Annotated in this window: 50 protein-coding genes and 1 pseudogene (2 of these 51 only partly in view); 22 read left to right on the top strand and 29 right to left on the bottom strand. The window is 72.5% G+C overall.

What is annotated here, in order from left to right; all coding sequences use genetic code 11:
• The 3 genes in view from ADK86_RS32410 to ADK86_RS32400 are tightly spaced (at most 58 nt apart) and all read right to left on the bottom strand, a layout consistent with a single transcriptional unit that may run on beyond the window.
• Positions 1–21, bottom strand: partial view of an FAD-dependent monooxygenase gene (locus ADK86_RS32410; protein ID WP_053699792.1) — the beginning only. 1,653 nt of this gene lie to the left of the window's left edge; only the first 21 of its 1,674 coding nucleotides appear in the window; it begins with the start codon at positions 19–21; its stop codon lies beyond the left edge, outside the window.
• On the bottom strand, positions 11–964 hold the full coding sequence (gene oxyK / locus ADK86_RS32405; protein WP_053699791.1) for a tetracycline nonaketamide D-ring cyclase/dehydratase OxyK: 954 nt from the start codon (positions 962–964) through the stop codon (positions 11–13). The genes ADK86_RS32410 and oxyK overlap by 11 nt, the downstream gene beginning before the upstream one ends.
• Positions 965–1,022: 58 nt before the next feature.
• Positions 1,023–1,814, bottom strand: a complete 792-nt coding sequence (locus tag ADK86_RS32400) for an SDR family NAD(P)-dependent oxidoreductase (RefSeq protein WP_030372728.1) — start codon at positions 1,812–1,814, stop codon at positions 1,023–1,025.
• 268 nt (positions 1,815–2,082) lie between these two features.
• On the opposite strand from ADK86_RS32400, the gene ADK86_RS32395 reads away from it, so the two are divergent.
• Genes ADK86_RS32395 through ADK86_RS32385 form a run of 3 tightly spaced genes read left to right on the top strand, consistent with a single transcriptional unit; the run spans position 2,083 to position 5,598 of the window.
• Positions 2,083–2,535, top strand: coding sequence for a nuclear transport factor 2 family protein (locus tag ADK86_RS32395; protein WP_030596595.1), 453 nt, complete (start codon positions 2,083–2,085; stop codon positions 2,533–2,535).
• A gap of 38 nt (positions 2,536–2,573) precedes the next feature.
• On the top strand, positions 2,574–4,508 hold the full coding sequence (locus ADK86_RS32390) for an AMP-binding protein (protein ID WP_053699790.1): 1,935 nt from the start codon (positions 2,574–2,576) through the stop codon (positions 4,506–4,508).
• Positions 4,509–4,560: 52 nt separating this feature from the next.
• Complete coding sequence (locus tag ADK86_RS32385; RefSeq protein WP_053699789.1) at positions 4,561–5,598, top strand: methyltransferase; 1,038 nt, start codon at positions 4,561–4,563, stop codon at positions 5,596–5,598.
• A gap of 63 nt (positions 5,599–5,661) precedes the next feature.
• On the opposite strand, the gene ADK86_RS32380 is transcribed toward ADK86_RS32385, so the two are convergent.
• From ADK86_RS32380 to ADK86_RS32355, 6 genes are all read right to left on the bottom strand, one after another.
• The gene (locus tag ADK86_RS32380; protein ID WP_053699788.1) at positions 5,662–6,918 is read right to left on the bottom strand and encodes an FAD-dependent monooxygenase; all 1,257 of its coding nucleotides are present in this window, start codon (positions 6,916–6,918) and stop codon (positions 5,662–5,664) included.
• Entirely contained in the window at positions 6,915–8,753 is a 1,839-nt protein-coding gene (asnB, locus tag ADK86_RS32375; RefSeq protein WP_053699787.1) for an asparagine synthase (glutamine-hydrolyzing), read from the bottom strand. Before asnB ends, ADK86_RS32380 begins: the two co-directional genes overlap by 4 nt.
• Positions 8,754–8,763: 10 nt before the next feature.
• Positions 8,764–9,051 (bottom strand): acyl carrier protein, encoded by a 288-nt coding sequence (locus tag ADK86_RS32370; protein ID WP_003981021.1) that lies wholly within the window; start codon positions 9,049–9,051, stop codon positions 8,764–8,766.
• Positions 9,052–9,126: 75 nt separating this feature from the next.
• A complete protein-coding gene (gene oxyB, locus ADK86_RS32365) occupies positions 9,127–10,395 on the bottom strand; it encodes a tetracycline polyketide synthase chain-length factor subunit OxyB (RefSeq protein WP_053699786.1) in 1,269 nt (422 codons plus the stop codon).
• Positions 10,392–11,660 (bottom strand): tetracycline polyketide synthase beta-ketoacyl synthase subunit OxyA, encoded by a 1,269-nt coding sequence (oxyA, locus tag ADK86_RS32360; RefSeq protein ID WP_033022242.1) that lies wholly within the window; start codon positions 11,658–11,660, stop codon positions 10,392–10,394. Before oxyA ends, oxyB begins: the two co-directional genes overlap by 4 nt.
• A gap of 153 nt (positions 11,661–11,813) precedes the next feature.
• Positions 11,814–12,305 carry a MarR family winged helix-turn-helix transcriptional regulator gene (locus ADK86_RS32355; RefSeq protein ID WP_063789140.1) on the bottom strand — a complete coding sequence of 164 codons (492 nt, stop codon included), beginning with the start codon at positions 12,303–12,305 and terminating at the stop codon, positions 11,814–11,816.
• Positions 12,306–12,450: 145 nt separating this feature from the next.
• Between ADK86_RS32355 and otr(B) the strand changes: the two genes are divergently transcribed.
• Together otr(B) and ADK86_RS32345 are read left to right on the top strand one after the other, a co-directional pair.
• The gene (gene otr(B) / locus ADK86_RS32350; protein ID WP_053699784.1) at positions 12,451–14,142 is read left to right on the top strand and encodes an oxytetracycline resistance efflux MFS transporter OtrB; all 1,692 of its coding nucleotides are present in this window, start codon (positions 12,451–12,453) and stop codon (positions 14,140–14,142) included.
• Positions 14,143–14,404: 262 nt separating this feature from the next.
• The gene (locus ADK86_RS32345) at positions 14,405–15,160 is read left to right on the top strand and encodes an AfsR/SARP family transcriptional regulator (RefSeq protein WP_053699783.1); all 756 of its coding nucleotides are present in this window, start codon (positions 14,405–14,407) and stop codon (positions 15,158–15,160) included.
• A 14-nt stretch (positions 15,161–15,174) separates the two neighbouring features.
• Here ADK86_RS32345 and ADK86_RS32340 read toward each other — a convergent pair whose 3' ends face one another.
• From ADK86_RS32340 to ADK86_RS32320, 5 genes are all read right to left on the bottom strand, one after another.
• Positions 15,175–15,411: a hypothetical protein gene (locus tag ADK86_RS32340; RefSeq protein ID WP_420718893.1), complete on the bottom strand. Its 237-nt coding sequence runs from the start codon at positions 15,409–15,411 to the stop codon at positions 15,175–15,177.
• 206 nt (positions 15,412–15,617) lie between these two features.
• A complete protein-coding gene (locus ADK86_RS32335) occupies positions 15,618–17,846 on the bottom strand; it encodes a xanthine dehydrogenase family protein molybdopterin-binding subunit (RefSeq protein ID WP_199834513.1) in 2,229 nt (742 codons plus the stop codon).
• A gap of 9 nt (positions 17,847–17,855) precedes the next feature.
• The gene (locus ADK86_RS32330) at positions 17,856–18,839 is read right to left on the bottom strand and encodes an FAD binding domain-containing protein (protein ID WP_053699782.1); all 984 of its coding nucleotides are present in this window, start codon (positions 18,837–18,839) and stop codon (positions 17,856–17,858) included.
• Entirely contained in the window at positions 18,836–19,405 is a 570-nt protein-coding gene (locus tag ADK86_RS32325; RefSeq protein WP_053699781.1) for a 2Fe-2S iron-sulfur cluster-binding protein, read from the bottom strand. The genes ADK86_RS32330 and ADK86_RS32325 overlap by 4 nt, the downstream gene beginning before the upstream one ends.
• 166 nt (positions 19,406–19,571) lie before the next feature.
• Entirely contained in the window at positions 19,572–21,014 is a 1,443-nt protein-coding gene (locus tag ADK86_RS32320) for a short-chain fatty acyl-CoA regulator family protein (protein WP_053699780.1), read from the bottom strand.
• Positions 21,015–21,213: 199 nt separating this feature from the next.
• Between ADK86_RS32320 and ADK86_RS32315 the strand changes: the two genes are divergently transcribed.
• The 3 genes from ADK86_RS32315 to ADK86_RS32305 are packed head-to-tail and all read left to right on the top strand — an operon-like array spanning position 21,214 to position 24,818.
• Complete coding sequence (locus ADK86_RS32315; protein WP_053699779.1) at positions 21,214–22,722, top strand: MmgE/PrpD family protein; 1,509 nt, start codon at positions 21,214–21,216, stop codon at positions 22,720–22,722.
• A complete protein-coding gene (gene prpB / locus ADK86_RS32310) occupies positions 22,722–23,627 on the top strand; it encodes a methylisocitrate lyase (protein ID WP_053699778.1) in 906 nt (301 codons plus the stop codon). The genes ADK86_RS32315 and prpB overlap by 1 nt, the downstream gene beginning before the upstream one ends.
• 51 nt (positions 23,628–23,678) lie before the next feature.
• Complete coding sequence (locus ADK86_RS32305) at positions 23,679–24,818, top strand: bifunctional 2-methylcitrate synthase/citrate synthase (protein WP_053699777.1); 1,140 nt, start codon at positions 23,679–23,681, stop codon at positions 24,816–24,818.
• 65 nt (positions 24,819–24,883) lie between these two features.
• Here the strand turns inward: ADK86_RS32305 and ADK86_RS32300 are convergent, their stop codons facing one another.
• The 3 genes from ADK86_RS32300 to aceA form a co-directional block, all read right to left on the bottom strand.
• Positions 24,884–25,753, bottom strand: a complete 870-nt coding sequence (locus ADK86_RS32300) for a 3-hydroxybutyryl-CoA dehydrogenase (protein WP_053699776.1) — start codon at positions 25,751–25,753, stop codon at positions 24,884–24,886.
• Entirely contained in the window at positions 25,750–27,348 is a 1,599-nt protein-coding gene (gene aceB, locus ADK86_RS32295; RefSeq protein WP_053699775.1) for a malate synthase A, read from the bottom strand. Before aceB ends, ADK86_RS32300 begins: the two co-directional genes overlap by 4 nt.
• A gap of 387 nt (positions 27,349–27,735) precedes the next feature.
• Positions 27,736–29,019, bottom strand: coding sequence for an isocitrate lyase (gene aceA / locus ADK86_RS32290; protein WP_053699774.1), 1,284 nt, complete (start codon positions 29,017–29,019; stop codon positions 27,736–27,738).
• A gap of 245 nt (positions 29,020–29,264) precedes the next feature.
• Here aceA and ADK86_RS45525 point away from each other — a divergent pair.
• A pseudogene (locus ADK86_RS45525) lies at positions 29,265–29,468 on the top strand (hypothetical protein); the annotation flags it as partial.
• Here ADK86_RS45525 and ADK86_RS42715 read toward each other — a convergent pair.
• The 4 genes from ADK86_RS42715 to ADK86_RS32275 all read right to left on the bottom strand — a co-directional run bounded on the left by ADK86_RS42715 (position 29,450) and on the right by ADK86_RS32275 (position 33,745).
• Positions 29,450–29,611 (bottom strand): hypothetical protein, encoded by a 162-nt coding sequence (locus ADK86_RS42715; protein ID WP_199834512.1) that lies wholly within the window; start codon positions 29,609–29,611, stop codon positions 29,450–29,452. The pseudogene ADK86_RS45525 and the gene ADK86_RS42715 sit on opposite strands and share 19 nt — an antisense overlap.
• A 118-nt stretch (positions 29,612–29,729) precedes the next feature.
• Positions 29,730–31,349 (bottom strand): fibronectin type III domain-containing protein, encoded by a 1,620-nt coding sequence (locus ADK86_RS32285; RefSeq protein WP_159394011.1) that lies wholly within the window; start codon positions 31,347–31,349, stop codon positions 29,730–29,732.
• Positions 31,350–31,901: 552 nt separating this feature from the next.
• Positions 31,902–32,720, bottom strand: a complete 819-nt coding sequence (locus ADK86_RS32280; RefSeq protein WP_053699772.1) for an ABC transporter permease — start codon at positions 32,718–32,720, stop codon at positions 31,902–31,904.
• Positions 32,717–33,745: an ATP-binding cassette domain-containing protein gene (locus tag ADK86_RS32275; RefSeq protein ID WP_053699771.1), complete on the bottom strand. Its 1,029-nt coding sequence runs from the start codon at positions 33,743–33,745 to the stop codon at positions 32,717–32,719. Before ADK86_RS32275 ends, ADK86_RS32280 begins: the two co-directional genes overlap by 4 nt.
• A 268-nt stretch (positions 33,746–34,013) precedes the next feature.
• On the opposite strand from ADK86_RS32275, the gene ADK86_RS32270 reads away from it, so the two are divergent.
• A complete protein-coding gene (locus tag ADK86_RS32270) occupies positions 34,014–35,768 on the top strand; it encodes a glycoside hydrolase family 15 protein (RefSeq protein ID WP_053699770.1) in 1,755 nt (584 codons plus the stop codon).
• 250 nt (positions 35,769–36,018) lie between these two features.
• On the top strand, positions 36,019–39,033 hold the full coding sequence (locus ADK86_RS32265) for an FAD-binding and (Fe-S)-binding domain-containing protein (RefSeq protein ID WP_053699859.1): 3,015 nt from the start codon (positions 36,019–36,021) through the stop codon (positions 39,031–39,033).
• Positions 39,034–39,053: 20 nt separating this feature from the next.
• Here ADK86_RS32265 and ADK86_RS32260 read toward each other — a convergent pair whose 3' ends face one another.
• Together ADK86_RS32260 and ADK86_RS32255 are read right to left on the bottom strand one after the other, a co-directional pair.
• Complete coding sequence (locus ADK86_RS32260) at positions 39,054–40,226, bottom strand: hypothetical protein (protein ID WP_159394010.1); 1,173 nt, start codon at positions 40,224–40,226, stop codon at positions 39,054–39,056.
• A gap of 148 nt (positions 40,227–40,374) precedes the next feature.
• Entirely contained in the window at positions 40,375–40,746 is a 372-nt protein-coding gene (locus ADK86_RS32255) for a helix-turn-helix transcriptional regulator (protein WP_053699768.1), read from the bottom strand.
• 224 nt (positions 40,747–40,970) lie between these two features.
• Between ADK86_RS32255 and ADK86_RS32250 the strand changes: the two genes are divergently transcribed.
• The 3 genes from ADK86_RS32250 (at position 40,971) to ADK86_RS32240 (ending at position 43,224) form a co-directional block, all read left to right on the top strand.
• Complete coding sequence (locus tag ADK86_RS32250) at positions 40,971–41,711, top strand: ANTAR domain-containing protein (protein WP_063789134.1); 741 nt, start codon at positions 40,971–40,973, stop codon at positions 41,709–41,711.
• A 215-nt stretch (positions 41,712–41,926) separates the two neighbouring features.
• Positions 41,927–42,766: an RNA polymerase sigma factor SigJ gene (sigJ, locus tag ADK86_RS32245; RefSeq protein ID WP_234346153.1), complete on the top strand. Its 840-nt coding sequence runs from the start codon at positions 41,927–41,929 to the stop codon at positions 42,764–42,766.
• Positions 42,754–43,224 (top strand): SRPBCC family protein, encoded by a 471-nt coding sequence (locus tag ADK86_RS32240; RefSeq protein ID WP_053699765.1) that lies wholly within the window; start codon positions 42,754–42,756, stop codon positions 43,222–43,224. Before sigJ ends, ADK86_RS32240 begins: the two co-directional genes overlap by 13 nt.
• Here the strand turns inward: ADK86_RS32240 and ADK86_RS32235 are convergent.
• A complete protein-coding gene (locus tag ADK86_RS32235; RefSeq protein ID WP_053699764.1) occupies positions 43,197–44,087 on the bottom strand; it encodes an META domain-containing protein in 891 nt (296 codons plus the stop codon). The genes ADK86_RS32240 and ADK86_RS32235 overlap by 28 nt on opposite strands.
• Before the next feature lie 242 nt (positions 44,088–44,329).
• On the opposite strand from ADK86_RS32235, the gene ADK86_RS32230 reads away from it, so the two are divergent.
• Both ADK86_RS32230 and ADK86_RS32225 read left to right on the top strand, forming a co-directional pair.
• Complete coding sequence (locus tag ADK86_RS32230; RefSeq protein WP_053699763.1) at positions 44,330–45,556, top strand: LPXTG cell wall anchor domain-containing protein; 1,227 nt, start codon at positions 44,330–44,332, stop codon at positions 45,554–45,556.
• Between the two features lie 120 nt (positions 45,557–45,676).
• On the top strand, positions 45,677–46,276 hold the full coding sequence (locus tag ADK86_RS32225; protein ID WP_053699762.1) for a hypothetical protein: 600 nt from the start codon (positions 45,677–45,679) through the stop codon (positions 46,274–46,276).
• 76 nt (positions 46,277–46,352) lie between these two features.
• On the opposite strand, the gene ADK86_RS32220 is transcribed toward ADK86_RS32225, so the two are convergent.
• Positions 46,353–47,102, bottom strand: a complete 750-nt coding sequence (locus ADK86_RS32220; RefSeq protein WP_234346145.1) for a DUF4253 domain-containing protein — start codon at positions 47,100–47,102, stop codon at positions 46,353–46,355.
• Positions 47,103–47,479: 377 nt separating this feature from the next.
• On the opposite strand from ADK86_RS32220, the gene ADK86_RS42710 reads away from it, so the two are divergent.
• From ADK86_RS42710 to ADK86_RS32200, 5 genes are all read left to right on the top strand, one after another.
• Positions 47,480–47,587: a keywimysin-related RiPP gene (locus ADK86_RS42710; RefSeq protein ID WP_106982451.1), complete on the top strand. Its 108-nt coding sequence runs from the start codon at positions 47,480–47,482 to the stop codon at positions 47,585–47,587.
• Between the two features lie 144 nt (positions 47,588–47,731).
• Entirely contained in the window at positions 47,732–49,588 is a 1,857-nt protein-coding gene (locus tag ADK86_RS32215; RefSeq protein WP_053699760.1) for a lasso peptide isopeptide bond-forming cyclase, read from the top strand.
• Between the two features lie 22 nt (positions 49,589–49,610).
• Positions 49,611–49,868, top strand: coding sequence for a lasso peptide biosynthesis PqqD family chaperone (locus ADK86_RS32210; RefSeq protein ID WP_030604968.1), 258 nt, complete (start codon positions 49,611–49,613; stop codon positions 49,866–49,868).
• Positions 49,869–49,912: 44 nt separating this feature from the next.
• Positions 49,913–50,329 (top strand): lasso peptide biosynthesis B2 protein, encoded by a 417-nt coding sequence (locus tag ADK86_RS32205; protein ID WP_053699759.1) that lies wholly within the window; start codon positions 49,913–49,915, stop codon positions 50,327–50,329.
• Between the two features lie 4 nt (positions 50,330–50,333).
• Positions 50,334–52,289 (top strand): ABC transporter ATP-binding protein, encoded by a 1,956-nt coding sequence (locus ADK86_RS32200; RefSeq protein WP_053699758.1) that lies wholly within the window; start codon positions 50,334–50,336, stop codon positions 52,287–52,289.
• Between the two features lie 63 nt (positions 52,290–52,352).
• Here the strand turns inward: ADK86_RS32200 and ADK86_RS32195 are convergent, their stop codons facing one another.
• On the bottom strand, positions 52,353–53,360 hold the full coding sequence (locus tag ADK86_RS32195) for an NADP-dependent oxidoreductase (protein ID WP_053699757.1): 1,008 nt from the start codon (positions 53,358–53,360) through the stop codon (positions 52,353–52,355).
• 159 nt (positions 53,361–53,519) lie between these two features.
• Here ADK86_RS32195 and ADK86_RS32190 point away from each other — a divergent pair, with 159 nt between their 5' ends.
• Positions 53,520–54,431: a LysR family transcriptional regulator gene (locus tag ADK86_RS32190; RefSeq protein ID WP_053699756.1), complete on the top strand. Its 912-nt coding sequence runs from the start codon at positions 53,520–53,522 to the stop codon at positions 54,429–54,431.
• Between the two features lie 13 nt (positions 54,432–54,444).
• On the opposite strand, the gene ADK86_RS32185 is transcribed toward ADK86_RS32190, so the two are convergent.
• From ADK86_RS32185 to ADK86_RS32175, 3 genes are all read right to left on the bottom strand, one after another.
• The gene (locus ADK86_RS32185; RefSeq protein ID WP_053699755.1) at positions 54,445–55,281 is read right to left on the bottom strand and encodes an AraC family transcriptional regulator; all 837 of its coding nucleotides are present in this window, start codon (positions 55,279–55,281) and stop codon (positions 54,445–54,447) included.
• A gap of 381 nt (positions 55,282–55,662) precedes the next feature.
• Positions 55,663–56,433 (bottom strand): ANTAR domain-containing protein, encoded by a 771-nt coding sequence (locus ADK86_RS32180; protein WP_053699754.1) that lies wholly within the window; start codon positions 56,431–56,433, stop codon positions 55,663–55,665.
• A 46-nt stretch (positions 56,434–56,479) separates the two neighbouring features.
• On the bottom strand, positions 56,480–56,551 hold the 3' portion of the coding sequence (locus ADK86_RS32175) for an ANTAR domain-containing protein (RefSeq protein WP_053699753.1). It continues 606 nt past the right edge of the window; only the last 72 of its 678 coding nucleotides appear in the window; the start codon falls outside the window, past its right edge; the stop codon is at positions 56,480–56,482.

Raw genomic sequence — 56,551 nt, 5'->3', positions numbered from 1 at the left:
GCCGTCCGCCTCAGGCGGCATGCGGGGCCTCCGCGAAGCGCTTGGCGAGGGCCAGGGTGGCCGCGCTGTTGCCGCCGACCGCCGCGCGCACCCGGGCCCGCGCGTCGGCCGCCGTGGCGTCCGCGCCGAGGATTTCCGGGATGGCGGCCTCGTTGATCCGGATGGTGTGCTGGGAGGTGACGAGCAGCCCGTCCCCGGTGTCCCGTATCGACCACTCGCCGGTGTGCAGGGTCATCAGCGGCGGGGTGCCGATCTGCTTGTAGACGATGCGCAGTTCGTCGGGGAAGCACACCCGCACGGACTCCGTCGTGTGCTCCGAGCCGTCGTTGGCGCGGGTGACCATGGTCATCACCTGCACGCCGTCGGACGGCTCGGTGAGGTCGAGCCGGGAGACGTGCGGCAGCCGGTCGGGCCACTTCCCGGCCTCCGCGAGGAACGCGTACACCGCCTCGGCGGGGGCGTGCACCGTCTCGGAGTCCTCGAACGAGAACAGCAGCTCCGCATCGGACCCCGCGGCCTCGGCCAGCGCCTTGATGTTCGCCAGCTCCGTACGGCTGTTGCGGTCGGTCGCGGTGGTGATCCACTCCACGTCCTCCGGGCGGTCGTCCACCGCGGCGAACGTGTGGTGCAGCGTCAGCTCGCAGCGCCCGCCCGGCCGCTCCTCCAGGACCCATTCACCGCTCATCGCGGCCACCGGAGGCGAGCTCACCTCCTGCCGGAACCGGACGCTCCGGCGGTCGGGGTCCAGGGTGCGCCGCGACGTCCAGTGCTTGACCTCGCCGTTGGCGGTGGCCCAGATCCGCAGCCGCTCGCTGCGGGCGTCGAGCTCCGCGCGCTCGACATGGACGGTCGGGGCGAAGTGCCGGGGCCACTCGGCGGCGTCCCGGATCAGGGCGTACACCCGGTCGGCCGGGGCATCGATCTCCGTGCGGTGCACGGCGCGGTGGGATGTGGGTGCGGGCATGCGTCGTCGGTTCCTCTCGGGTGTTCGGAGCAGCGGTGGCGGGGCGGTGGGGGGCGGGTCAGTAAATGCCCAGCCCGCCGCAGACGTTGAGGGCCTGCGCGGTGATGGACCCGGCCTCGTCGCCCGCCAGGTGGCCGACCAGGGCGGCCACCTCCTCGGGCGTGGAGTAGCGCCCCAGCGGGATCTTGTCGTTGAAGCGGGACAGCACGTCCTCCTCGGTGGTGTCCCAGGTGGCCGCGTACGCCTGCCGTACGCGGACGGCCATCGGCGTCTCCACGTAGCCCGGGCACACGGCGTTGACGGTGACCCCCGTGGGCGCCAGCTCCTTGGCCAGTGCCTTGGTGAAACCGATCAGGCCCGCCTTCGAGGCCGAGTAGGGGGCGCCCAGCGGAACGCCCTGCTTGCCGCCGGTGGAGGCGATGCTGATGATCCGCCCGTCGGCGCCCGCCCGCTCCAGCCCGCCGGTGGTCAGGGCCTCACGGGTGACCAGGAAGGCGCTGTTGAGGTTGGTGTCGATCACGTCGTACCAGAGCTCGTCGGGAATGCGCGCGGTCACTCCGCCGCCGCTGCGCCCCGCGTTGTTCACCAGGACGCTCAGCGGCCCGAACCGGTCGACCGCGGCGCGCACCACCCGCTCCACCGACTCCCGGGACCGCACGTCCCCCTCGCACCCGGCCACCTCCAGCCCCTGGTCGCGCAGTTCCTTGACCACGGCGTCGACGTTCTCGCGGCTGCGGGCGCACAGGAACACCCGCAGCCCGCGGGCGGCGAGCGTCTTCACCACGGCGAGCCCGATGCCGCTGGTGCCGCCCGTCACCAGGGCGGTCCTGGGCGTGGCACTGGTAGTCATGGCCTTGTCCTCCGGTGTTGTGGTCTGCGGTGGGCGCGCTCGCGCGGCGCCCTTCCGGCCGGGCGGACCCAGGCGCTGCCTCGCCCGTCCCGTACGCCCCAGCCTGCAAGGGCCCGTTCGAGGCTGGACCGACCGCGGTTGGGGCCGTCTCCGTGCGGCGCGGCGGGGCGAGCACGGACCGACCACGGCTCGAAGAACGGTCGAAGACCGGCTGCCACGCTCACGCCGAGCGGCCGCCCCCAGCCCGGCCGCCGGAGAGGAGAGTCGTATGACCGCCCCGGAACAGCCCTCGGGCGTCCCCGTGGACACCGCGCTCTACCAGGAGATCCAGCACTTCTACGGACGCCAGATGCGCTGCCTGGACGAGGCGCGGGTCGAGGAGTGGGCCGGCACCTTCACCGAGGACGGCGTCTTCGTCGCCAACGCCCACCCCGAGCCGTCCGTCGGGCGGGCCGCCATCGCGGCCGGGGCCCGCAAGGCCGCCGCCCTGCTGGCCGAACAGGGCGTCCAGCGCCGCCACTGGCTCGGCATGCTGGAGGCCGACGCCTGTGACGACGGCACCGTCCGCGCCCGCACCTACGCCCTGATCATCAGCACGCCGCGCGGCGGCCAGGCGGCGGTGCACCTGAGCACGAGCTGCGACGACGTGCTCGTACGGGAGGACGGCCACCTGCGCGTACGGCACCGCGAGGTGCGCCGGGACGACCTGCGGCCCGAGTAGTGCAGCCCCGACCCACGAGCGAGAGAGGAGCCGTGCCCATGACCGAGCGCCACCCCGACGGCCCGCAGGACAGTACCGCCGAGGGGCCGCCGCTCGACGTGCTGGCGCAGTTGACGGGCGGCCCGCGCATCGACGATGTGCTGTCGCGGGCGGCCCGCCGCGCCCCCGGACGGCTCGCGCTGAGCGGCCCGTCGGGGGACCTGACCTACGCGGCCCTGGAGGAGCGGGCGACGCGGTGCGCCGCCGCGCTGCGCGAACTGGACGGCGAACCCGGCGCGGTGGTGGGCATCGCCGCCGTGCTGGACACGTCGTTCGCCGTGGCGTACTTCGGCGCCTCCCGGGCCCAGCACGTCAGCGCGATGTTCAACCCGCTGCTGCGCGAGGAGCGCCTGACGCACGTACTGCGCTCCGCCGGGGCGCGGACCGTGATCGTCCCGCCGGAGATGTACGGGCGGATCCAGGCCGCACGGGGGGACCTGCCGGCGCTGCGGACCGTGGTGCTCACCCACCGCGAGGCGGGCTTCCAGGAGGCCACGGCGGACGTGCCCACGCTGGACGAACTGATCGACGCGGCCCCCGCCACGGCGCCGTTCGCCGGCCGCGACCCCGAGGCCGTGGCCAACCTCCAGTTCACCAGCGGCACCACCGGCGCCCCGAAGACCGTCATGCTCACCCACCGCAACCTGACGGTGAACGCGGCCCAGACCGCGTACACCCACCGGCTCACCCCCGAGTCGGTGCTGCTCAACACCCTGCCGTCGTTCCACTTGATGCACCTGAACATCGCGGTGACCGTCGGCGCCACCCACCTGCTGCGGCCCGGGGACGACACCGTGGCCGCGCTGCGCGAGGGTGCCCGCCACGGCGCGACGCACCTCTACAGCCTGCCGGTACGGCTGGCCCGGCTGGCGGCGGACGACCGGCTGCCGGAACTGTCCGTGCCCAGTCTGCGGGCCGTGCTCTCCGGCGGATCGGCCCTGCCCGCGCGGACCGCCGACGTCCTGGGCGAGCACTTCGGTGTCCCGGTCGTCCAGGGGTACGGACTGGCCGAGACCGCGCCGTCCACGCACTTCGACGACCTGGACCACCCGGTGGCCGGCTCGTCGGGCAGGCCCGTGCCCGGCACCGCCTGCCGGATCGTGGACCTGCGGACCCGCGCCGTCCTCCCGGTGGGCGGCCGTGGCGAGATCCAGGTCAAGGGTCCCCAGCTGATGAAGGGGTACCTCGGCCGGCCGCGGGAGGAGTCCGTGGACCCGGACGGCTGGTTCTCGACCGGCGACATCGGCGAGACCGACGCGGAGGGGCGGCTGTTCGTCGTCGACCGGGTCAAGGACGTCTTCAAGTGCGACAACTGGCTGGTCTCGCCCCTGGAGATCGAGAACGTGCTGGCCCGCTGCCCCGGGGTGACGGACTGCGCGGTCTTCGACCACCCGGACGAGTTGAGCGGCGCGGTCGCGCACGCGCTGGTGGTCCTGGCGGACGAGGCCACCGACCGCGACGCCGTCGTCCGCTTCGTCAACGACCAGCTGCCCTACTACCAGCACATCAAGTACCTCGACGTCGTACGGCACATCCCGCGCTCGCCCACCGGCAAGATCCAGCGCCGCGACCTGCGGGAACAGACCCTCGGCGGTACCCGCCGGCACGACACGGGCGCCACCCACCACACGAAGGGCACCTCCACCATGTTCACCTTCATCAACCGGTTCACGGTCCAGGGCGACGCCGCCGAGTTCGAGAAGCGGGTCGGTGAGATCACCGCCCATATGTCCCGGCAGCCCGGCTTCCGCTCGCACCGCCTGCTGCGCTCCGCCAAGGACCCGCAGGTCTACGTCGAGATCGCCGAGTGGGACGACGCCGAGTCGCACGGCCGTGCGCTGCGCACCGAGACGTTCCAGCAGGCCGTGAGCGAGGTCAAGAAGCTCGCGAGCGCCGACCCGGCCCCGTTCGTCCCGGTCACCGCGGCCGGCTGACGGCGGCTCCGCCGCGCCGACCCCACCCACAGAAACAGAAAGGCAGTCCACCGTGACCAGCACCTCTCCCACGGCGCTTCCCCCCGCCGTCATGCGGCTGCGCGAACTCGCCCTGAGCGCCGCCTGCGCCGCCGCCGTCCGCGCCGCGGCGAGCCTGGGCGTCGCGGACGCCCTCGGGGACGAACCCGCGGACGCCGGCACCCTCGCGAAGGCGGTACGGGCCGACGCGGACGCGCTGGAGCGCCTGCTGCGCGCCCTCGCCGCGTACGGCGTCTTCAGCGAACTCCCCGACGGCCGCTTCCAGCACACCGACGCCTCCCGGCTGCTGCGCGAGGACGCCCCGCGCGGCCTGCGCTACTCGGCGCTGTGGGCGACCGAGCCCTGGACCTGGGCGCTGTGGCCGCACCTGGCGGACGCCGTGCGCACCGGCCGGGAGGAGTTCACCGCGCTGTACGGCACCGAATTCTTCGACTGGCTGCACACCGCCGAGGCCCGCGAGTCGGCCGAGGTGTTCGACAAGGCCATGACCCAGTCCAGCGTGCTGTCGGCGAAGGCCATCGCCGAGGTGCTCGACCTGGACGGCGTCGGCGCCATGGTGGACATCGCCGGGGGCCAGGGCATGGTGCTCGCCACCCTGCTGGAGAAGTACCCGGCGCTGCGCGGCACCCTCTTCGACCTGCCGAAGGTCGTCGCCGACGCAGACCCGCGGCTGCGCGAGGGCGGCGCGCTCGCCGGTCGCGTGCAACTGGTGGGCGGCGACTGCCGGCAGTCGGTGCCGGAGGGCGCCGACCTGTACCTGCTGAAGAACATCCTGGAGTGGGACGACGAGAGCACGGTGCGGACCCTGCGCAACGTCGCCAAGTCGGCCCCCGCCGGAGCGCGCGTCGTGGTGGTGGAGAACCTGGTCGACGGCAGTCCCGAGACCCGGTTCACCACCGCCATGGACCTGATGCTGCTGCTCAACGTCGGCGGCAAGAAGCACACCAAGGCGGGGCTGAGCGCGCTGGTGGAGCAGGCGGGGCTCCAGCTGGAGGAGGTACGCGCGGTCAACTCCTACCTGCACATGTTCGTGAGCAAGGTGCCCGCGTAGCCGCCACCCATACGACGGGACCCCCGGCCGGAACACTCGGCCGGGGGTCCCGTCGTACGAGGATCAGACGGTCGCGGGCTCGCCCTTCTCGAACAGGTCGGAGCGGACCCGCAGGGCCTGGTCGCCGTAGGCGATGCGCCGCAGGACGGAGCGGTAGGCCGGGGTGCGCGAGACCAGCATCGCCGCCTTCGGGCGGACGGCCGCGGAAACGCGTCCGGTCGACAGCATCATCCGGCTCTGCATCACCTGGACGCGGGTCGCCCGCTCGGTCTCCGGACGGCGCCGCGCCGCGACCGCGGCGAGGAACCCCTCGCTCAGGTCCCGTCGCCGCAGGCCCTCGCACAGCACCGGGTGCGCGGCGACCGCGTCCTGGATGGCGAGGTTGATGCCCTGGGCCCCGATCGGGCTGTGGGTGTGCGCGCTGTCGCCGATGAGCAGCAGCCCGTCGCGCGCCCACCGCCGTGCGGAGCCGGCGAACACATCCAGCAGAGACACGTCCTTGAAGCTGTTCACCTGCTGGTCCACCGCGTCCGCGTACTCGGGCACGGCCGCCCGGATACGCTCCTTGACGTGCGCGAACCCCCGCTCGGCCAGCGCCTGGTAGCCCTTGTGCGGCAGCGTCCAGCCGAGCTGTACGCAGTCGGGGAAGGACGTGTAGGCCAGCACCGGGTTGCCGCCGGCCCGGAAGATCCGCACCGTACGGGTGGCGGGCGCGGTGAGCTTGCACCACAGCACATCCTGGTCGAACAGCTCGATGCGGTCGTACGGAATGCCGGCCAGCTTGCGGACCGTCGAATACCGCCCGTCCGCGCCGACCACGCAGTCCGCGCGCACCACCAGCCCGTCCGCCTTGCCGCCGCACACCACACCGCGCACCACGCCGCCCTCCTCCACCAGCCCGTTGACCTTGGTGCCGGTCAGGCAGGTGAAGCGCGGATGGGCCCGGCAGCGCTCCAGCAGATCGGTCAGCAGATGTTGCTGCGGCAGGCTGAGCAGGCAGTTGTACGGGCCGGGCAGCCGCCGGTAATCCCCGTTGATCAGGGTCCTGCCGCGCTCCTCCAGCCGGAAACCGTCGTGTTCGTGGCAGCCGCGCCGCCGGGCACCTTCCAGGACGCCGAGCGCGTCGAGCAGTGCCTGCCCGCCCGGCTGGAGGATCTCGCCCCGGTAGGCGCGGTCCAGTGAGCGGCTGCGCTCGACCAGCGTCACCCGCGCCCCCGAGCGCAGCATCAGCAGCGCCAGGGTCAGCCCGGCCGGGCCGCCGCCGACGACGCACACATCGGTGTGCGCGCCGTCGGCCGCCGGCCGCGCGGGGCCGGTCACAGCTCCAGGCTGACGCCGTACTCCGCCAGCCAGGTGTTCATCCACAGCACCAGCTCCAGACTGCCGCGGTCGTACGGCTGACTGACGGCGCCGACCGGCCGCCTCAGCAGGTCGCGCGCCCGCCCCAGGTCGAGCAGCTCGCGGACCGGCGCATTGCTGTCGGCCAGCAGCGCGGCCAGTTCGTCGCGCAACAGCCGCTCGTAGACCGGGTCCTGTGTGGCGGGGTAGGGCGTCTTGACCCGGGTGACCACCGACTCCGGCAGCAGGTCGCGCACCGCGGCCCGCAGCAGGCTCTTCTCCCTGCCGTCGAAGGACTTCATGGCCCACGGCACGTTGAAGACGTAGTCGACCAGCCGGTGGTCGCAGAACGGCACCCGCACCTCCAGACCGGTCGCCATGCTCATCCGGTCCTTGCGGTCCAGCAGGGTCTGCACGAAGCGGGTGAGATTGAGGTAGGTCACTCGGCGCAGCTCCGCCTCCCGCGCGTCCTCGCCGGGCAGTACGGGGACCTCCTCACGGGCCTCCGCGTACCGGTCGCGCTGGTAGCCCGGCAGGTCGAGCTTGTCCAGCAGCTTGCGGTCGAACAGGCCCCGGCCGCCGAAGTACCGGGCCGAGCCGGCGGTCAGCCAGGGGAACGTACCGGCGTCGATGGCCGCCGGCCGGTGGAACCACCGGTAGCCGCCGAAGAGTTCGTCCGCCGCCTCGCCCGACAGGGCCACCGTGCAGTGCTGCCGCACCTGCCGGAAGAACAGGTACAGCGACGGCCACATGTCGCCCCAGAACGCCGGGGGCAGGTCGGTGGCCCCCAGAACGGCGGCGCGCACCGCGGGGGCCGCGAGATCCGCGCTGTCCAGCACCACTTCCGTATGGTTCGCCGCCACGTGCCGCACCATCTCCTGGACGTACGGCGCGTCCGTGTTGCCCCGTACGGCATCCGGCTGGAACCGGGTGCCCGCGCCGGAGAAGTCCACCGAGAACGTACGGACCGGCCCGTCGCCCGCCCGCGCCGCCAGCGCCGTCACCGCCGAGGAGTCCAGCCCGCCGGAGAGCAGGGTGCACAGCGGCACGTCGGAGACCAGCTGCCGGCGCACCGTGTCCGTCAGCAGGCCGCGCACCGTGGCGATGGTGGTCTCCAGGTCGTCGGTGTGCTCCCGCGCCTGGAGCGTCCAGTACCGCCTGCGGGTCACGCCGGTGCGCCCGACGGTGACCACCTCGCCCGGCAGCACCTCGCGCATCCCCGAGAAGACGGTCCGGCCGGGAGTCTTGACCATGTCCAGCACTTCACACAGGCCCTCGGCCGTCACCCGCCGCCGGAGCGACGGGTGCGCGAGTACGGCCTTCGGCTCGGAGCCGAACAGCACACCGGTGGTGGTCGGGTGGTAGTAGAGCGGTTTGACCCCCATCCGGTCGCGGACCAGCAGCAGTTCCTGCCGGGCCTCGTCCCATACGGCGAAGGCGTACATGCCGTTGAGCCGGTCCACCAGCTCCCGGCCCCACCGCGTGTAGCCGTGCAGCACCACCTCCGTGTCGCAGTGGGTACGGAAGCGGTGCCCGTGGGACTCCAGCTCGGCCCGCAGTTCACGGAAGTTGTAGATCTCCCCGCTGAACGTGATGACGTGGCTCGTGCCGTCCGGCAGCGTGCTGTGCATCGGCTGCCGCCCGTGCGCGGGGTCGATGACGGCCAGCCTGCGGTGGCCGAGCGCCGCGTGGCCGCCGGTCCACAGGCCCGCGTCGTCCGGGCCCCGGCAGGCCATGGTGTCCGTCATGGCCCAGGCCGTCGCCCGCTCCTGCGCCAGATTGCGTTCGAAATCGATCCAGCCGGCGATTCCGCACATCGGCCGGTCCTCACTTGTCCCGCGCGGCGCCGCCCGCGGACGGGGACGCGCCGGTGAGCGACGCGTTGGTCATCTCGATCAGCGCGCGCGGGGTGGTCGCCTTCTCCACCGCGTCGTCCCCGAGCTGGACCCCGTAGTCGCGCTCGATGCGCCCCACGGTGTTCAGCAGCGCCAGCGAGTCGTAGCCGAGGGCGTCGAAGGCGACGTCCTCGACGTCCCCTCCCAGGTCGATCGATTCCTCCTCGCCCGCGCACTCGCGCAGCAGGGTGAGCAGGTCGGAAAGGGTGAGCAGGGTCATGACAGTCCTACCTTTCGGGGAGTTGCGGGGAATTCGGGGAAAGGGCCGGGCCGGAAGCGAGCAGGGGACGGCGGCTCAGTCCCGGCCGCTGACCACCATCGCGGAGTTGAACCCGCCGTGACCGCGGGCCAGCACCAGCGCGTGCCGCAGGCGCGCCGCCCGGGGAGCGCCGGTCACCAGGTCCAGCGTGTCCGGGATCTCGGTGCCGTCCACATGCACCGTCGGGGGTACGACCTGGTCGCGCAGCGACAGCAGCGCCGCCGCCAGGTCCAGGGACGCGCCGCCGGCCAGCAGCCGCCCCGTCATCGTCTTGGGCGCCGTCACCGGCACCCCGCGCGGGCCGAACTCGGCGGCCAGCACCTGTGTTTCCACCGCGTCGAGCGCCGGTACGCCCATCGCGTCGGCGAAGACCACGTCCACGTCCGCCGGTCCGATCCCGGCGTCGTCCAGCGCCAGCCGGAGCGCTCTGCGCAGGCCCGGTTCCCGGCCGGAGCCCGGACGGGGGTCGAAGGTGGCCGCGTACCCGGCGATCCGCCCGTAGACCTGCGGGGCACCCCGCTCCGCGGCGGCCCGCGGATCCTCCAGGACCAGCAGCGCCCCGCCCTCACCCGGCACGTATCCGGAGGCGTCGGGGGAGAAGGGCAGGTACGCGCGGCCCGGATCGGTCCGGGTGGTCAGCGCGCCGGAACGGGTCATGCACAGCCAGCCCCACGGGCACAGCGAACCGTCCACACCGCCGGTGAGCATCAGCGGCGTCCCGTCCCGTACGTGGCGGCGCGCCTTGGCCACCGCGTCCAGCCCGCCGGCCTGCTCGGCCACCAGCGCGCCGCCAGGGCCCCGCATAGCGTGCCGGATCGAGATCTGACCGGAGTTGACCGGATAGAACCAGGCGAAGGACTGGTACGCGCTGACGTGCGCGCCACCCTTGCTCCACAGGGCCTCCAGCTCCCGCTGGCCGAAGTCGAAGCCGCCCGCCGACGCGGCGGTGACCACCCCGGCGGCGAAGTCGGGCATCGTCCGCGGGTCAGCGCCCGCGTCGGCCAGCGCCTCCTCGGCCGCGACCAGCGCGAGCCGGGTCATCAGGTCGGTCTGCGGCAGCAGCCGGTTCGGCAGCCGCCGCGGGTCGAAGTCCGCGATCTCCCCGGCCAGCGAGGAGGTGTAGCCGGACGGGTCGAACCGGGTGATCCGGCCGATGCCGCTGTCGCCGCGCAGCGTCGCGGCCCAGTACCGCTCGGTGCCCAGGCCGTTGGGCGCGACCACGCCGAGGCCGGTGACCACCGGCCGGACGCTGCCGCCGGGGCGGCCGGTGCCGGTCTCGGGAGCGGGGGCGAGCTGACCGGTCACCGCTGCCTCCCCGGCTCGGTGAGCACGATCGCGCTCTGGAAGCCGCCGAACCCGCTGGCCACGGACACCACGGTGGACACCGCCGCCTCCCTGGCGACCAGCGGCACATAGTCCAGGTCGCAGTCGGGGTCCGGCTCCCGCAGGTTCGCGGTGGGCGGGATCACCCCGTGCTCGATGGTCAGCGCGCTGGCCGCGACCTCCAGCGCGCAGATGGCACCGAGCGAGTGGCCGATCATCGATTTGATGGAGCTGATCGGGACCGAGTACGCATGCGGGCCCAGACTCCGCTTGAACGCCGCCGTCTCGTGGAGATCGTTCTGCTTGGTCGCCGAGCCGTGGGCGTTGACGTAGTCCACCTCCGACGGGTCGACGCGCGCGATGTCGAGCGCGCGGCTCACCGCCTCGGCCAGCTCCCGCCCGTCCGAGCGCAGCCCCGTCATGCTGTACGCGTTGCACCGCCCGGCGTACCCGGCGATCTCCGCGTACGCGCGGGCCCCCCGCCGCCTGGCGTGCGCGTACTCCTCCAGGACGAAGAACGCCGCCCCCTCGCCCAGCACGAAGCCGTTGCGGGTGCGGTCGAACGGCCGGGACGCGGTCGCGGGCTCGTCGTTGCGCGGCGTGGTGGCCTTGATCGCGTCGAAGCACGCCACCGTGATGGGGGAGATGGCGGCGTCGGACGCCCCGGCCACCATCACCTCGGCCGCGCCGTCGCGTACCAGGTCCGCCGCGTGGGTGAGCACGTCGATGCCGGAGGTGCAGCCGGCCGAGACCACCCCGGCCGGGCCCTCCGCCTCGGCCAGCCAGGCGATCTCGGCCGCCATCGACGAGGGCACGAAGTAGTCGTACAGGTACGGCACCCCGTGGGCGTCGTCCACCTGCCACAGCCGGCCCTCGTCGCTGACCACCGCGTACTCGCGGTCCAGGCTCATCGTCATGCCGCAGGCGGTGCCGGCCATGACACCGGTGCGCAGCGGGTCCGCCTCGCCCGTCACACCGCTGTCCGCCAGCGCCTCCCGCGCGGCCACGTAGGCGAACTGCATGGTGCGGTCCCAGGCGCGGACCTGCCGCTGGCTCAGCCCCTCCGCCGCCGGGTCGAAGTCGCACTCCGCCGCCACCTGGGAGCGGAAGGGCGAGGCGTCGAAGGTCGAGATCGGGCGGGTGGCGGTGCGCCCCGCGGTGAGCATCTCCCAGAACGGTTTGGTGCCCACGTCTCCCGGAGCCACCACGCCGATCCCTGTGATTACGACGCGTCGCGCGTCATGGATCTTGGACACTGAGTCTCCTCTGCCGTCGTCGCGCCACCGGGGGCGGCACGAGCGCGTCGAGGCACAGAGTGACCTTCGGACCTCAAGGCGGTTTGGAGGCGGATTCGACGCCCGGGCCACTCCGGAGGGACGGCCGGGCGGGGCGGCGGTCGCTCAGGCGGACTGCCGCCCGGACCCGGCCCCGGCCCCGAACTCCGTCGCCGGACGGGCGTCCAGCTTCTCCCGCAGGCGGCTCAGCACCGCGATCGCTACGCGCAGGTCCTCGACCGGGATGTCCTCGGCCAGATACTCCAGCCACCGCCGCTCCAGGGGACGCAGGTCGTCCAGCGCCTGCTGGCCGCGTGCGGTGAGCTCGACCAGGGGGCTGCGCTGGTCCTGCGGATTGGGCCGGGTCGTGACGACGCCCTCGGCCTTCAGCCGCTCGACGGTCTGCTGGACCGCCTGCCGCCGCAGCCCCCGCTCGCGGGCCAGGCGGGCGACCGTCGAGGGGCCGCTCAGCAGCAGTCCGGCCACCTGCCAGCGCGCCGAGGTCAGCCCCGCGTGGGCGGTGAGGCTGTCGCCTTCGCGGAGCAGGCGGCCGTTGACCGCGAAGACCTCGGCGGTCACCTCGATCAGAGCGGCCAGGTCAGGGGCTGAGGAATCCATGGCCACAGCGTATGTCCTCGCCCGAGAACGACAAGACCTTGTCAAAAGCCGCACCGGTGATTACGCTCGGCACCCGGCCTCGGTGCCGATGGTGAACAACGTGTGTGTACGGGGCCGGAAGCGCCGGCCTGGAGAGTGAGGAACCGTGTCATCCGCAAATCCGGGCCCGGCGGGCGCGGCGGACCAGGCAGGCGGGGCGTTCACGCATCGGCAGATCCTGACGGCCATGTCGGGACTGCTGCTGGCCGTGTTCCTCGCGGCCCTGGACCAGACGGTCATCGCCACCGCGATGCGCACCATCGCGGACGACCTCCACGGCCAGACCGAGCAGGCATGGGCGACGACGGGCTACCTCATCGCCTCCGTCCTGGCGATGCCGTTCTACGGCAAGCTGTCCGACATCTACGGGCGCAAGCCCATGTACCTGATCTCCATCGTGGTGTTCATCGGCGGCTCGGTGCTGTGCGGCACGGCCGGCTCGATGTGGGAGCTGGCCCTCTTCCGGGCCGTCCAGGGACTGGGCGGCGGCGGGCTGATGTCCCTGCCCACCGCGGTGGTCGCCGACCTCGCCCCGGTGCGCGAACGCGGCCGCTACTTCGCCTTCCTCCAGATGGCGTGGGTGGTCGCCAGCGTCGCCGGCCCGCTGGCGGGCGGCTTCTTCGCGGAGGCGGGCCAGGTCTTCGGCATCGACGGCTGGCGCTGGGTGTTCCTGCTCAACGTACCGCTGGGCCTGCTGGCCCTGGTCACCGTGCGCAAGGCCCTGAACATCCCGCACGAGCGGCGCGAACACCGCATGGACGTACTGGGCGCGGCGGCGCTGGCGCTGTTCCTGGTGCCCCTGCTGATCGTCGCCGAACAGGGCCGGACCTGGGGCTGGGGCTCGCCGGCCGCCCTCGCCCTCTTCGCGCTGGGCGCGGCCGGGCTGGCGGTCTTCATCCCCGTCGAACTGCGGCGCGGCGACGAGGCCATCCTGCCGCTGGGGCTCTTCCGGCGCGGCAGCATCGCGCTGTGCTCCGCGGTCAACTTCACCATCGGCGTCGGCATCTTCGGCACGGTCACCACCCTGCCGCTGTTCCTCCAGATGGTGCAGGGGCGGACCCCGACCCAGGCCGGGCTGGTGGTCATCCCGTTCATGCTGGGCACCATCGCCTCCCAGATGGTCTCCGGCAAGCTCATCGCCTCCTCGGGCCGGTTCAAGAAACTGGCGATCGTGGGCCTGGGCTCGATGGCCGGAGCGCTGCTGTCCATGGCCACCACCGGTGCGGCGACCCCGATGTGGGGCATCGTCCTGATCGTCCTGTGGCTCGGCGTCGGCATCGGCCTGTCCCAGACCGTCATCACCCTCGCCATGCAGAACTCGGCCCCCAAGAGCCAGCTCGGCGTGGCGAACGGCGCCTCCGGCCTGTGCCGGCAGATCGGCGGCTCCACCGGCATCGCGGTCCTGTTCTCCGTGATGTTCGCGGTGGCGCTCGGCCGCCTCGCCGACCTGCTGCACACCCCGCGCTACGAGCGCCTCCTGACGGACCCGGCGATCACCGGCGACCCCGCCAACCACCGCTTCCTGGACATGGCCGAGTCCGGGCAGGGCGCGGGGATCAACCTCGACGACACGTCCCTGCTGAACGGCATCGACGCCCGGCTGATGCAGCCGGTGACGGAGTCCTTCGCCCACGGCTTCCACATCATGTTCCTCGCCGGCGGCGTGGTGCTGCTGGCCGGCTTCGTCATGACCTGGTTCCTGCGCGAACTCCAGGAGGAGACCGCGCCGGAGGAGGAGCGGCCGGCCGAGAGCGGCGCCGGGGCGAAGAACGGGCCGCTGCCCGCGTCGGACGCCTGACCGTACGAAGACGGGCTCCGGCGCCCGCAGACGCGCTCCGGCGCGGGGAACGTCCGATTCCCCGCGCCGGAACGGCCGGTTCCCGGCTCCCGGCCGCCCGCACCGGGGTGTTCTGCCACCAAGGTTGCAGTTTTCCCTTCCGGTTTCCGCTGCCGGGCCGCACTTCCGTTGCCTTTGCTTGGGCCCCCGTTCCGCCGCCATTAGCGTCTGGATCCGTTCGGCCGACGGTGTGACCACAGATTCAGCGGAGGCGGAAGAAATCATGGACTTCAAGGCACTCGGCCCCATCCGGGCCGTCAACGACCGACTGGCCTACACCCCGAGCGCTCCGAAAGTGAAGCAGGTGCTCGCCCTGCTCGTGATGCGGGCCAACCAGATCGTCAGCCTGGAGTCCATCCTCGACGAACTGTGGGGCGACGCGCTGCCGCGTACCGCGGTCACCACCGCGCAGACCTACATCTACCAGCTGCGCAAGGACTTCATCGAGGAACTGGGCGTGGACCCGCAGGAGCGCGCCATCGTCACCGCGCCACCCGGCTACCTGCTGCACACCCCCGAGGAGTCGCTCGACACCCACCACTTCGCGCGCCTGGCCGACCGGGCCCAGAGCTGCTACGCCGCCCGCGACGCCGCCGGCGCCGTCCGGTGGGCCGAGGAGGCGCTGGCCCTGTGGCGCGGCACCCCCCTCGCCGACGTGCCCTGCGGCCGGGCGCTGCGGGACTACGTCAGCAACCTCGACGAACGGCGCGTCTCCGTCCGCAAACTCCGCATCCAGGCCGCGATGGCCCTCGGCCGCTACGGCGAGCTGATCACCGACCTGCGCTCCCTGGTGATGGAGTACCCGTACGACGAGTGGTTCCACGCCCAGCTCATGCTGGCCCTCGGCAAGGCCGGCCGCCGCGGCGAAGCCCTCCACGTCTACCACAAGGTCCGCCGCCTCCTCCGCGACGAACTCGGCCTCGACCCCTCGCACGACCTGCAACGCGCACAGGAGGAGGTGCTGAAGTCGGCGTCCTGAGGGAACCGGTGGCCTCACTGGCCGATCTGGGAGATGCCGTTCGCGAGGCTGCCCACGACCTCCAGGATCCAGCGGCCGAACCCGGTCTGGGCGACCAGCACGCCCAGGGTGAGGGCGAGCGCCACGGTCACGCTCTGGTCGACCCGGCTTCTGGCCTGTACACGCCGGCGTATGAGCAGGAAGACGATGACAGCGAGCAACACCGCCACGTTGATCGTCAGCACCGGCCGCTCCTCCCGTCCGACGAGCACGTCCGCGCATTCCTGTGTAGCCCGAACGAAAAGGCGGGGTGGTGAGGTTGGCCAGGGTTGGCGGCAATATGTCCCTCTGGCCGAATCGTTCCGGCTGCGCGAAGTGAACGTGCTGCCGTCCGCGCCCGGGGCCGTGCCGGCGGCTCCCGCACCCGGCCCCCGCCGGCCGGGTGCGGAAAACGAACCGCGTCCCGTACTCCCCGGGCTCAGTCACCCACCGGCAGCCCGGGCAGCAGCTTCTCCAGCGTGATGGGGAAGTCGCGGACGCGGATGCCGGTGGCGTTGTGCACCGCGTTGGCGACCGCGGCGCCGGCGCCGCAGATGCCCAGTTCGCCGACGCCCTTGGCGCCCAGGGCGTTTGCCCGGGCGTCGTGGCCGTCGAGGAGGACGGCGTCGACGTCGGGGACGTCGGCGTGGACCGGGACCAGGTAGTGGGCCAGGTCCCGGGTGACGAAGGCGCCGGAGCGCGGGTCGACGACGGCCTCCTCCTCCAGGGCGGCGCCGACGCCCCAGATCATGCCGCCGATCAGCTGTGAGCGGGCCGTCTTGGGGTTCAGGGCGCGGCCCACCGAGAACACGCCGAGCATCCGGCGCAGCCGGATCTCGGCGGTGTCCGCGTCGACGCCCACTTCGGCGAAGTGGGCCCCGTAGGTGTGGATCGAATAGGCCGCGTAGTTCGGGTCGTCGCCCATGAAGCGGGTCTCGCCCACCGCCTCCAGTCCTTCGGGGTGGTGGCGCCGGACGAGTGCGTCCAGGGTCTCGGACGCGTCACCGATGCGTACGCGGCCGTCGCCGAACACGGCGTCCGCCGGGGGCAGACCGTACAGAGGCGAGTGCGGGTCGGAGCGTGCCGCGTCCAGCAGCCGGGTGCGCAGGGCCGCGCAGGCGCGGTCCGTCGCGGTGCCGGAGTTGGCGGCGCCCCACGAGCCGCCGGACCCCCAACTGCGGGGGTAGCCGGAACGCCCCAGCTCGATCCGCACCCGGTCGGGCGGCAGCCCGAGCCCGTCGGCGGCGACCTGGGTGAGGACGGTGTACGTGCCGGTGCCGATATCGGTCATATCCGTGCGGACGACGGCGGTGCCGTCCGTCTCCAGCCGCACCCGTACCGCTGTCGGCGCCTGGAAGTGCCCTCGGATGGCGGCCGCCATGCCGTAGCCGACCAGCCACCGCCCCTCGCGCACGCTCGCCGGAGCCGCGGGGCGGCGCTCCCAGCCGAACCGGCGCGCGCCTTCGCGCAGGCAGTCGACCAGGCGCCGGTCGCTGTAGGGCACGCCCCGCTCGGGATCGACGGTGGGCTCGTTGCGGATGCGCAGCTCGACCGGGTCCAGGCCGAGCGCGTCGGCCAGTTCGTCCATCGCCGACTCCACCGCCAGCAGGCCGGGCGCCTCGCCCGGGGCACGGACGTCCGCTCCGCGCGGCAGGTCGAGCGGCACCATGCGGTGGCTCGTCGCCCGGTGGGGCGCGGCGTACAGACTGCGGCTGGTCGCGGCGGTCTGCTCGGCGTACTCCACGTCGGGGCTGGTGTGCATGGTCACGTCGTGGGCGATCGCGGCCAGCCGTCCGTCGCGCCCCGCGCCCAGCCGGACCCGCTGGCTCGACGTGGGGCGCATGCCGACGAGCTGGAAGAGCTGCTGCCGGGTGAGCGCGGCCTTGACCGGCCGGCGCAGGGCCCGAGCGGCCAGCGCCGCGAGGATCGTTTCGGCGCGGACGCCCAGCTTGGAGCCGAATCCGCCGCCGACATAGGGCGTCACGATGTGGACCCGCTCGGGTTCGATGCCGAGCGTGGCGGCGACCGAGGTCCACGCCGCGTCGACGATCTGGCAGCTGACGTGCACGATCAGGTCCTCGCCCCGCGGTTCCACCAGGCACGCGTGCGGCTCCATCGGCATCGAGAACTCGTACGGCGTGGTGTAGCGCTGGTCGACGCGGACCGGCGCCCCGGCGAACCCGGCGGCGAAATCGCCCACCGCGGTGTCGGCGGGGAGACCGGCGTTGACCACTTTCGGTACGTACGCCTCGGATTGGTGCGCGGCGAAGTCGAAGCGTCCGCGTTCCTCGGCGTACTCGACGTGGATCAGGCCGGCCGCCCCGCGGGCCTCCTCGAAGGTGGTGGCCACGACGAACGCCACCGGCTCGCCGTGGTGGTGGACGTCCGGTCCGGTCAGCACCGGCTGGGCCCGCCAGTACTCGAACTGCACGGATTCGTCGCGGGGCCCCTGCGCCGGGGCGTTGCGATGGGTCATGACCATGTGTACGCCGGGGGCGCGTTCGGCCTCGGCGGTGTCGATGCGGGTGATGCGGCCCTTGCCGATCGTCGCGCCGACGACGACCCCGTAGAGCGGCTGTCCGGCTTCCCACTGCTCGTAGGCGTAGGTGGCCCGGCCGGTGACCTTCAGCGGGCCGTCGACGCGGTTCAACGCTCGTCCGGTGATCATCCCGCCTCCTCAGTCCGGTCCGGCCGCTCGGGCCAGCGTCCGGCACAGGGTGCGCCGGGCCAGCTCGATCTTGAAGTCGTTGTGCCCCTGCCCCACGGCGCCGCGCATCGCCGCTTCGGCGGCGGCGCGGTAGGTGGCCGTCGTGGCCGGACGGCCCCGTAGCGCGGCCTCCGCCTCGAAGGACCGCCACGGCTTGGGCGCCACGCCGCCGAGCGCCACCCGCGCCGTGTCGATCGTGCCCTGGCCGGCCGAGACGACAACCGCCACGGAGACCAGCGCGAATTCGTAGGACGCCCGGTCGCGCACCTTGCGGTAGAGCTGCCGGCCCGGTGGCGGAGGCGGCAGGACCACGCCCGTGATCATTTCGGCGGGCCGCAGCACGGTCTCGATGTGCGGGGTGTCGCCCGGCAGCCGGTAGAAGTCCGCGATGGCCACGCGGCGTACGGACGCGCCGGGGCCGAGCAGCTCGATCTCCGCCTCCAGCGCGGTCATCGCGACGGCCATGTCCGAGGGGTGGGTGGCGATGCAGGAGTCACTGGTGCCGAGGACCGCGTGGATACGGTTGAACCCGCCGATCGCCGAACACCCGCTCCCTGGCTGCCGTTTGTTGCAGCCCGCGGCCGTGTCGTAGAAGTACGGGCAGCGGGTGCGCTGCAGCAGGTTGCCGCCTGTGGACGCCTTGTTGCGCAGCTGGCCCGAGGCGCCGGAGACCAGCGCCTGCGTCAGCACCGGGTAGCGGGTACGGACGCGGGCGTCTGCGGCCACATCGGAGTTGGCCGCCTGGGCGCCGATCCGCAGGCCGCCGTCCGGCAGCTCCTCGATGTCGCGCAGCGGAAGGCGGCTGATGTCGACCAGGTGGGCGGGACGCTCGATGCCGAGCTTCATCAGGTCGAGCAGGTTGGTGCCGCCGCTGATGTACTTGGCGCCGTCCCTGGACACCGCGGCGACGGCGGCCTCCGCCCCGGCCGCCCGCTCGTACGTGAAGGACCTCAACCCGGGCCTCCTTCCGCCACGCCGCGGATGGCCGCGACGATGTTCGGGTACGCGGCGCACCGGCAGAGGTTGCCGCTCATCCGCTCGCGGATCTCCTCGTCGGTCAACGCGATCCGCGGGGCGGCCACATCGGCGGTGGCGTGGCTGGGCCAGCCCGCCGCCACCTCGCCGAGCATGCCGACGGCCGAGATGATCTGGCCGGGCGTGCAGTAGCCGCACTGGAAACCGTCGCACTCGACGAAGGCGGCCTGGAGGGGATGCAGGTCATCGGGGTCGCCCAGCCCCTCGATCGTCACCACGTCGTCGCCCTCGTGCATCACGGCGAGCGTCAGACAGGAGTTGACGCGCCGGCCGTTGACCGCCACCGTGCAGGCGCCGCACTGCCCGTGATCACATCCCTTCTTGGTCCCGCCCAGACGCAGCCGCTCGCGCAGCGCGTCGAGCAGCGAGGTCCGCGGGTCCACCGCGAACCGCCGCTCCTGATGGTTGACGTACAGCGTGACCGTCGGGAGCCGGTCCCCCTCGTCCTGGCTCCGCCCCACGGCCTCCCTGACCGAATCGCTCATGGCAGCCCTCGCGGGTGTCGTCCGGATGATGTGCGCCGCCGTGTCGGGCGCGGCATTCGTCCTCAGATTCCCGCAAAGACCCGGGTTTCGGGAGGGTTCCGTCGGAGACCGTTTCGCCGCCCGGGGACCGGTGCTGTCGCGGACCGCCGGTCGGGGACCCCCACTGCTACGGCCCGCCGGTCTCCACCGGGTACGGCACGTACGTACGCCGGTCCGGGTCGATGGCCAGCCGCCCGCCTGCCGGGGGCCGCGCCCGCTGGGCGCAGTCGCGCCGTTCGCAGATCCGGCAGCCCAGGCCGATCGGTGTCGCGGCCCGCGGATCGTCCAGGGCGACGCCCTCGGCGTACACGAGCCGGTGCGCGTGGCGCAGTTCGCAGCCGAGCGCGACGGCGAACTCGGCGCGCGGCGCGTGATGCCCGAACCCGCCGCGGGTGAGGGTCCGCGCGATCCAGAAGTACCGCTTGCCGTCCGGCATCTCGGCGACCTGGGTCAGGATGCGGCCGGGTGCGGAGAATGCCTCGTACACCGTCCACAGCGGGCAGGTGCCGCCGAGGCGGGAGAAGTGGAAGTCGGTGGCGGACTGGCGCTTGGAGATGTTGCCCGCCCGGTCGACCCGCAGGAAGGAGAAGGGCACGCCGCGGCGGCCGGTGCGCTGCAAGGTGCTCAGGCGGTGGCACACCGTCTCGAAGCCGACACCGAAGCGGGCGGACAGCATCTCGATGTCGTAGCGCACCTCTTCCGCGGACCGGTGGAAGGCGGCGTACGGCATGAGCAGCGCGCCCGCGAAGTAGTTGGCCAGGCCGATACGGGCGAGGGCCCGCGACTCCGGCGAGGTCAGGCCGGTCGCGCCGTCGGCCAACTGGCCGAGCAGCGGCCCGTGTTCCAGCAGGGCGAGCTGGGTGGCGAGCTGGAAGGCGCGCCGGCCGTCGCTGAGCCAGGGGGAGAGGAACAGCAGCCGGGCGCCGGGGTCGAAGCGCCGGGCGTCGGCGGAGCGGCCCGGGGCCGCCTCGACCGTCCGTACGCCGTGCCGTTCGGCGAGGCGTGCGACGAGCGCGTCGGCGGTCCGGCCCGGCCGCAGGCCCAGGGCTTCCGCCGTCCACTCGGCCTCGGTGTCCAGGGGCTCGAAGTGGTTGTGATGGGCGTAGAAGAAGTCCCGTACCTCGTCGTGGGGTTCGGCAGGGGGCAGCAGTGCGCCGCCCGAGCCGGGGGAGGCGAGGGCGGCGGCCTGTTCGGCGGCGTCCCGGTAGCGGCGGTGCAGCGCGACCAGGGCGCGGGCCACTTCCGGGTGGTCGCGGGCGGCCTCGGTGATCTCCTCGGGGGCGGGCAGCGGCACCCCGCACGCCTCGTCGGAGAGCGCGGCCCGCAGGTCGGTGGCGAGCCGGTCCTCGGCGGCCTCGGAGAAGAACGCGGTGTCGACGCCGAAGACCTCCGCGATGCGCAGCAGTACGGGCGCGGTCAGCGGGCGCTGACTCTGTTCGAGCTGGTTGGCGTAGCTCGTGGAGATGCCGAGGGCGCGGGCCATGTCGACCTGGTTCATGCCGTGCTCGCGGCGCAGCCGGCGCAGCCGGGCGTGGGCGTAGACCTTGCGGTCGGCCGGTCGTCGGGCCATGCCGCACCTCCCGTCGCGGGCCGCCGGCCTCGGTGCCGGAGCGGCGGTTCTTGCGAACATAGCATCCGCAGAATTCGCAGGATTCGCGGATTCGCCTGCCCGCGCTGTACGGATTCCACAGATTGGAGCGGTGGTCCGGCAGACGCCGGACGGGGCAGCCTCGGATACGTCAGCACCGACCGACAGCACGAGGAGTCCCGTGATCGAGCACCACGTCCGAGTCCACCCCAGCGCCGACCGGCTGCCGCGCGAGGACCAGCTCGCCTGGAAGCTCGCGGCGGTGGCGACCGCCACCGGGGAACTGGACGCCGACAGCGTCACCATGGCCGTCAACCGGGTGATCGACAACGCCTCGGTCGCCGTCGCCTCCCTGCTGCGCCGCCCGGTCGCGGTGGCCCGCGCACAGGCCGTCGCGCACCGCGGCGCCGCCCCGGGGGCCTCGGTCTTCGGCACCCGGATCCGCACTTACCCGGAGTGGGCCGCCTGGGCCAACGGCACCGCCGTACGGGAACTGGACTTCCACGACACCTACCTCGCCGCCGACTACTCCCACCCCGGCGACAACATCCCGCCCCTCCTCGCCGTCGCCCAGCACACCGGCCGCACCGGCGCCGACCTGCTGCGCGGCATCATCACCGCCTATGAGATCCACGTCGCCCTGGTCAAGAGCATCTGCCTGCACGAACACCGCATCGACCATGTGGCCCACCTCAGCGCCGCCACCGCCTGCGGCCTGGGCGCCCTGCTGCGCCTGCCGACGGAGGCCGTGTACCAGGCCGTACAGCAGGCGGTGCACACCACGACCGCGACCCGGCAGTCCCGCAAGGGCGAGATCTCCAGCTGGAAGGCGTACGCCCCCGCCTTCGCGGGCAAGGCGGCGATCGAGGCCGTCGACCGGGCGATGCGCGGCGAGAACTCCCCGTCGCCCATCTATGAGGGCGAGGACGGCTTCCTGGCCTGGATGCTCGACGGCCCGGCCGCCGACTACACCGTCCTGCTCCCGGAGCCGGACGAGCCCCGGCGCGCCATCCTCGACACGTACACCAAGGAGCACTCCGCCGAATACCAGGCCCAGGCGATCATCGACCTGGCGCGGCGGCTGCGCGAGAAGATCCCCGTTCCCGGGAACGTCCGCTCGGTGGTCCTGCACACCAGCCACCACACCCACCACGTCATCGGCTCCGGCGCCAACGACCCGCAGAAGTACGACCCCATGGCCAGCCGCGAAACCCTCGACCACTCGGTGCCGTACATCTTCGCCGTCGCCCTCCAGGACGGCACCTGGCACCACGAGCGCTCCTACGCGCCCGAGCGCGCCCGCCGCCCGGAGACCGTCGAGCTGTGGCAGAAGATCACGACGGTCGAGGACCCGGAGTGGACCCGCCGCTACCACGACCCCGACCCGGAGCGCCGTGCCTTCGGCGGCCGCGCGGTGATCACCCTGGCGGACGGTTCGGTGATCGAGGACCAGCTCGCGGTCGCCGACGCGCACCCGGCCGGTGCCCGCCCGTTCGACCGCCCCGCCTACGCGGACAAGTTCCGCACCCTCGCCGAGAACACCGTCGCCCCGGCCGACCAGGACCGCTTCCTGTCCGCCGCCGAGCACCTGGCCGAGCCGGCCGCCCCCGACCTGGACGGCCTGTTCCCGGCCGTCGACACCGAAGCCGTCGCCGCGTACGACGCGAGCCTGCCGAAGGGCCTGTTCTGATGCTGCACACCCGCACCACCCCCGCCGAACGCCGCCGCGCGCTGCGCGAACGGCTGGCCACCGGCCGCCTGCTGCCCATGCCGGGCGCCCTCAACCCGCTGTCCGCCCGCCTCATCCAGGACACCGGTTTCGAGGCCGCCTACCTCTCCGGCGCCGTCCTCGCCGCCGACCTGGGCCTGCCCGACATCGGCCTGACCACGTCCACCGAGATCGCCGCCCGCGCCCAGCAGACGACCCGGGCCACCGATCTGCCCGTCCTCATCGACGCCGACACCGGCTTCGGCGAACCGATGAACGCCGCCCGCACCGTCCAGCTCATGGAGGACGCCGGGCTGGCCGGGCTGCATCTGGAGGACCAGGTCAACCCCAAGCGCTGCGGCCACCTCGACGGCAAGACCGTCACCTCGCGCGAGGAGATGGTCCGCCGGATCAAGGGCGCCGTCGACGCCCGCCGCGACCCGGACTTCCTGCTGATGGCCCGTACCGACGCCCGCGCGGTGGAGGGCCTGGACGCGGCGGTCGACCGGGCGAAGGCATACGTCGACGCCGGCGCCGACGCGATCTTCCCCGAAGCCCTCGCCGGCGCAGCCGAGTTCGAGGCGTTCCGCAAGGCGGTCGACGTACCGCTGCTCGCGAACCTCACCGAGTTCGGCAAGACACCCCTGCTGGACACCCGCACCCTGGAAAACCTCGGCTACAACATCGCCCTCTACCCGGTCACCCTGCTGCGCCTGGCGATGGGCGCCGTCGAGGACGGGCTGCGCACACTCGCAGCCGAGGGCACCCAGGAGTCCCTGCTGCCGCGCATGCAGACCCGCTCCCGCCTGTACGGGCTCCTCGGCTACGAGGACTACGCGGCCTTCGACTCGGCCGTATACGACTTCACCCTCCCGCCCGGCACCTGACCCGCCCGGCATCTGACCGCCCGGCACCTGACCCACGAAGGCAGGCACCCCATGTCCACCACCGCGCCCGCGATCCACCGCGGCCTCGCCGGTGTCGTCGTCGACACCACCGAGATCTCCACCGTCATCCCGGAGACCAACTCCCTGACCTACCGCGGCTACCCGGTCCAGGACCTGGCCGCCCACCGCTCCTTCGAGGAGGTCGCCCACCTCCTGTGGTACGGCGAACTGCCCGACGCCGCCCAGCTGCGCGACTTCCGGGCCCGCGAACGCGCCCTGCGCCCCCTGGACCGCACCACCTCCGAACTGCTGGCCCGGCTGCCGGAGACCTGCCACCCGATGGACGTGCTCCGTACGGCCGTCAGTTTCTTCGGCGCCGAGGACCCCACCGAGGACGACGGCAGCCCCGCCGCCCACCGCGCCAAATCCCTGACCCTGCTGGCGAAGCTGCCCACCGTGGTCGCCGCCGACCAGCGCCGCCGCCGGGGACTCGCCCCCATACCGCCGGATCCCGGACTCGGCTATGCCGAGAACTTCTTCCACATGTGCTTCGGCAGCGTGCCCGCCCCCGAGGTGGTCCGCTGCTTCGAGATCTCCCTCGTGCTCTACGCGGAACACAGCTTCAACGCCTCGACGTTCACCGCCCGCGTCGTCACCTCCACCCTCTCCGACCTCTACAGCGCGGTCACCGCCGCGATCGGCGCGCTCAAGGGCCCGCTGCACGGCGGCGCCAACGAGGCCGTCATGCACATGCTGGAGGAGATCGGCGACCCGCGGCGCGCCGCGGAGTGGCTGGACGGGGCCCTGGCCGCCAAGCGAAAGATCATGGGCTTCGGCCACCGCGTGTACAAGCACGGCGACTCCCGCGTACCGGTCATGCAGGAAGCCCTGGACCGCCTGGTGGCCCGCGCCGCCGACCCGGAGACGACCCGGCTGGCCACGCTGCACACCGCCCTCCGGAACGCCATGATCGACCGCAAGGGCATCCACCCCAACCTGGACTACCCGGCCGGCCTCGCCTACCACCTGATGGGCTTCGACACCCCCATCTTCACCCCGGTCTTCGTGATGAGCCGTATCACCGGATGGACGGCCCACATCACCGAACAGCTCGCCCACAACGCGCTGATCCGGCCCCTCGCCTCGTACGCGGGGCCGGACCAGCGGGCGGTGCCGGCGATGGCCGGGTAGCGGGCCCGCCACCCGGCCACCCCCGTACCGCGGCGCGGGCCCCTCAGCCCGCGCCACCAGGCCCCTCAGCCCTGGTCGTAGGGGTGGAATCCCCGGCCGGTCTTCCGGCCGAGGAGCCCCGCCTCCACCATCCGGTGCAGCAGCGGCGGTGGCGCGTAGAGCGGTTCGCGGAACTCGTCGTAGAGGGACTCCGCGATCGAGGCGACGGTGTCCAGGCCGATCAGATCGGCGAGCTTCAGCGGCCCCATGGGGTGGGCGCAGCCCAGTTCCATGCCCGTGTCGATGTCCGCGGCGGTGGCGAAGCCGGACTCCGCCATCCGGATCGCGGCCAGCAGGTACGGGACGAGCAGCGCGTTGACGACGAAGCCCGCCCGGTCCTTGGAGCGGATCACGGTCCTGCCGAGCACCCGCGTCGCGAAGTCCTCGGCCGCGGCGGCCGTCGCGGCCGAGGTGTGCAGCGAGGTCACCACCTCCACCAGCGGCATGACGGGCACGGGGTTGAAGAAGTGCAGGCCCACCACCCGGTCCGCGCGGCCGGTCGCCATGCCGAGCCGCATCACCGGGAGGGAGGAGGTGTTGGTGGCCAGCACGGCGGCCGGATCTTCGACGATCTTGTCCAGCGCGGCGAAGACCTCGGCCTTGGCGCCCGGGTTCTCCACCACGGCCTCGATGACGCACTGCCGGTCGGCCAGCTCCTCCAGGCTGCCGGTGAACACCAGGCGGGCCAGCGCGTCCCCGGCCGCGGACTCCGTCAGCCTGCCGCGCCGCACCGCCCGGTCGAGCGACGCCGCCACCCGGTCCCGGGCGGCCCGCGCCGCCACTGCGTCCACCTCGCACACCACGGTGTCCAGCCCGGCCCGCGCGCACACCTCGGCGATGCCCGCGCCCATCTGCCCGCCGCCGACCACGCCGACCCGCCGGATGTCCGGGCTCATGCCGCGGCCTCCGTCCGCCGCACGAGGTGACGGGTGTACGCGTCCGGGGTGAAGAACAGCGGCAGCTCGCCCGCCAGCGCGGTCCGCTCGAACAGCGCCCGGATCTCGTCCACGGGCGCCCACGGATACTCCGTACCCAGCGCCGCGACCTCCTCGTCCAGCAACCGCAGCACCGTCTCCCGGCCGATCACCCGGTGCCGCAGCCACTGCCAGATCTGCGCCCGCGCGATCTCGGCTGTCGCCGCGTCCTCCATCAGGCCGTGCAGGGCGACGGCACCCTGGCCGCGCAGCCAGGCGGCGAAGTAGCGCAGCGCGACGGCGATGTTGGTGCGTACGCCCTCCGGAGTCGGCGGCCCGCTGATACGGCGTACCGACAGCAGGTCGGCGGGCGTCACGTCCACGTCGTCGCGGGTGCGGTCGAGCTGGTGGGGCCGGCCGATGAGAACGCCGTCGAAGACCTCGCGGCACACCGGCACCGGGCCGGGGTGGGCCACCCAGGACCCGTCGAAGCCGTCCTCGGCCTCCCGCTCCTTGTCCAGCCGGACCTTGGCGAGCGCGGCCTCGTTCGCGGCCGGGTCCCTGCCGGGTACGTGGGCGGCCATGCCGCCGATGGCGTGGGCGCCGCGGCGGTGGCAGGTGCGGACGAGCAGTTCGGTGTAGGCCCGCAGGAAAGGCGCGGTCATCGTCACCTTCGCCCGGTCCGGCAACAGGAAGTCGGCGCGGTGCCCGAACGTCTTGATCAGGCTGAAGAGGTAGTCCCAGCGGCCGGCGTTGAGCCCCGCGCTGTGCTCGCGCAGCTCGTGGAGAATCTCCTCCATCTCGAACGCGGCGGTGACCGTCTCGATGAGGACCGTGGCACGGACCGTGCCGCGCGGTATGCCGAGCAGGTCCTGGGCGAGGACGAAGATGTCGTTCCACAGCCGGGCCTCGTGCCGGTTCTCCAGCTTCGGCAGGTAGAAGTACGGGCCGCGGCCGGCGTCGATCTGCTTCTGGGCACAGTGGAAGAAGTACAGGCCGAAGTCGACGAGCGCGGCGGGGACGGTTCGGCCGTCGTACTCCAGGTGCTCTTCATTGAGGTGCCAGCCGCGCGGGCGGACCATGATGGTGGCGAGCCGCGCGGGGTCCCCGAGCCGGTACTCTCTGCCCTCCGGCGTCACGAAGTCGATCCGCCGCTCGATCGCGTCGAGCAGATTGAGCTGGCCACCGATCACGTTGTCCCAGGTGGGCGAGGTGGCGTCCTCGAAGTCCGCCATCCACACCCGGGCACCGGAGTTGAGCGCGTTGACGGCCATCCGGCGCTCGGGCGGGCCGGTGATCTCCACGCGCCGGTCGGTGAGGCCCGGAGCCGGCGGCGCGACACGCCAGGACGGATCGGCGCGCACCGCGGAGGTGACCAGCGGGAAGTCGAGCGGCGACCCCGACGCCAGACGCAGCGCCAGCCGACGGCGCTCCTTGAGAACGTCCCGGCGGCGGTCCCCGAAGGCGTCGGCCAGCCGGCCGACGAAGTCCAGGGCGGCGGGCGTCAGGATCTCGTCGTGCCGGTGTCCCGGAGCGGCGAGGACACGGACACGGTGGGTCAGTGCGCTGGTGAGCATCGGTTCTCCTGAGGAAGGGGGAGCGGAGGCGCGGGCGGGGGCGGGCGCCCGGCCCTCCGCTCGGGCGGCGAGGAGGGCCGCGCGGAGGCCCGGGTTGCGGGGAGGCCCGGGCCGCTGTGCGGCCTGGCCGGGGCGGCCGCGGGGAGCGCCCAGGTCCCGTCGTCACATTCCCGTCGTTCGCCCGGAGGGCCGGTCGCGCGGCGTCTGGTGCGCTGCGCTCCGCTCGGCTCTTCGGTCCACTTTCGGAAGCCGAGCCGATCGCAAGGCGGAGGGGGCCCGCGCCGTTGAGGCGTGGGGGAGGGGACACCTCCCTGCGTGCCCGGGGGCACCCCCCCAGCGGTGGCTGGGAGGAGTCGCGCGCGGCAGGCGGGAATTCGCCGACAACGCCTAGTGGAACTGCTCCTCCTCCGTGGAGCCGCTCAGCGCGGTGGTGGAGGAGGCGGGGTTGACGGCGCCGGCGACCAGGTCGAAGTAGCCGGTGCCGACCTCGCGCTGGTGCTTGACGGCGGTGAAGCCCTGCTCCTGGGCGGCGAACTCGCGTTCTTGGAGGTCGACATAGGCGGTCATGCCGTGCTCGGCGTAGCCGCGGGCGAGGTCGAACATGCCGTGGTTGAGGGAGTGGAAGCCGGCCAGGGTGATGAACTGGAAGCGGTATCCCATCGCGCCCAGCTCCCGCTGGAACTTGGCGATCTGGTCGTCGTCCAGCGCCGCCTTCCAGTTGAAGGACGGCGAGCAGTTGTAGGCCAGCAGCTGGTCGGGGTACTCGGCGTGGATCGCCTCGGCGAATTCCCGGGCCTGGGCCAGGTCGGGGGTGCCGGTCTCCATCCACAGCAGGTCCGCGTACGGGGCGTACGCCAGGCCGCGGGCGATCACCGGGGCCATGCCGTTCTCGACCCGGTAGAAGCCCTCGGCGGTGCGCTCGCCGGTGCAGAAGCGGGCGTCGGTCTCGTCCACGTCGCTGGTCAGCAGCGTGGCGGCCAGGGCGTCGGTGCGCGCGACGAGCACGGTCGGCACGTCCGCGATGTCGGCGGCGAGGCGGGCCGCGTTCAGGGTGCGGATGTGCTGGGAGGTGGGGACGAGGACCTTGCCGCCGAGGTGGCCGCACTTCTTCTCGGAGGCGAGCTGGTCCTCGTAGTGGATACCGGCGGCACCCGCCGCGATCATCGCCTTGGTCAGCTCGAAGGCGTTCAGCGGACCGCCGAAGCCGGCCTCGGCGTCCGCGACGATCGGCACCAGCCAGTCAAGGGCTTCCCCGTCCCCCTCCGCGGTGGCGATCTGGTCGGCGCGCAGCAGCGCGTTGTTGATGCGGCGCACGACCTGCGGCACGGAGTTGGCCGGGTACAGGCTCTGGTCCGGGTAGGTGTGACCGGCCTGGTTGGCGTCGGCGGCGACCTGCCAGCCGGACAGGTAGACGGCCTGCAGCCCGGCCTTGACCTGCTGCACCGCCTGACCGCCCGTCAGCGCGCCCAGCGCGTGGAGGTAGTCCTGCTCGTGCAGCTGACGCCACAGCCGTTCCGCGCCGCGCCGGGCCAGGGTGTGCTCCTCACGGACGCTGCCCGACAGCCGGACCACGTCCTGTGCGCCGAAGGTACGCTCGACACCCCGCCAGCGCGGGTCGGACGCCCACCACCGCGCCAGTTCCGCGGCCGCCTGCGTGCTCGCTTCTGCCATGACCGTCTCCTTGCGTGCTGTTTCGTCTGCCAACCCGTGTGTCGCACCACCACGGAATGGCACTGCGTGTCTCAACTGGGATGCGGCCCGCCGCTGTGCCGTGCGGCAAGGTGAGCAATGCTGCCGGTGCGGGCTGCCGTCCTGGCCGGGATCTCCGACGTCAGGGCGGGAATCGTGCCCCGGTTCCGGGCGGCTGCCGCCGGGCCCGACGGGCCGCGTGGACACCACCCTGGCACTGGCACTGAGTGCCAACAAGGGCGTACGCATGCCAACCTTTGCGAATCTTCCCGCCGCGTTCTGCCAAGGTTGCGAAGGCCAGGGCGGTGATCGTCGCGGTGCTGACGGTGGTGGCCGGGTGGGCGACGGCGTTGATTTTGGTGCTTCTGGCCGCCGGCGCGTGCTGGCACGTCCGGCACCGCGTAGCGCTGCGCTACGAACCGGCCTGGTGGTCGGCGGTCTTCCCGATCGGCATGTACGCGATGGCACCCGCGCCCATGGCGATCCAGTACACCGGGCTCAGGTCCGCCGGGGCGGCACCGTGCCACACCAGCGTGGTGATCGAGACGTACGCCAGGACGCCCGCCGGCCTCACGGCCCTGGCCGTAAGGAGTTCGCGCCGCGGCGCAAAGGGTGGAACCGGCGAGCGTCTTGGTGTCGGACACGGACGAACGGCCGCACCCGGTGCGGCCGTTCGCCGGTGGACGGAGGCGTCACACCCGGGTCTGTGTCCCGATGGTCGGCGCGGCGCCGTTCTTGTAGAGGGCGATGAGCTTGCTGAAGTCGAACGGCCGCTGGTCCACGCAGGTGCAGCGGTACGTGTCGCACGCGTCGCAGCCGACGGTGCACGGCGGCTGGACGTCGGGGTTGCCCTGGTTGTGGTCGCGGGTGGCGTCCCAGCCGGAGAGCGCGCCGAGCTGGTGCTCGTGGGCGAATTCGACCAGGCTGCGCTGGTTTTCGAGGGTGAAGACCCGCTTGTTGATGTTGCAGCCGAACATCGGGGTGGCGCCCGTACGGTGCCAGACCTTCCCGGCGTCCCAGGCGGTCCACAGCGAACCGATCTGGCCGTGCATGGCCTTCAGACCGATGACGCAGCACTCGTACATGTCCGGCGGCGCGCTCTGCCCGAACTCCATGAGCATGCCGTTGACCAGGCCGGGTTCGATACCGGCGGCGGCGACCTTCGCCAGGAACCTGACGCCGACCGGGCTGAAGCCCGCCGACCCCTCACCGGGCTGCGCGTCGGCGGGGAGGGTGTAGGAGACCTTCAGGCCGGGGTGCTTGACGAGGACCTGGGAGACCGCTGCCGTGTGCCGCAGGTGCGCCGCCTCGTCGGCCAGGAAGTCGCCCTCGAAGTCGAAGTCGATGCGCGCCACCCCGTAGTTGCGGATGAACGCCTCGTACTGCTCGACGATCCTGGTGACGTTGGTCTCGACGGCTTCCAGTGGCCGGCCGGAGGCGCCGCCGCAGGAGAAGGCGACCCTGCCGCCGGTCGCGGCCAGCTGCTCGATGTCCTTCTTGCCGTACGAGCTCTGGTCGACCTCCCAGTCGGGACCGTCCTGCCCGGCCCACGCCAGCTTCTTGTTGTTGTTGGCGACGATGAAGCCCAGCATGAAGCCGTCCACGCCGGATTCCTGGGCGTACTGCGGCAGGCTCGGGTTCGGCCAGGCCATGTAGTCCACGTACGGCGCGCGCGGCATGTCCCAGGGGCCGCCGTCGGGGAGCTTGTCGGTCGTGGTGAACTCCAGCGGCTGTGACGGCTCGGAGCGGTTGCCCGCGAGGTCCACGGCCGTGACCCGGACCGTGTACTTGGTCGTCGGGGTCAGCCCGGAGATCACCGCGGTCTCGTCCTTGACCCGCAGGGGCTGCGGGCCGCCGTACGCCACCTCGTAACCCATCACGCCGACGTTGTCGGTGGACGGGTTCCAGGACAGCGTGACCTGCGTCGGGCCGAGCGTGTCCGTGTGCACGTTGCCCGGCGTGCCCGGCGGCGTGCGGTCGTCCGGCACATCCGCAGGCTGACCGTTGATCTTGAAGTCGGTCGGCAGCGGGCCGGGGCCCGGCATCGACCGGGAGAAGCCGAGCCGGAACTCCTGGGTGCCGCGGTGCGGCGGTACGGTCTGCCGCTCGGGCACCAGGCGCCCGGTGATGATGTTGCCCTGCCGCTGCCAGACGAGCCCGTAGACGTTGGTGACGTTCTGGTCCGACTGCACGCGGAAGGAGATCTCGGCGTTGACGAGTGGTTCGCTTTCGAAATTCCAGACCGTGGCCTTCATGGTGCCGTACCACTCACCAGGGGATTCCCATTCCGGCGTGACGTACTGCTTTGGCATGTCCACCCCTTGCTTTCGGCGTCCGGTTCCGGTGTGTTCCTCCCCCCGTTGCGACAGGGAACCTAGGCACCGCGAATTCCGGCGTCAATCACGGAATCCGGCCAGTGGCGGACCGGCCGGAAGAATCCGCGAGGGCGGCGGAATTACGCCGCCGCCGGGCCGCCGGGACGGGTACGGAGGGTGTCCGGCCGCCCGGCGGTCACCCTCCTGCCTGGGGCGAAGGGCGGCGTGCCGCGCTGCCGCCGATGACGCTCCGCCTTCGGCGCAGGCCCGTACGCGGCCCGGGCCGGCTCCGGAATTCGATGACACCGCCGGGCCGTGACGGCTTTGAGGTGAGGGGGCGGAGGGTGGTGCGCATGAATACGTCCGAATGAGCCCGCCAATTGCTGGGAGGGGCCGTGCTGGTAAGGACCAAGCAGCCGGGGGAGGCGGAAGCAAGGGAATTCAACTACCGCGAGGCGCGGCATTCTTGGCGGTCCGCCCCCCCAAGGCGGTCTGCGGGGACCGGCGTCGGCGGTCCGGCCCCCGCACGGCGAGGCCGAGCAGCCTCCCTTACGCGGACTTCCGGTAGGCCCGGAACGCCCGCGTCGCCAGGAACCCCATCACCACAACCGCCGCCGCGAGCAGGGCCAGATGTCCCTGCACCGCGATCCGGCCGGCCCCGCCGAGCAACGCCTGCCGGGCCGCGGCGACCGCCCACTCCACGGGGTTGTACGCGGCGACCTCCCGGACCCAGCCCGGCGCGAGCCCGAGATCCATGACGGCCGAGCTGAGGAACATCAGCGGCAGCGTGGTGAACTGGGAGATCGCGATCAGCGTGGCCTGCTGCCGGGTCAGCAGGGCGACGGCGTCGGACAGGGCCGAGAAGACCAGCGTCAGCAGGACCGCGGCGAGCAAGGTGGCGCCCACGCCGGCGACGCCGCCGGGGAAGCGGGCCCCGGCGAGCAGCGCGATGCCCACGATGACCAGGCTCTGGACGACGGTCTGGACCGCCTGGTGGACGAGGGTGGCGCACACCATGGCGCCGCGGCCGACGGGCGAGGTGAGCAGCCGGTCCATCACTCCGCGGTCGATGTCCTGGAGGTACGTCGTCCCCGCCCAGGCACTGGTGAACAGCGCGGTCATCATCACCACGCCCGGCGTGAGGAACTCCAGGAACCCACCGCTGCCGGAGGCGAAACCGGGCAGGTCCGCGACCGCGCGGAAGAGCTGCCCGAACAGCAGCAGCCAGATCACCGGCTGGACGAGCCCGATGACCAGGAAGGCGGGCATCCGCCACAGCGCGCGCTGCAGACGGCCGGTGAGCAGTGCGGTGTGGGTGAGGAACGCCAGCGGACGCGCGCCGGCACAGGTCGCGTACGAGGTGCTCACTTCGCCGCCTCCAGGGTCCGTGCCGCCGCCGTGCCTTCCGCGCCCTCGCCGGCGGCGTCGAAGCTGCGCCCGGCGTGCCGGAGATACACGTCGTCGAGCGAGGGGCGGGCGAGCGTCGCGGAGGTCACGGCGAACCCCGCTTCTTCGAGTGCGGCCAGTACGGCCGGGAGCGCCCTGGCACCGTCGTCGGTGCGGCCCCGTACCGTAGCCCCGTCCATGGCGATGTCGCGCAGCACCGGCACCCGTTCCAGCACCGCCCGCGCCCTGTGGTCCGCCTCGGCGAGCTCGACCAGCACCGCGTCGCCGCGCAGCTCGCTCTTCAGCTCATCGGGCGTGCCCGCGGCGACGACGCTGCCGTGGTCGACGATCGCGATGTGGTCGGCGAGCCGGTCGGTCTCGTCCAGGTAGTGGGTGGTGAGCAGTACCGTCATCCGCTCGTCGGCGGCCAGCGTGGCGATCTCGTACCACATCTCGCTCCGGGCCTGCGGGTCCAGCCCCGTCGTCGGCTCGTCCAGGAAGAGCACCTGCGGGCGGTGCATCAGCCCGAGGGCCACATCCAGCTTGCGGGCCATGCCTCCGGAGTACGTACGGACGGGCCGGTGCGCGGCGTCCGTCAGCCCGAACCGGTCGACGAGTTCTCCGGCGCGCGCCGTGGCGTCGCGGCGGGACATGCCGTGGATGCGGCCCGCGAGCAGCAGGTTCTCGGCCGCGGTCGCCATCGGGTCGGTGCCGGGCCGCTGGGCCACGACCCCGATCGCCCGGCGCACCTGGTCCGGCTCCGCCGCCACGTCGATCCCGGCGACGCGTGCCGAGCCGGAATCGGCGGCCGACAGCGTGGAGAGAATGTTCACCGCGGTCGATTTACCTGCACCGTTCGGCCCGAGGAGCCCGAATACGGTCCCCGGAGCCGCACGGAAGCTGAGCCCCCGCAACGCCCTGACCGGGGGTTTGTTCCTGCCTGCCGAGTAGGTCTTGATCAGATCGACGGCTTCCAGAGCCGTTTCCGCGTGCCGAAGCGCAACCATCGCCGCACACCTTTGTCAGAAATCCGGTGTGACTCCCACCTTCCTGGTGTCACCGGACACGAGGAGGCTGATCGGCGAGGGCGGAACCCTACGGTGAGATGTCGCGGCAGAAATTAACAGGACGTTCGAACAGCTGCAAGCGAGGCGTTCGGGCGGCCGGTGGTCATGCCGCGCGTGCGACGGGGTACTGGTGTGGCGTCCGAACGCCTACGGAACGGACGAGGGCCGCGGTGCGGCCCCGGCCGTGCGCACCAGACGAAAGACGCAGATGGAAGACCTGCTCTCCGCGGCCGTGCCCGCCCCCGCCGTCCTGCGCGACTACGCGTTCCTCGGCGACGGCGAACGGGGCGCGGTCGTCGGCCCGCAGGGCGAGGTGGTGTGGCTGTGCGCGCCGCGCTGGCACGACGACGCGGTCTTCTCCGCGCTGATCGGCGGGCCGGGTCACTACACCGTACGGCCGCAGAACGCCTGGCGGGTGCGCGGCGGCCACTACGAGGACGGCACGCTCATCCACGTCAGCCGCTGGGTCACCGACGAGGCGGTCATCGAGAGCCGGGAGGCCCTGGCCCTGCCCGCCGCCCGCGACGGCCTGGTGCTGCTGCGCCGGGTGCGTGCCGTACGGGGCGACGCCCGCGTCCACCTCGTGCTCGACCCGCGGCCGGAGTTCGGCGCCGGGGCCATGGGGGAGGGCCGCGACACGCCGGACGGCCACACCGCTGAGGGCGGCGGCCTGCATCTTCGGTTCGGCGGGATGGCCCTGAAACGCAGGCCCGGCGGTGGCCGGCAGGCTGCCTTCACCGTCCCCGAGGGGCAGGAGCGCGACCTCGTCCTGTACATCGGGCGGCGGCCACCGGACACCGCGCCGGAGCCGCGGCGGCTGTGGCGGGAGACGGAAGCGGCGTGGCGCGAGGCCGTACCCCGCTGCCTCGACACCGCGGCGCCCCGCGACGCCCGCCACGCCTATGCCGTACTGCACGGCCTGACCAGCAGCTCCGGCGGCATGGTCGCCGCAGCCACCACCTCCCTGCCCGAGCGCGCCGAGGCCGGACGCAACTACGACTACCGCTACACCTGGATCCGCGACCAGTGCTACGCCGGGCTCGCGGTGGCCGCCCACGGCCCGTACCCGCTGCTGGACCAGGCCGTACGGTTCGTGAGCGCACGTCTGCTGGAGGACGGCGACCGGCTCCGCCCCGCCTACACCGTGGACGGCGCCCCGGTCGTCGAGGAACGCCCGCTGCCCCTGGTCGGCTATCCGGGTGGCAGCGACTTCGTCGGCAACCGCGCGGGCCGGCAGTTCCAGCTCGACACGTACGGAGAAGCGCTGCAACTGTTCGCCGCGGCGGCCCGGCACGACCGGCTGGACCGGGACGGGCAGCGGGCGGCGGAGGTGGCGGTGCGGTGCGTCGAGCAGCACTGGCGGCAGGCCGACGCCGGGATCTGGGAGCTGGAGAAGCGCTGGTGGACGCATTCGCGGCTGAGCATCGTGGCGGGGCTGCGCGCCCTGGCCGACAGCGTTCCGGGCCCGGCGGCGCGCAGCCGGAGCGCGCTGGCCGACGCCGTCGAGGCGGAGACACGGCGGCGCTGCCTGCGGCCCGACGGCGTATGGCGGCGCGCGGAGGACGACGCGGGCGCCGAGGGCGCCCTGCTGCTGCCGCTGGCCCGCGGCTGCCTGCGCCCGGACGACCCCAGTACGCACCGCACCCGGCATTTCATCGAGGAGCGGCTCGCCCACGACGGCTACCTCTACCGGTTCCGCCACGACGACCGGCCGCTGGGCGAGGCCGAGGGCGCGTTCCTGCTCTGCGGGTTCATGATGGCGCTGGCCGCGCACGCAGGGGGCGACCGGATCGGCGCCTTCCGCTGGTTCGAACGGACCCGCAGCGCCTGCGGCACACCGGGCCTGTTCGCCGAGGAGTACGACGTGGAGCAGCGCCAGCTGCGCGGCAACCTGCCCCAGGCGTTCGTGCACGCCCTGCTCCTCGAAGCGGGCGCCCGCCTGAACGGGCCGGAACCCGCCTGAGCGCAACCCCGGCCCGGGCGCGCCCGTCCACCGGACGGCGTAACGACTGCCGGTCGAACGGAACAGATGCGGCAAAGAGGGTAGAGCTCGCGTGGCGCGGTACCCGGTGGGAAGCGGAATCCGGCGGGGAACCGTCGTCGTACGTCAGGAAGCAGGAGGACGCCTCGTGGACAAGGGACCGGACGCAGGCCGCCGCACGCTCGCGCCGGGAGGAGCGAAGGACCAGGACGACGGCGCGGACCCGGCCGGGCTGGCGGACGCGCTGCGCCGGCGCGTGGACGGCGAGGTCCGTTTCGACGCCGGCAGCCGCGGCGCGTACGCAACCGACGGGTCGAACTACCGCCAGGTGCCCATCGGCGTGGTCGTGCCGCGCACCGTGGACGCGGCCGTCGCCGCCGTCGCGGTCTGCGCCGAACACGGCGTGCCGGTGCTCTCCCGCGGCGGCGGTACGAGCCTGGCCGGGCAGTGCACCAACGCCGCCGTGGTGATCGACTGGACCAAGTACTGCCACGGCCTGGTCTCGGTCGACCCGGATGCCCGTACCTGCGTCGTCGAACCCGGCATCGTCCTGGACGAGTTGAACCGCCAACTGGGCGAGTACGGCCTGCAGTTCGGCCCGAAGCCCTCCACGCACAGCCACTGCGCCCTGGGCGGCATGATCGGCAACAACTCCTGCGGCGCGTCGGCGCAGGCGTACGGCAAGACGGTCGACAACGTGCGGCGGCTGGAGGTCCTCACCTACGACGGCGCCCGCTTCTGGGCCGGCCCCACCTCGGACGAGGAGTACGAGCGGATCGTCGCCGAGGGCGGGCGCCGCGCCGAGATCTACCGGGGACTGCGCGACCTGGCCGACCGCAACCTCGCCGAGATCCGCCGCGGCTATCCGCGCATCCCGCGCCGCGTCTCCGGATACAACCTCGACTCGCTCCTGCCGGAGAACGGCTTCGACCTCGCCCGCGCCCTCGTCGGCAGCGAAGGCACCCTCGTCACCGTGCTGCACGCCGAACTGGAACTGGTGCCGGTTCCCGAGTACGAGGCGCTGCTCGTGCTCGGCTACCCGGACATCGCCTCCGCCGCCGACGACGTACCGAAGGCCCTGAAGCACTGCGAGCCCAGCCAGCTCGAAGCGCTGGACGGCCGGATGGCCCAGCTCATGCGCGAGGAGAACGCCTACACCGAATCCCTCGACAACCTGCCGGCCGGGGAGAGCTGGCTGCTGATCCAGTTCGCCGGGGACTCCCGCGAGCAGGTCGACCAGCAGGCGCACGGCCTGATGAAGGCCATGGGACGCGGCGAGGACGACGACAGCGTGGCCTTCTCCGACGACCCCAAGCGCGAGCAGCGGATGCTCCGGGCCCGCGAGGCGGGGCTCGGCGTCACCGCCCGCCCGCCGGACGGACGCGACACCTGGGAGGGCTGGGAGGACTCCGCCGCACCGCCCGAGCGGCTGGGCGACTACCTGCGCGACCTCACCTCCCTCCTGCGCGAGTACGGCTACGAACACGCCACCCTCTACGGCCACTTCGGCCAGGGCTGCGTCCACACCCGTATCCCCTTCGGCCTGACCTCCGCCGACGGCGTCCGGGACTTCCGCGAGTTCCTTTTCCGGGCCGCCGAACTCGTCACCTCCTACGGCGGGTCCCTCTCCGGCGAGCACGGCGACGGGCAGTCGCGCGCCGAGCTGCTGCCGATCATGTTCGGCGACCGGCTGGTGCGGGCCTTCGGCGAGCTGAAGGCCCTCTTCGACCCCGGCCACCGGATGAACCCCGGCAAGGTGACCAGCCCTTACCGCGTCGACGAGAACCTCCGCCTGGGCTCGCACTGGCGCCCCGCGTACGACGAGACCCACTTCGGCTACCCGGAGGACGACCACGACTTCACCCGCGCCGTCCTGCGCTGCGTCGGCATCGGCAACTGCCGCAGCCACCGCGGCGGTGTGATGTGCCCCTCCTACCGCGCCACCGGCGAGGAGGAGCACTCCACCCGCGGCCGTGCCCGGCTGCTGTTCGAGATGCTCGGCGGCCACGCGGACTCGGCGGTGACCGACGGCTGGCGCAGCACCGAGGTCAAGGACGCCCTGGATCTGTGCCTGGCCTGCAAGGGCTGCAAGTCCGACTGCCCGACCGGCGTGGACATGGCCACCTACAAGGCCGAATTCCTCGCCCACCACTACAAGGGGCGGCTGCGCCCGGCCGCGCACTACGCGCTGGGCTGGCTGCCGCTGTGGGCCCTGGCCTCCCGCGCCGCGCCCCGGCTGGTCAACGCGGCCCTGCACGCCCCCGTGCTCGGCAACCTCGGCAAGCGCCTGGCGGGTGTCGCCACACGGCGCGAGGCGCCGGTCTTCGCCGAGCAGTCCTTCCTCCAGTGGTGGCGCGCCCAGGACCGGCCCGAGCCCGACCCCGCCGACCCCCGCACCGTCGTCCTGTGGCCGGACACCTTCAGCACGTACTTCCACCCGAACATCGCCCGGTCGGCCGTCCGCGTCCTGGAGGACGCCGGGTTCCGGGTGACGGTGCCCACCGAAGCCGTGTGCTGCGGGCTGACCTGGATCTCCACCGGCCAACTCGACACCGCCAAACGCACCCTGCGCCGCACCACCCGCATCCTGCGGCCGTGGCTCGAAGCCGGTACGCCCATCGTCGGCCTGGAACCGTCGTGCACCGCCGTCTTCCGCGCCGACGCCCCCGACCTGCTGCCGCACGACACCGACGTGCAGCGCCTGGCCGACCAGTTCCACACCCTCGCGGAACTGCTGGTGCGCCGCGCCCCCGACTGGCAGCCGCCCCAACTGGCCCGCGCCGCCACCGTACAGACGCACTGCCACCAGCACGCCGTCATGAAGACCGACCCCGACCGGGAGCTGATGCGCCGCGCCGGGATCGACGCCGACGTGCTGGACGAGGGCTGCTGCGGCCTGGCCGGCAACTTCGGCTTCGAGAAGGACCACTACGACGTGTCCATGGCCGTCGCCGAACAGGGCGTGCTGCCCGCCGTACGCGACACCGCCCCCAGCGCCCTGGTCATCTCCGACGGCTTCAGCTGCCGCACCCAGATCGAGCAGTCCGGCACCGGACGGCGGGCCCTGCACCTGGCCGAGGCGCTCGCCCTCGGCCTGGACGGCGCCGCGCCCGCCCACCATCCCGAACGCAAGGTTCCGCGGCCCGGTGTGCGCACCCGCGACGCCCGGATGATCACCGCGGCGGCCGTGACCGCGGCGGCGGCGCTCGGCTGCGGGGCGGTGGCTCTCGCCCGGCGCCGCGCCTGAGCGACGGCCGCCCCGGGCGGTCAGTCGGTGCGGTGTACGAACACGTCGGCAGCCGCGTTGGTGTCACCCGGCACGAGGTCGGCGGCTTCGGAGGTGAAGGCCACCGCCTCGCCGCCCCCGGTGACCGAACCCGGGATGGCCCGTGCGGCCGGGCCGACGGCGGTACGTACGCCGGTACGCACGTCCAGCAGCGTCAGCCGGTCCTCCTCGGACAGCAGCACCTTCTGCCCGTCCCCGCTGACCGCCACCGCCGAGACTCCGGCCGGCGCGAGCCGTACGGTGGTGCCGGTCCGCAGGTCGCGGAGGTAGGCGTGCCGGCCCGGTTCGGTGGTACCGGGGACCAGGTTGCCGGACGCGGAATCGAAGAGCACGTAACGGCCGTCCCGGCTCATCCCCGCCAGCCGGCTCCGCCGGTCGTCCTGCACCCCGTCCAGCGGTACGTCCACCTGCCGCACGGTCCCGTCGGCCCGGTCCTTGACGAAGATGTCGTACGCGCCGCTGCGCGGGCCGGTGGCGAAGGCCAGCAGCCGCCCGTCACCGCTGAGCAGGCCCGTGCTGACGGACGGCCGGCCCGTCGGTGTCTGCTGCGGGTCGATCTGCTCGTCGGTGCCGTTCGTCAGATCCCGGACGAACAGCCGGGCGGGCCGGCTCGGGTTGCGGCTGCCGACCGTGACGGCGGCGAAGCGGCCGTCCGCGCTCAGCGAGTCGACGCTGCTCAGCTCGGAGCCGTTGGCCTGGGTGATCCGGCCGGTGACCCGGTCGTAGACGTAGGCCGAGGCATAGCGGCTGCCCGACCCGTAGCCGACGTACCGGCCGTCGTCGCTGATTGCCGTGTAGCTGCCGCCGTACGTCCTGGCGCCGGGCACCCGGGTGACCTGCCCGGATGCCAAATCCTTGACCAACAGGGCGCGGTAGGCGTCGGCGCCCAGATTGGGCGCGGCCGACCAGAAGGCGACATACCGTCCGTCCGCACTGATCGACGCCCCGTCGGACAGGCCGTCGGCCTGGGCCCCGTCCGAGGTGGTGCTCACCCGCTCCGTGCTTGCGGCACCGGCCGCGCCCGCCGTGTCCACCACGGGACGGGCCTGTGCCGCGCCCGGCAGCAGGACGGCGGCACAGGCCGAGGTCACGACCGCGGCAGCGGCCACCCGCGTCAGGCGGGACGTACGCCCCGCGCGTAAGAGCCGTCTCATGGTCACCCTTCGAAGAGGAGGTCACGTCCGCCCGCGCACACGGGACCCGCCCATCAAAGAGGCGCCGGACGCCCCGGGCAATCAGCCGATTTCCGTACAACCAAGAGATGCCGTGAAGCGTCCGGCGGCGCCGGCGCGGACCATGCGCTCAGCCCGCGCGCTGCCGCTGCCGCTCGTCGTCGGGGTGCGTGGTGCGGTGCTCTTCGTCCTGGACGAGCAGGGAGAGCAGCGACGCGACGGTCAGGCCGGCTTCGGCGGGGTGGCGCAGCACCTTGCTGGGGTCGATCTCGTAGATGTTGCTGCGGCCCTCGCGGGTGTGCGACAGATAGCCGTCGCGCTCCAGATCGGAAATGATCTTCTGAACGGCGCGTTCGGTCAGCCTGCAGCGTGCGGCGATGTCGCGGATACGGGCGTTGTGGTTGTCCGCGATGACCGCCAGCACCCGGGCGTGGTTGGTCACGAACGTCCACCCCGTGTGCGGCTCGGGAACCCCGTTCTGCGACTCGGACAGTCCATCCATGCCGTCAGTCTAGCGACCTCTTGTTCACGTGTCCCGATGCACGTACAGCGTTTCGTGTATTAGTTGACGTGTGTCTCTCGATCGGCAAGCCTGGAGGGACACGGTCCAGCCGATGACGGGAAGGGAAGGCCATGCCGGAAGCTGCGCCCTGGGCGTCTCCTCCCCCCGAGGCCGCCACCGGGGCCGACGGGAACAGCGGCCCGTCGGTCCCGTACCCGCCTCGCTTGTCGCGGCTCGACGCCTTCCCGGACAGTGGCCGGACCGGGGTGGCCGTACAAGGTGAACTGGACCTGAACGCCTGCGAGGAGATCGAACACGACCTGCGCGAGGCCCTGAGCCGGTCGGCCCGGGGCCTCGACCTCCACCTCGGCGCGGTCCCGTTCTTCGACTGCGGCGGCCTGAACATGCTGCTGCGTCTGCGTGTGCGGGCCCTCGCGCAGGGCAAGGCCGTGGTCATCCGCTCCAGCAGCCGCGCGGTCGAAAGGCTGCTGGACCTGACCGGAACCCGGAAGTTCTTCATCTCCTCGGAGCCGTACGGGCGGCCCGCGCCGCCTTCCGCCACCGACGGCGCGGTCCCGCACCAGGAGCTCCGAAGGGACGTGCACGAGGGCTCCCGGCAGGACGCGCACGAGGACTCTCACCAGGACGTGCAGCAGGACGTGCAGCAGGACTCCCACCAGGAGTCGCCCACGGAAGTCGCCCAGCTGCGCCGCGCCATGCGGACCCGCCCGGTCATCGACCTGGCCCGCGGAATACTGATGGCCACCTTCACCCTGAGCCCCGACGCGGCCTGGGCCGTGCTGGTCACCGCCTCCCAGAACACCAACACCAAGCTGCACTTCCTGGCCCGGGAACTGGTGGACAGTGTGCATGGGGGCGCGCTGCCGGAGGCGGTACAGGAGCAGTTGGCGGCCGCGGTGGCCAAGGCCAGGGCGACTCCCTCACGCGCGGCCACCGGCGAATAGCCGCGGCCGGCGGACGGCCGGAAAAAGCCGGGCCGCCCCTGTCACGTTTCGCCGCCGCGAAGTGTCCCGATGGGCAGGCGAAGAGAAAGGCGGGGCGATGTCGGTTCGTCACGATGGGGCGGGGGCGGGGCATGGCTGGGGACGCTGAGGGTCCTGCGCATGCCGGTGACGTGTTCACCGGGCACCGCGGACTCCTGTTCACCATCGCCTACGAGATGCTGGGCAGCGCCACCGACGCCGAGGACGTGCTGCAGGAGAGCTACCTGCGGTGGAGCGCGGTCGACCCGGCCACGGTCCGGCACCCGCGCGCCTACCTGGTGCGTACCGTGACCCGCCAGGCCCTCAACCACCTGCGCGCGGCCCGGGCGCGGCGCGAGGACTACGTGGGCGCCTGGCTGCCCGAGCCGATCCGTACCGCTCCCGAGGCGAGCGACGACGTGCTCCTGGCCGAGTCGGTGTCGATGGCCATGCTGCTCGTCCTGGAAACGCTGAATCCGACCGAACGCGCCGTGTTCGTCCTGCACGACGTGTTCGGCTACCCCCACGGCGAGATCGCCGAGTCGGTCGGCAAGAGCGAGGCCACCGTCCGGCAGACCGCCCACCGCGCCCGCCGCCACGTCCACGCGCGGCGCCGCCGTTTCGAACCGGATTCCGGCGCCGCCCGGGAGATCGTACGGCGATTCCTGGACGCGGCGGCGACCGGCGACGTACAGGTGCTGATGGACCTGCTGGCGCCCGATGTCGTGCAGATCTCCGACGGCGGCGGAAAGGTGATCGCCGCGCGCCGCCCGGTCGTCGGCCGCGACGAGGTCGCCCGGTTCGTCCTCCGCGTCGCCCGTACGAGCCTCACGGCGACCCGCATCGAGCCTGCCACCTACAACGGCATGCCCGGGGCCCGGTTCCTGACCGACGGTGCGCTCGACTGGCTGCTGACGGTCGAGATCCACGACGGCCGGATCACCGGCCTCTACGTCATCCGCAACCCCGACAAACTGCACCGCGCCGACACGGTGCGCCCTCTCGACAGGAAAGGACCCCGGCCGTGGAAACCGTGACCGTGGAACGCGTCATCCCCGCCCCGGTGGACGAGGTGTTCGCCTGGCTCACCACAACCACCCACTACACACGTTCACCCCTGGCGCTCCGCTGCCGCCTGACCCGCCACGGCGAGGGCGCGCCCTACGGGGTCGGCGCCGTGCGCAGCCACCTCTGGCTGATCGGCTGGTTCCGCGAGCGGATCACCCGGTACGACCCGCCGTACGCCACCGAGTACGTCGTCGAACGCAGCCTGCCGCCGTCCCGTCACGAACTCGGCCGGATGACGTTCACCGCAACCGGCGACGGAACCCACGTCCGCTGGACCACCCGAGCCGAAGTGCGTCTCCCCCTGCTCGGCGCCCCATTGACCCGCCTCCTCATGAGGCCGGTCCTCATCCGCACTTTCGGCAACATCCTCGCCACGGCCGAGGCTGCGCTGACCCGGGATCAGTCGGGCAGCGCGGTGAACTCGTAGCCGTTGCGCAGCAGCGGACCCTCGGATTCGTCGGAGGCGCTCATGGTGTCGTGGGTGACCGAGTAGGTGAATGTCTGCGGGTTCCGCTTCATGGAGAGCAGATACCCCTCTCCCTTCATGATGTCCGGGGAACAGGTGCGTTGGCTGAGACGGGTGGGCTCCCACATGGTCAGTGTGTCGCCCTCGAAGACGGCCTTGCTGGTGAAGTCGTTGCAGCCCAGGTTCCCGATGACCGTCCCGTCCTCGTGGAAAATGAAATACGCGCTCTTCGGCAGGTCCGGACCGTAGCTGTCGCCCACGCTCAGCCTGGGCACCTGCCAGCGCCGGCCGTAGAACCCCTCGGGCTGCTGGAGTTTGATCGCCACGTAGTCGCCCTGCTGGTTCTTCAGGTCCAGCGTGAGGTTGTCCACCCGATAGGCGATCGTCAGCGGACCGTTGAAGACTTTCCGCAACCGCTCCGCGAAGGCGCGGTTCTTCGCCGGGCACCCGCCGTCCTCCGTCGCCTGCGTCCACTCCCCACCCAGGGTCAGCGCACTGTCGGTCACGGTCGTGGACCTGCGGAAGGGCGCACAGCCGTCGTTGCCCTTGACCGTGTTGTCGTAGTCGAACGCCATCCAGGAGGCGGCGTGTGGCGGCGCGCTGATCTCCCGGCCGTCGACGGTGACCCACTGGACCATCCAGCGTGCCCCCATCAGCACCCCGCCTTGTCCGCCCGGCCCCTTCTTGGTGGGCGAGGCCGAAGCCGGCTTGCCCTCGGCGGCCTTCCCGCCGTCGCTTCCCGTCTGTGACGGGCCGCATCCGGTGACGGTGAGCAGGGCGGCGAGCAGGGCGCCGGCGGCGGCGCCGGCTCGTTGTATGCGCATGGTCGTACAAACGTCCGAGGCCGCTGCCCGGTTCCGATGATCTCAAGAAGTCACGTGTGCAACCTTTTCGCCGCATCGATGGTCTCGTATGAGGCGCAAGTATGTGCGAGTACACGCGTGTGCACGCACGGACGCCTGCGTCCCGCGCCTCGGCGTACGAGCCGAAGCGTGAGCCACCGCACGACAATCGACGAGCGTGCCGTCCCGACGGAACGGCACGTGGGACCCGAAAGGTCTGCTGGATGAAGATTCGCCGCGCCCTGACGGCCGCCGCAGCGGCTGCCGTGATAGCGCCCGCCGCCGTACTGACCGCGCCCACCGCCGCGTTCGCGACCGGAGCGGCCGCAATGGAGACCGGTTCCGGTACGACGGGTTCCGGTACCACGGGTTCCGCCGGGACCGCGGGTGGCGGAGCGGAGGGTTCCGGGGAGAGCGGCGGCAAGGGCGGCACCTCGGACGAGGCGCAGCGCCCCGGTCAGGCCGGTGACACCGGCGGGACGTCCCAGAACGGCGGCGGAACGGCGTCGTCCGGAGGCACCGGGAAGGGCGGCACGGGTGGTACGGGGTCGGCCGGCTCCGCCGGTTCGACGGGCACGGGCGGCTCGACTGCCGGTAATGGCGGTACGACCGCCGGTACGGGCGGTTCCGCCGGTACGGGAGGTACGGACAACGGCGCGGGCACGGCCACCGGCGGGGGCAGCACCTCCGGTGACACCGAAGGCCGGACCTGCGACTTCGAGTCCGACCAGCTGCGGGTGACGGTCAACGGCCTGCCGTCCCAGCTGGTGGCGGGCGGCTCCTGGACCACGTTCACCATGCGGCTCACCAACACCACCGGCAAGACGCTGACCGAGGTGCAGCCGTACCTGTACGTGTCCTCGGCCGAGGATGTCGACCGGCCGTACTGGGAGCTGGACACCGAGTACCGCGACCGTAGGACGGGGGAGTGGAAGACGTTCCATGACGCCTCGCCCCAGAGCCTGTTCGGCTCCTTCCCGGTCGGCCCGCACAGTGTCGTCACGCTGACGCTGCGCACCCGCGTGGTCAAGGACGCCAAGCCCGGCACCGGGTACGTGCTCGCGGCGGGCGACTTCCGCAACCGCGACGGCTCCTGTGGTTCGGCCAAGGAGGAGTGGTACGACTTCACCATCCTGCCCGTCGGCGGGAAGCCGACGCCGACGGACAAGCCGGGCAAGCCCGGTAAGCCGGGCGAGGGTACGGCCGAGCCGACCGCCTCGGCCGAGCCCAGCGCGAGTGCCACGCCCGGTGGCGCCGCGGGTGGTTCGGGGTCGGGCGGCGGTCTCGCGGCGCAGGGCGGCGGCCACCTCGCCGCGACCGGTTCGTCCTCCGCGCTGCCGACGATCGCCCTGGCCGGTGCCGCCGCGGTCGCCGTGGGCGCGGGCGCGGTCTTCGCCGTACGCCGCCGCAAGCCCGCGACGGGCACCGGTCGGACGGACGCCACCGCATAAGCGATTGCCGCCGATCACCTCATTCCTCCCCGCCGGCCGAGCTGCGAGCCGGGTTCCGAGTGGAGCCCCGGGGCACGCTCCGAGCCGGATTTCGAGCCGGGCTTCGAGAAAGAAGTTTTCATGAAACTGCGTCGCACCCTGTCCGTCTCGGCCGTGACGGCCGCCCTGATCCCGCTGGCGGTGGCCGCCGCCCCGGCCTCCCAGGCGGCTCCCGCCCCCGCGATGCCGACGTGTTACGACGTCGACACCGCCTACGGGCAATACCACAACAACTTCTTCGCCGGGCGGTCCTTCGGCGCGCCCGACACCGTTCGCCTCGGAAACACGTGGCACGCCTTCACCGCCACACTTACCAACGTCTCGAAGAAGGAGCTGAACTCCTTCAGCCTGCGGGCCAGGGTGGACAGCAACGTCTACAACGAGGGCGAGCACGGCCTGAGCCCTTATGCCGACCTCCAGTACTGGGATACCGCGAAGCGCGAGTGGAAGACCCTGCGCCAGGGCGACGCCGCCACGGGCAGCATCCCCGGGCCCGCCACGCTCAAGCCGCGCGAGTCCGTGCACGTACAGCTGCGGTTCCGGGTGCGCGAGGGACTTTCGCACGACCAGACGTACGACTCCTTCGTCTACCTCTACGGAACGTTCGTCGACCGGTACCGGGGCATCGACTGCACGACGACCGGTCTCACCGGGGCCAACTTCAACCTCCGCTGGAAGTAAGGCCGCACACCGCGGGAAGCGAGGCCGACCGCCGGCCATGCCGGACGTTACATGTCCGGTATGACCGGCCGTCCGGTCAGTCCCACCGGAATTCCCAGTGCCCGGCGCCGACGATGCTTTCGGCGTAGGCGGACAGGGTGCCGGAGCCCTGCCACACGAGATCCGGGCAGAAGGCGAAATGTTCCGCGGCGACGAGGAGCGCTTCCTCCGCGGATATCGGCGGTGCGGCAACGCTGAGGTAAAGGGTGGCGAACCCGACCGCCACCACGCGCGCGCCGAACCGCCGCTCCCAGTCCCGTACGACCGCGGAATACTTGGCGGTGTCGTTGTCGTAATTGGCGGGGCCGCTCCAGCCGACGGCGGTGAGAGCGTCGGCGCCCCGGCCCGCGGCGACGAGCCCCAGACGTATGTACGGCCTGCGGGCGGCGAAGCCCCCGGCGAACTCGGCGGCCACTTCGTCGGGATGCCGTACGGGCTCCCGGCCCGGCGCGAGACCGGGCCACTCCTCCTCCGCGTACTTGTCCCACCAGGCGCAGAGGAGTGCGGCCGGATCATGGGCCTGGGGCGAGGACATGTCTTCCGGATACAGCTCGCCCGTTGCCCAGGGCCGGAACTCGCCCTCGTCGTCCGGACGGAGCGGTTCGAGCAGCAGAGGCCACAGCCCGGAGCCGGCGTGCTCCTCGCGCAGGCGCGTCCACAGCTCGGCGGCCCCGGACACGGCGTCGTCGCTCAGCCACAGGGCCGGTATGTCACCGCCGCCCTCGGCGGTGACCGTCCGGCCAGGTGGGAGCACGACATCACGGGGCAAGCACAGTTCAACGTTCACGCTGTGCATGCTAGGGCCGGGGTCTGACAACGCCCGGGGAGCGGCTTCCCGTACGAACAGCGGCCCGCCCATCGCACGCCAGAGGCGGGCGATTGCCTGCCCGTCCCACTCGCCGCGCATCACGGAATCCGTGCGTTCAAACCGGCCCGTGCCACAACTCGGGAGCGTGTGCATCACACCGCGCTTTCGCCACAGGAATTCACGCCCCCGGCGTACCACACGCCACCGCGAGCACATCATTGTGATGATGCGTTCAGCACTCTTACGGTTGCGGCGCGGCATCAACCGCTCGCGGGAGCGAAGGCGCAAATGCTTTCGCATGGCGTCGGTCCGGTCCCGCGGTCCGCGTTATCCCTTCAGGGAAAAGGAGTGCGACCATGACGTACGAGCGCCCCACACTCACCAGGGCCGGCGGCTTCCGCAAGGTGACGGGTGTCAAGAACACCGGCCCCAAGGACGTTCTCGGCGGCAAGCAGCTCCTCTGACGCGATCGGTGCGGAGCCGCTGAGCGGACCCGCACAGAGCCGCGGGCCGGGCCGGCCTCCGCGCCGGCCCGGCCCGCGGCCGACCGGGCCCGCCCGCCGATGCCCCTCCCGCTACCGACGTCACTTCGACCGAAGGCCGTAGCCGTGGAAGAGTCCCTGTCATTGTCGGCCCTGACCAGCTGGTTCGTCGTCCTGCCCGACACCGGCGCGGCCACCGCGGTTGCCGCGAAGGCACTTTCCCACGCGACGCACAGCCTGCGTCATGCTTCCGGCAGGCCCTGGCTGGTGGGCCGGTGGACCGACGGGTCGGCCGTCGTGGGGGTGCACGGCAGGACCCGCGTCGCCGTGATCGGGGAGCATTCCGTCACCCCCCGGGAAGCCCGGCGCGCCGCCGCGGCGGCAGCCACCGCGTCGCTGACGGCCCTGGACCGGCACAGCAGCACATGGGCGGGCAGCTTCCACCTCGTGGCCAGTTCAGGCGGGCAGGTCCGGGTGCAGGGCGGAGTCGTCGATCTGCGGCGGGTGTTCCACGCCGAGGCCACGCCTGCGGTGTCCGCCCGGGTGAGCGTCGCGGCCGACCGGGCCGACGTGCTGGCCGAACTGGTCGGTGCGGGGCTGGACGAACGCCGTATCGCCCTGGAACTGCTCACCTTGGGCGTACCGCACCCGCTGTCGGGAGCACCGCAGTGGCGCGGCGTCCACGCGCTGCGCGGCGGCCACTGCCTGACGCTCGATGCCGGCGGACGAGCACGGCCACGCCGGTGGTGGTCACCGCCCGATCCCGACGTCCCGCTGACGGAAGGGGCCGTGCGCCTGAGCGAGGCGCTGACCGCCGCCGTCGACGTACGCACGCGGGGACGTGATCTGGTGACGACGGATCTGGGCGGCCTGGACTCGACCGCCGTGTGCTGCGCCGCGGCACGCGGGGAGGCGAAGGTCGTCGCGTACACCGCCGCCCTCCACGACGAACTCGGTGACGATGTGCACTGGGCGCGGCAGACCGTCCGGGCCCTGGGGTCGGTCGAGCATCACGTCGTACCCGCCCGGGACACGGCCCTGACCTTCGACGGTATCGATACGCTCCAGGACATTCTGGATACGCCCAGCATGCTCACGGTCGACCGCAACCGCCGCATGCACCTCCTGGGCCGTGCGGCCGGCCGGGGGTCCGGACTGCACCTGACCGGGCTGGGCGGCGACGAACTCCTGGCCGGAACGCCTGCCCGGCTGCACGCCTCGATATCCGCCCACCCCTTCCACACCCTGCGGGACCTGCGCGGATACGCCGCCAAGTACCAGTGGCCCCGGCGCAAGGTGCTGGGCCAGCTCCTGGACCGCCGCTCCTACCGGTCCTGGATCGCCCGGGTCGCCCGTGACCTGACGGAGCCGGCGGCCGCCGCGGACGAACCGCTGCTCGACTGGTCCGTACCGCCCCGGATGCCGCCCTGGGCCACGCCCGAGGCCGTCGCGGCGGCGCGCGAGCTGCTGTCCGCCTGCCTGCCGGACGCCGAGCCGCGGGGCAGGGGCCACGGCGAACACCGGGAACTGGCCGCGATGGACGGTATCTCGCAGTGGACCCGGCACATCGGGCAGATGGCGGCACCCCTGGGGATCACCGTGGCGGCTCCGTACTACGACGATCGGGTCATCGAAGCCTGCCTCGCGGTCCGGACACCGGAGCGGATCACCCCTTGGCGGTACAAACCGCTGATCGTCGAGGCCATGCGCGGCATCGTGCCCGAAGCCGTCCGCACGCGCGACACCAAGGCCAACGCCACCTTCGAGGAAGAGACCGGGCTGCGGCGCCACCGCGCCCGGCTGCTGGCGCTCTGCGAGGAATCCCGGCTGGGCCGGCTCGGCCTGGTCGACGTGGACGTCCTGCGGGAATGGTGCCGCCGCTCGCTGTCCGCGGAGACGGAGAGCTACCTGCTGCACCCGACCGTGGCCTGTGAAGTGTGGCTGCGCTCCCGCGAGATGACCCCGGCACCGCCCGGCCCCTGACCGAACAGGAGAGGTGACGGCGATGTACGCACTGAAACCCGGTGTTCTGCTCACCGAGACCGAGTACGGCATGGCGCTGCTCGACCAGAAGAGCGCCGAGTACTGGACCCTCAACCCCACGGCGGCAGTCGTCCTCCAGACCTTGCTGGACGGCCGCGGCATCGACCAGGCGGTGGAGGAACTGACCGGACACTACGAGGGCGTCGACACCGACGTGGCCACTCAGGACGTCACCCGCATCATCGACGACCTGCGCTCCGCGGGCCTCATCGCACCGTAGCCACCGCACCGGGCACTCACCTGGCCCCAGGGAAGAGGTACGCAATGTCGACGCCGGAAGCGGTCCCCTACCGCCCTCGCTCCATCCCCTTGGCCCGCCGCCTCACGGCCCGGGCGGCGGTGGGCTGCGCCCATGTACTGGCCACGCTGCCGCCCGGCCGTATCCGCGTCGTCCTGGGCTGGTTGCGGCGCGGGGCGGAGCCCGCCACACTCGCCGAGGCCGCCCGCGCCCGGCAGACGGTCCTCGCGGTGAGCCTGGCCGCCGGAGGGAGCAAGGGATGCCTGCCCCGGTCCCTGGCCACGGTGCTGCTGTGCCGTCTTCACGGGCAGTGGCCCGCCTGGTGCGTAGGAGTCCGCGCCCGCCCGCCGTTCGCCGCGCACGCCTGGGTGGAAGCGGAGGGGGAACTCGTCGGCGAGAACGTACCGGCCTCCTACTTCCAGCGCTTCTTCACCGTGGAGTGAGGCCGTGACCTCGGCGCCCCCGACCGAAGCCCGCCGCACCGACGGCCCGGCGCACCCGGCGGAACAGCCGGCCGGCCTCGCCGGCCGCGGCTCCGCGTGGTCCGGCCTCCGGGCCCTCGCCGGCCACCTCCGGCCACAGCGCGGACGCATGCTCGCCGGTGTCGCGCTCGGCCTGCTGGGCAGCGTCCTGGGGCTGGCCCAGCCGCTGGCGGCCAAGCACGTTATGGACATCATCGGCCACGGGCAGCCGACCGTCGGCCCCGTGGTCGTCCTCAGCACGCTGGTGGTGGCCGGCGGACTGCTCGCGGGCCTCGGCCACTATGTGCTCGACCGCTCCGCCGAATCCGTCGTCTGCACTGTCCGGCGCAGGCTGACCCACCTGCTTCCGCGCCTGCGCGTACCGGTGATCGAACACACCGAGCCGGGCGATCTGATCGCCCGCGTCACCTCCGACACCGTACTGCTGCGACGCACCGCCCCCCAGGCCGTGTCGGCCGCGGTCACCGGCACTCTGATCACGGTGGCTACCGTCGTGATGATGGGGCTGCTGGACGCCGTCCTGCTCGGCGTCACCCTCACCGTGATCGCGTTCGTCGGCCTCGTCGTCACCGTGGTGACGCCGCACATCGGCCGGGCCACCCGGCACACGCAGGAAGCCGTCGGCCGCATGGGAGCCGGGCTCGAACGGACGCTGGGCGCGCTGCGCACCGTCAAGGCGGCGGGCGCCGAACAGCACGAGACCGCGGCACTGCACCGTGCGGCCGAACACGCCCGCCGTACGGGCGTCCGCGCCGCCGCGTGGGAGGCGGTGTCCGCGACCCTGTCGGCCGTCGTCCTCCAGATCTGCTTCCTGGTCGTGCTCGGAGTGGGCGGTGCGCGCGTGACCTCCGGCTCCATCGGCGTCTCCACGCTCGTCGCCTTCCTGCTCTACCTCTTCGCCCTCACCCCCAGGATCGGTCAACTGGTCGAAGGAGTCGGCCAGTTGCAGATCGGGGCAGCCGCGGCCGTACGTATCCGGGGGGCCGAGACGCTGGAGATCGAGGCGCTGGGGGGCGGGGAAGCGGAGGGCGGGGCAGCGGGGTTCGAGGGAGAGGGGTTCGAGGGAGCGGAGGGTGCGCAGGGGCGTGGCGACGAGGCCGCCGCGGCCCCGGAGCGGCCTCCCGGCTCTCATGAAGGGCGCCGGCACCCCGCCACCGTGGCCTTCCAGCAGGTGCGCTTCGCCTACCGGCCGGGTCTCCCCGCGGTGCACCGCCATGTCTCCTTCGCCGTTCCCGCCGGAGGCGTGACGGCGATCGTCGGGCCGTCCGGCGCGGGCAAGACCACCGTCTTCGCCCTCATCGAGCGTTTCTACGAGCCGGACGCCGGCCGCGTACTGCTCGACGGCAGGGACATCCGCCGATGGCCGCTCGCCGAGCTCCGGGCCGCCATCGGCTACGTCGAACAGGACCCGACCGTCCTCGCCGGAACCTTGCGCGACAACCTGACGCTGGGCGCGGCCGACGCCACCGACGAGCAGATCGCCCACGTCCTGCGCCTGGCCCGGCTCGACACCGTGACGGGCTGTCTGCCGCACGGTCTGGACACCCAGGTCGGCCACCGCGGCAGCCGGCTGTCCGGCGGCGAACGGCAGCGGGTGGCGATCGCCCGGGCCCTGCTCCGGCGGCCCCGGCTGCTCCTCCTCGACGAGGCCACCTCTCAGCTCGACGCGGCCAACGAGGCCGCCCTGCGCGAGACCGTCACCGACACCGCACGCCGTACCACCGTCCTGGTCGTCGCGCACCGCCTGTCCACCGTGACCACCGCCGACCGCATCCTGGTCATGGAAGCCGGCCGGGTACGGGCACGGGGAACCCACGCCGAACTGATGGCACAGGACTCCCTGTACGCCGAGTTGGCGAGTACGCAGCTGATCGCCGTCCGCCGGTGCCGCGGACCTTCGGCTCCGGTCCCGGAGGGCTGATCCCCGCTCCGGAGAGGCGGGAAGCCGTGGGGGAGGCAACGCCACCGCATGCCGGTGCCGGCCCTAAAGCCGCTCGGCCCCCACCTCCACGATCATTTTCCCGCTGTTCGCACCGCCCAGCATGCCGAGGAACGCGTCCACCACGTTGTCGAAACCCTGCACCACCGTCTGCGCGTCCATGACGCGGCCCGCCTGGAGGTGGGGGACGAGAAAGTCCTCCAGTTCGCGCTGGGCGTCGCGGTGGTTGCGTACGAGGACGCCCTCCAGACGCAGGCTCTTCTCGACGATGTCGAAGAGGTTGCGGGGCGCGGCGGGCGGCCGGGCGCTGTTGTACTGCGCGATCGCGCCGATCCAGGCGATACGGCCGAATTCGCGCAGGCCCTGGATGGCGCCCTCCAGGTGGTCGCCGCCGACGTTGTCCAGGTAGACGTCGATGCCGTCCGGAGCGGCCTTGGCCAGCAGGTCGCCGACCGGGCCGTCGTGGTAGTCGAAGGCCGCGTCGAAACCCCACTCCTCGGTCAGCCGCCGGACCTTGGCCGGTGACCCTGCGCTGCCCACGACACGGCCCGCGCCCAGCAGCCGGGCGAACTGGCCCGCCGCGCTGCCCACGCCGCCCGCCGCCGCGGAGACGAAGACGCTCTCGCCGGGCTTCAGACGTGCCGTACGGGTGAGCGCGACGTAGGCGGTCAGGCCCGTGCCGCCGAGAACGCCCAGGTAGGAGCGGGCCGGTACGCCCCGGTGGTCGGGCAGGACACGTACCTCGTCCGGCGTCACCAGGGCGTGGGTGCGCCACCCCTTGCGGTGGAAGACGAGGTCGCCCTCCGCCAGGCCCGGCGCGCGGGACGCGGTGACGCGCCCGATGGAGCGCCCCTCCAGCGGGGCGTGCAGGTCCCAGCCACCGTCCATCAGCTCCCGCATGTACGGGTCGACGGAGAGGTGGACGTTCTCCACCAGCGCCTGGCCCGGGGCAGGAGCGGGGACGGTCTCCTCGATGAAGGCGAAGTTCCCGGCGGTCGGGAAGCCGTCGGGGCGCGAGACCTGGTGGACGAAGCGGGCGGCCGTGGCGGTCATAGGGGCTCCTGGGAGAGTAGGCGGATATGTGGGGCGGCGGTACTTGGGTGATCTTCGGCCGCGCTCCGCCCACCGTAAGAAGCCGTCGCCGCCGTGGGCAGGGGCCCGCGTCGATGGAAACGGGCTTTCCATGAATGCCGCTCATGGAATACTTGCGGCATGAGCGACCTCGCGCCGCACGAGCTGCGCATCCTGATCGCCGTCGAGCGGGAGCGAGGCTTCACCGCGGCGGCCACGAGCCTGGGCATGACCCAGTCCGCCGTCTCCCATGCCGTACGGACCTGTGAACGCAAACTCGGGGCCGTGCTCTTCGACCGCGGCCGGCACGGCGCCCGCCCGACCGCCGCGGGCACCCGGGCGGTCGCCTACGCGCGCCGGATCGTGCGGCTGCTGGAGACGATGGGGCAGGAGGTGCGCGGCACGGGCGACGGGGCGGTCACCGGCCCGCTGCGCATCGCGGCGTTCCGCAGCGCCGCCGCCCAACTGCTGCCCGCCGTACTGGAGCGGCTGACCGGCCGCCACCCGGGCCTGTCGCCCGAGGTGCGGATCGTACGGGAGATCGGCCGGGGCACCGCGGGGGAAGTCGCCGACGGGCGGGCCGACCTGGGCATCGCCACCCTGGACGGGGCGGGCCCGCCGCCGGGCCTGGTCGGCGCCCGGCTCTTCGAGGAGCCGTACGCGCTGGCGCACCCGGCGGGCGGCGCGCACGTCGATCCGCGGACCCTGCCGCTGATCGACTGGGACGAGAACTGCGGTTCGTACACCCGCGCATGGTGGGCCGGCCAGGACTGGATCCCGCCGGCCACGATCCGGGCCGAGGACGACACCGTGGTGCTGTCGATGATCGCCCGCGGCATGGGCATGTCGATCATGCCCATGATGACCCTGGCGGGCGCGCCCGCCGACGTCACCGTCACCTCTCTGGCGCCGCGGCCGCCCCGGCGGGAAGTCGGTTACGTGACCACGCCCGAGGCGGCCGAGTCGGCGGCGGTACGGGCACTGATCCGCGAACTCCGGTCGGCCGGGGCGGCCCCGGCGTGGGCCGACGCCGGGCAGACCGCCGTGCGCTGAGCCGTGCCGGCACTCAGGCGCGCCGGAAAGCCCCCGGCGTGATGCCGTACACGCGCTGGAACCACCGGCCAAAGTGCGCCTGATCGGCGAAGCCGCTGACCGACGCCGCGTCGGCGGGCGTGGCACCGGCCCGGAGCAGCGTGCGCGCGTGACGCAGACGCAGCTGCCGCTGATAGTCGCTGGGCGCCAGACCGTACTCCGCGCGGAAAGCACGGTAGAGAGCGAACCGGCTGCACCCGGCGGCCTCCGCAAGGCGCTCGGCGGTCAGCGGTTCCAGGTAGGCGTCGTCCAGGAGCGCACGGGCCCGCCGGGCGGCCTGGCGGCGCGCGCGGTCGGCCGGGGTCCGGACACGCAGGGGAGCGGCGACCGCGGACGCGCCACGCCGCGCCATGGCGGTGACGGCAGCGGCCAGCCGCTCGTCGCGCACCAACGGATCCGCGGGACCGGCCAGCGCGGCGTGCAGCCGGGCGAGGGCCCCGGCGAGCGCATGGTCGGTCAGCACAGGATCAGGGAACAGCGGCAGGGCGCCGGTACGCCCGTCCGTGGCGTCGCTGATCATGTCGCGGACCACGGAAGGCCCGATGTGCACAATGCGGTACTGATACCCCAACTCGGCCGCGGCCCGCCCGTCGTGCACCTCGTCCGGGTTGAAGGCCATCACCATCCCGGCACCACTGGTGTGATCGCCACCCCGGCAACGGAAGCGCTGCGCGCCCGCATCGGTGATGCCGAAGGAGTAGGTGTCGTGGCTGTGCGGCGGATAGACATGATCGAAGAAGTGCGCATGCATGGCCTCCACGGGACGGTCCCCGTCCCGCCAGTAGCGCACCCAGCCGTCGGCCCTGGTCATGCGGGCATTATGGAAGACGTTGCGGGGGTGGAGATGCGTGGGGGCGCGAACCCGGCACCGTCCGCGCGTCCGGGCCGCCAGGAGGGAGCGCCCGCCGTGCCGGTCCCCCACACGCGCAGTTCTTGCCGGCTGCGCCGGTGCGGCGATCCTCAGGGGCTGACGGTTGAGGTGCACGACGACAGTCCCGAGTGGCCCTGCCTGCGTCCGGCGCAGATGAGCGAGGAGGGCGGGCTCGGCTTGGTGATCGTCCGCGCCCTGGCCCAGGAGCTGGATGTCCGTGCTGCCCCGGCGGCGGCTGCTGCGCCGGCGTTCAGCCCTGCCTTCCGTCACCGGCCTGCGGCCGGTCCGGCTGCCGGTGCCGGGTCGGCAACCAGCGGAACGTCATTCGGAGGGCGTGTTTTGGGTGGGTTTTCCGGGGTGCTGGTTGTTCGGTGGGGTGTTGGGGGGCTGGGGCAGTCGGCCGGTGGTGATGACGTTGTGGGCGACGGTGGTGAGCCTGAAGCAGTGCTGGCGGGCGTGGCGGCGCATGGTCTCGAAGGCGGTGTTGAGGGGGATGCGGCGTTGGGAGGCCAGGAAGCCTTTGGCCTGTTCGATGACGATGCGGCTGTGCAGGGCGGTGTGCAGCTGTTCGTTGACGGACTCGGCGTATTCGAGGGTGCGGGCGTTGAGCAGGCCGATGGTGGCGGCGTCGGCGAAGCCGCGGGCCACGAGCAGGTCGTCGGCTGGCATCGGGGCGGAAGTGGTGCTCAGCAGCAGGAGGCTGCCCAGGGTCTGCCGCCGCAGCCGCAGGGGCACGGCGCAGGCGTGGGTGTAGCCGGCGTTGCGGGCCTGGGTGGTGAAGTCGTTCCAGTCGGCCGGGGCGCGGGCCAGGTCGCCGGGGGCGACGGTGGTGCCGGTGCGGTAGGCGTCGCGGCCGGGGCCTTCGCGCAGGGCCAGGTCCAGCACCTTGGACAGGGCGGGGCTGGGGTCGCACGGGGCGGGGCTGTGCAGATCCGGGCCGGGGTAGGCCAGCAGGACGGCGGCGTCGGCGAGGGTGAAGATCTCGCAGCAGCGGGTGGTCAGGTGCTGCAGGAAGTCGATGACGTCGAAGTCGTCCACCAGGGTGTCGGCGAGTTCCACGAACGTCCGGGTGATGGCTTCTTCCCTGCTCATGCTGTGTCTCCTCGTACGGTAAGCAACCCCGTGGCCGGGCGGGGCGTCACGGTGGCAGCTCGCGCAGGATGTCGTGGGCGACGTCGGTGACGGGCCGGTCGGCGGCGTACGCCTGGGC

This window comes from Streptomyces sp. NRRL F-5755, assembly GCF_001279365.1.
Taxonomy (GTDB): domain Bacteria; phylum Actinomycetota; class Actinomycetes; order Streptomycetales; family Streptomycetaceae; genus Streptomyces; species Streptomyces rimosus.
The sequence above is the reverse complement of the archived record's forward strand: the minus strand, read 5'-3'. Positions and strand labels throughout refer to the sequence as shown.

What these genes read in the sequence shown, in the direction of transcription:
- ADK86_RS32235 (WP_053699764.1), bottom strand. Translation starts at nt 44,087, where the DNA reads ATGCGCATACAACGAGCCGGCGCCGCCGCCGGCGCCCTGCTCGCCGCC.
- ADK86_RS32345 (WP_053699783.1), top strand. Translation starts at nt 14,405, where the DNA reads ATGGACTTCAAGGCACTCGGCCCCATCCGGGCCGTCAACGACCGACTG.
- ADK86_RS32185 (WP_053699755.1), bottom strand. Translation starts at nt 55,281, where the DNA reads ATGACCAGGGCCGACGGCTGGGTGCGCTACTGGCGGGACGGGGACCGT.
- ADK86_RS32320 (WP_053699780.1), bottom strand. Translation starts at nt 21,014, where the DNA reads ATGGCCCGACGACCGGCCGACCGCAAGGTCTACGCCCACGCCCGGCTG.
- ADK86_RS32400 (WP_030372728.1), bottom strand. Translation starts at nt 1,814, where the DNA reads ATGACTACCAGTGCCACGCCCAGGACCGCCCTGGTGACGGGCGGCACC.
- ADK86_RS32285 (WP_159394011.1), bottom strand. Translation starts at nt 31,349, where the DNA reads ATGCCAAAGCAGTACGTCACGCCGGAATGGGAATCCCCTGGTGAGTGG.
- ADK86_RS32210 (WP_030604968.1), top strand. Translation starts at nt 49,611, where the DNA reads ATGTACGCACTGAAACCCGGTGTTCTGCTCACCGAGACCGAGTACGGC.
- ADK86_RS32255 (WP_053699768.1), bottom strand. Translation starts at nt 40,746, where the DNA reads ATGGATGGACTGTCCGAGTCGCAGAACGGGGTTCCCGAGCCGCACACG.
- ADK86_RS32300 (WP_053699776.1), bottom strand. Translation starts at nt 25,753, where the DNA reads ATGAGCCCGGACATCCGGCGGGTCGGCGTGGTCGGCGGCGGGCAGATG.
- ADK86_RS32335 (WP_199834513.1), bottom strand. Translation starts at nt 17,846, where the DNA reads ATGATCACCGGACGAGCGTTGAACCGCGTCGACGGCCCGCTGAAGGTC.
- ADK86_RS32190 (WP_053699756.1), top strand. Translation starts at nt 53,520, where the DNA reads ATGAGCGACCTCGCGCCGCACGAGCTGCGCATCCTGATCGCCGTCGAG.
- ADK86_RS32270 (WP_053699770.1), top strand. Translation starts at nt 34,014, where the DNA reads ATGGAAGACCTGCTCTCCGCGGCCGTGCCCGCCCCCGCCGTCCTGCGC.
- ADK86_RS32230 (WP_053699763.1), top strand. Translation starts at nt 44,330, where the DNA reads ATGAAGATTCGCCGCGCCCTGACGGCCGCCGCAGCGGCTGCCGTGATA.
- aceB (WP_053699775.1), bottom strand. Translation starts at nt 27,348, where the DNA reads ATGCTCACCAGCGCACTGACCCACCGTGTCCGTGTCCTCGCCGCTCCG.
- prpB (WP_053699778.1), top strand. Translation starts at nt 22,722, where the DNA reads ATGCTGCACACCCGCACCACCCCCGCCGAACGCCGCCGCGCGCTGCGC.
- ADK86_RS32225 (WP_053699762.1), top strand. Translation starts at nt 45,677, where the DNA reads ATGAAACTGCGTCGCACCCTGTCCGTCTCGGCCGTGACGGCCGCCCTG.
- oxyK (WP_053699791.1), bottom strand. Translation starts at nt 964, where the DNA reads ATGCCCGCACCCACATCCCACCGCGCCGTGCACCGCACGGAGATCGAT.
- ADK86_RS32205 (WP_053699759.1), top strand. Translation starts at nt 49,913, where the DNA reads ATGTCGACGCCGGAAGCGGTCCCCTACCGCCCTCGCTCCATCCCCTTG.
- asnB (WP_053699787.1), bottom strand. Translation starts at nt 8,753, where the DNA reads ATGTGCGGAATCGCCGGCTGGATCGATTTCGAACGCAATCTGGCGCAG.
- ADK86_RS42710 (WP_106982451.1), top strand. Translation starts at nt 47,480, where the DNA reads ATGACGTACGAGCGCCCCACACTCACCAGGGCCGGCGGCTTCCGCAAG.
- ADK86_RS32325 (WP_053699781.1), bottom strand. Translation starts at nt 19,405, where the DNA reads ATGAGCGATTCGGTCAGGGAGGCCGTGGGGCGGAGCCAGGACGAGGGG.
- ADK86_RS32195 (WP_053699757.1), bottom strand. Translation starts at nt 53,360, where the DNA reads ATGACCGCCACGGCCGCCCGCTTCGTCCACCAGGTCTCGCGCCCCGAC.
- ADK86_RS32260 (WP_159394010.1), bottom strand. Translation starts at nt 40,226, where the DNA reads ATGAGACGGCTCTTACGCGCGGGGCGTACGTCCCGCCTGACGCGGGTG.
- sigJ (WP_234346153.1), top strand. Translation starts at nt 41,927, where the DNA reads ATGCTGGGCAGCGCCACCGACGCCGAGGACGTGCTGCAGGAGAGCTAC.
- ADK86_RS32370 (WP_003981021.1), bottom strand. Translation starts at nt 9,051, where the DNA reads ATGACCCTGCTCACCCTTTCCGACCTGCTCACCCTGCTGCGCGAGTGC.
- aceA (WP_053699774.1), bottom strand. Translation starts at nt 29,019, where the DNA reads ATGGCAGAAGCGAGCACGCAGGCGGCCGCGGAACTGGCGCGGTGGTGG.
- ADK86_RS32395 (WP_030596595.1), top strand. Translation starts at nt 2,083, where the DNA reads ATGACCGCCCCGGAACAGCCCTCGGGCGTCCCCGTGGACACCGCGCTC.
- ADK86_RS32180 (WP_053699754.1), bottom strand. Translation starts at nt 56,433, where the DNA reads ATGAGCAGGGAAGAAGCCATCACCCGGACGTTCGTGGAACTCGCCGAC.
- ADK86_RS32355 (WP_063789140.1), bottom strand. Translation starts at nt 12,305, where the DNA reads ATGGATTCCTCAGCCCCTGACCTGGCCGCTCTGATCGAGGTGACCGCC.
- ADK86_RS32275 (WP_053699771.1), bottom strand. Translation starts at nt 33,745, where the DNA reads ATGGTTGCGCTTCGGCACGCGGAAACGGCTCTGGAAGCCGTCGATCTG.
- ADK86_RS32305 (WP_053699777.1), top strand. Translation starts at nt 23,679, where the DNA reads ATGTCCACCACCGCGCCCGCGATCCACCGCGGCCTCGCCGGTGTCGTC.
- ADK86_RS32390 (WP_053699790.1), top strand. Translation starts at nt 2,574, where the DNA reads ATGACCGAGCGCCACCCCGACGGCCCGCAGGACAGTACCGCCGAGGGG.